67 protein-coding genes and 1 tRNA gene (2 of these 68 running past the window's edge) are annotated in these 55,647 nt (G+C 45.8%); 32 read left to right on the forward strand and 36 right to left on the reverse strand.

What is annotated here, in order from left to right; genetic code table 11:
* The 20 genes from BUB94_RS09200 to BUB94_RS09295 all read right to left on the reverse strand — a co-directional run.
* Window positions 1-579, reverse strand: partial view of a DNA circularization N-terminal domain-containing protein gene (locus tag BUB94_RS09200; protein WP_073236241.1) — the start only. The gene continues 615 nt to the left of window position 1, outside the view; only the first 579 of its 1,194 coding nucleotides appear in the window; the start codon lies at window positions 577-579; the stop codon falls past the left edge of the window.
* Between the two features lie 89 nt (window positions 580-668).
* Window positions 669-926 (reverse strand): hypothetical protein, encoded by a 258-nt coding sequence (locus tag BUB94_RS09205; RefSeq protein ID WP_112132389.1) that lies wholly within the window; start codon window positions 924-926, stop codon window positions 669-671.
* A gap of 48 nt (window positions 927-974) precedes the next feature.
* The gene (locus tag BUB94_RS09210; RefSeq protein ID WP_073236248.1) at window positions 975-2,702 is read right to left on the reverse strand and encodes a phage tail tape measure protein; all 1,728 of its coding nucleotides are present in this window, start codon (window positions 2,700-2,702) and stop codon (window positions 975-977) included.
* A 124-nt stretch (window positions 2,703-2,826) separates the two neighbouring features.
* On the reverse strand, window positions 2,827-3,090 hold the full coding sequence (locus BUB94_RS09215) for a hypothetical protein (protein ID WP_073236251.1): 264 nt from the start codon (window positions 3,088-3,090) through the stop codon (window positions 2,827-2,829).
* A 106-nt stretch (window positions 3,091-3,196) separates the two neighbouring features.
* Window positions 3,197-3,574, reverse strand: a complete 378-nt coding sequence (locus BUB94_RS09220; protein ID WP_073236254.1) for a phage tail tube protein — start codon at window positions 3,572-3,574, stop codon at window positions 3,197-3,199.
* 11 nt (window positions 3,575-3,585) lie between these two features.
* Complete coding sequence (locus BUB94_RS09225; RefSeq protein WP_073236257.1) at window positions 3,586-5,082, reverse strand: phage tail sheath subtilisin-like domain-containing protein; 1,497 nt, start codon at window positions 5,080-5,082, stop codon at window positions 3,586-3,588.
* The gene (locus tag BUB94_RS09230) at window positions 5,082-5,282 is read right to left on the reverse strand and encodes a DUF2635 domain-containing protein (RefSeq protein WP_073236260.1); all 201 of its coding nucleotides are present in this window, start codon (window positions 5,280-5,282) and stop codon (window positions 5,082-5,084) included. The genes BUB94_RS09225 and BUB94_RS09230 overlap by 1 nt, the downstream gene beginning before the upstream one ends.
* Complete coding sequence (locus BUB94_RS09235; RefSeq protein ID WP_112132387.1) at window positions 5,283-5,837, reverse strand: hypothetical protein; 555 nt, start codon at window positions 5,835-5,837, stop codon at window positions 5,283-5,285. It lies immediately after the preceding gene.
* Window positions 5,809-6,183, reverse strand: a complete 375-nt coding sequence (locus BUB94_RS09240; RefSeq protein WP_073236266.1) for a head-tail joining protein — start codon at window positions 6,181-6,183, stop codon at window positions 5,809-5,811. The genes BUB94_RS09235 and BUB94_RS09240 overlap by 29 nt, the downstream gene beginning before the upstream one ends.
* Window positions 6,184-6,186: 3 nt before the next feature.
* Complete coding sequence (locus BUB94_RS09245; protein WP_073236269.1) at window positions 6,187-7,224, reverse strand: major capsid protein; 1,038 nt, start codon at window positions 7,222-7,224, stop codon at window positions 6,187-6,189.
* Between the two features lie 15 nt (window positions 7,225-7,239).
* Entirely contained in the window at window positions 7,240-7,590 is a 351-nt protein-coding gene (locus BUB94_RS09250) for a hypothetical protein (protein ID WP_073236274.1), read from the reverse strand.
* Window positions 7,591-7,593: 3 nt separating this feature from the next.
* Complete coding sequence (locus tag BUB94_RS09255) at window positions 7,594-8,892, reverse strand: S49 family peptidase (RefSeq protein ID WP_073236279.1); 1,299 nt, start codon at window positions 8,890-8,892, stop codon at window positions 7,594-7,596.
* A 10-nt stretch (window positions 8,893-8,902) separates the two neighbouring features.
* Window positions 8,903-10,462, reverse strand: a complete 1,560-nt coding sequence (locus tag BUB94_RS09260) for a phage portal protein (RefSeq protein ID WP_073236283.1) — start codon at window positions 10,460-10,462, stop codon at window positions 8,903-8,905.
* 9 nt (window positions 10,463-10,471) lie between these two features.
* Window positions 10,472-10,699, reverse strand: a complete 228-nt coding sequence (locus BUB94_RS09265; RefSeq protein WP_083538205.1) for a hypothetical protein — start codon at window positions 10,697-10,699, stop codon at window positions 10,472-10,474.
* Window positions 10,700-11,050: 351 nt separating this feature from the next.
* A complete protein-coding gene (locus BUB94_RS09270) occupies window positions 11,051-11,743 on the reverse strand; it encodes a hypothetical protein (protein ID WP_073236286.1) in 693 nt (230 codons plus the stop codon).
* A complete protein-coding gene (locus BUB94_RS09275) occupies window positions 11,740-13,623 on the reverse strand; it encodes a phage terminase large subunit family protein (protein ID WP_083538206.1) in 1,884 nt (627 codons plus the stop codon). Before BUB94_RS09275 ends, BUB94_RS09270 begins: the two co-directional genes overlap by 4 nt.
* Window positions 13,623-14,336, reverse strand: a complete 714-nt coding sequence (locus tag BUB94_RS09280; protein WP_139260180.1) for a hypothetical protein — start codon at window positions 14,334-14,336, stop codon at window positions 13,623-13,625. The genes BUB94_RS09275 and BUB94_RS09280 overlap by 1 nt, the downstream gene beginning before the upstream one ends.
* 93 nt (window positions 14,337-14,429) lie before the next feature.
* Window positions 14,430-14,840 carry a hypothetical protein gene (locus BUB94_RS09285; protein WP_139260181.1) on the reverse strand — a complete coding sequence of 137 codons (411 nt, stop codon included), beginning with the start codon at window positions 14,838-14,840 and terminating at the stop codon, window positions 14,430-14,432.
* Window positions 14,841-14,862: 22 nt separating this feature from the next.
* A complete protein-coding gene (locus BUB94_RS09290) occupies window positions 14,863-15,069 on the reverse strand; it encodes a hypothetical protein (protein ID WP_139260182.1) in 207 nt (68 codons plus the stop codon).
* Between the two features lie 684 nt (window positions 15,070-15,753).
* Window positions 15,754-16,251, reverse strand: coding sequence for a hypothetical protein (locus BUB94_RS09295; protein WP_073236303.1), 498 nt, complete (start codon window positions 16,249-16,251; stop codon window positions 15,754-15,756).
* A 664-nt stretch (window positions 16,252-16,915) separates the two neighbouring features.
* On the opposite strand from BUB94_RS09295, the gene BUB94_RS17320 reads away from it, so the two are divergent.
* Entirely contained in the window at window positions 16,916-17,044 is a 129-nt protein-coding gene (locus tag BUB94_RS17320; RefSeq protein WP_256375056.1) for a hypothetical protein, read from the forward strand.
* Window positions 17,045-17,312: 268 nt separating this feature from the next.
* Here BUB94_RS17320 and BUB94_RS09310 read toward each other — a convergent pair whose 3' ends face one another.
* The 3 genes from BUB94_RS09310 to BUB94_RS09320 are packed head-to-tail and all read right to left on the reverse strand — an operon-like array spanning window position 17,313 to window position 19,114.
* A complete protein-coding gene (locus BUB94_RS09310) occupies window positions 17,313-17,669 on the reverse strand; it encodes a DUF2513 domain-containing protein (RefSeq protein ID WP_073236318.1) in 357 nt (118 codons plus the stop codon).
* Window positions 17,670-17,712: 43 nt separating this feature from the next.
* Window positions 17,713-18,807 (reverse strand): hypothetical protein, encoded by a 1,095-nt coding sequence (locus BUB94_RS09315; protein ID WP_073236323.1) that lies wholly within the window; start codon window positions 18,805-18,807, stop codon window positions 17,713-17,715.
* Between the two features lies 1 nt (window position 18,808).
* The gene (locus tag BUB94_RS09320; protein WP_073236327.1) at window positions 18,809-19,114 is read right to left on the reverse strand and encodes a hypothetical protein; all 306 of its coding nucleotides are present in this window, start codon (window positions 19,112-19,114) and stop codon (window positions 18,809-18,811) included.
* 134 nt (window positions 19,115-19,248) lie between these two features.
* On the opposite strand from BUB94_RS09320, the gene BUB94_RS16790 reads away from it, so the two are divergent.
* Window positions 19,249-19,404, forward strand: a complete 156-nt coding sequence (locus BUB94_RS16790) for a hypothetical protein (RefSeq protein WP_217653120.1) — start codon at window positions 19,249-19,251, stop codon at window positions 19,402-19,404.
* A gap of 291 nt (window positions 19,405-19,695) precedes the next feature.
* On the opposite strand, the gene BUB94_RS17325 is transcribed toward BUB94_RS16790, so the two are convergent.
* Complete coding sequence (locus BUB94_RS17325) at window positions 19,696-19,824, reverse strand: hypothetical protein (RefSeq protein WP_256375057.1); 129 nt, start codon at window positions 19,822-19,824, stop codon at window positions 19,696-19,698.
* Window positions 19,825-19,902: 78 nt separating this feature from the next.
* Here BUB94_RS17325 and BUB94_RS16450 point away from each other — a divergent pair, with 78 nt between their 5' ends.
* The 22 genes from BUB94_RS16450 to BUB94_RS09420 all read left to right on the forward strand — a co-directional run bounded on the left by BUB94_RS16450 (window position 19,903) and on the right by BUB94_RS09420 (window position 29,879).
* Window positions 19,903-20,334 carry a hypothetical protein gene (locus BUB94_RS16450; RefSeq protein WP_139260183.1) on the forward strand — a complete coding sequence of 144 codons (432 nt, stop codon included), beginning with the start codon at window positions 19,903-19,905 and terminating at the stop codon, window positions 20,332-20,334.
* Window positions 20,327-20,830, forward strand: coding sequence for a hypothetical protein (locus BUB94_RS09335; RefSeq protein ID WP_073236338.1), 504 nt, complete (start codon window positions 20,327-20,329; stop codon window positions 20,828-20,830). The genes BUB94_RS16450 and BUB94_RS09335 overlap by 8 nt, the downstream gene beginning before the upstream one ends.
* 12 nt (window positions 20,831-20,842) lie before the next feature.
* The gene (locus BUB94_RS09340) at window positions 20,843-21,160 is read left to right on the forward strand and encodes a SpoVG family protein (protein WP_083538207.1); all 318 of its coding nucleotides are present in this window, start codon (window positions 20,843-20,845) and stop codon (window positions 21,158-21,160) included.
* Window positions 21,153-21,581 (forward strand): hypothetical protein, encoded by a 429-nt coding sequence (locus tag BUB94_RS09345; RefSeq protein ID WP_073236341.1) that lies wholly within the window; start codon window positions 21,153-21,155, stop codon window positions 21,579-21,581. The genes BUB94_RS09340 and BUB94_RS09345 overlap by 8 nt, the downstream gene beginning before the upstream one ends.
* 264 nt (window positions 21,582-21,845) lie before the next feature.
* Window positions 21,846-22,007, forward strand: coding sequence for a hypothetical protein (locus BUB94_RS16795; RefSeq protein WP_175549709.1), 162 nt, complete (start codon window positions 21,846-21,848; stop codon window positions 22,005-22,007).
* A gap of 3 nt (window positions 22,008-22,010) precedes the next feature.
* Window positions 22,011-22,307, forward strand: a complete 297-nt coding sequence (locus tag BUB94_RS16455; RefSeq protein WP_139260184.1) for a hypothetical protein — start codon at window positions 22,011-22,013, stop codon at window positions 22,305-22,307.
* Window positions 22,304-22,711, forward strand: a complete 408-nt coding sequence (locus BUB94_RS09355; RefSeq protein ID WP_073236348.1) for a single-stranded DNA-binding protein — start codon at window positions 22,304-22,306, stop codon at window positions 22,709-22,711. Before BUB94_RS16455 ends, BUB94_RS09355 begins: the two co-directional genes overlap by 4 nt.
* Before the next feature lie 9 nt (window positions 22,712-22,720).
* Window positions 22,721-22,957 (forward strand): hypothetical protein, encoded by a 237-nt coding sequence (locus BUB94_RS09360; RefSeq protein ID WP_073236351.1) that lies wholly within the window; start codon window positions 22,721-22,723, stop codon window positions 22,955-22,957.
* Window positions 22,958-23,127: 170 nt separating this feature from the next.
* Entirely contained in the window at window positions 23,128-23,688 is a 561-nt protein-coding gene (locus BUB94_RS09370) for a 3'-5' exonuclease (RefSeq protein ID WP_073236357.1), read from the forward strand.
* A 194-nt stretch (window positions 23,689-23,882) separates the two neighbouring features.
* Entirely contained in the window at window positions 23,883-24,407 is a 525-nt protein-coding gene (locus BUB94_RS09375) for a hypothetical protein (RefSeq protein ID WP_073236360.1), read from the forward strand.
* A complete protein-coding gene (locus BUB94_RS09380; RefSeq protein WP_073236363.1) occupies window positions 24,404-24,853 on the forward strand; it encodes a hypothetical protein in 450 nt (149 codons plus the stop codon). The genes BUB94_RS09375 and BUB94_RS09380 overlap by 4 nt, the downstream gene beginning before the upstream one ends.
* Window positions 24,854-24,867: 14 nt before the next feature.
* Window positions 24,868-26,283, forward strand: a complete 1,416-nt coding sequence (locus tag BUB94_RS09385; RefSeq protein WP_073236366.1) for a ParB/RepB/Spo0J family partition protein — start codon at window positions 24,868-24,870, stop codon at window positions 26,281-26,283.
* Window positions 26,284-26,286: 3 nt separating this feature from the next.
* Window positions 26,287-26,457, forward strand: coding sequence for a hypothetical protein (locus BUB94_RS16800; RefSeq protein WP_175549710.1), 171 nt, complete (start codon window positions 26,287-26,289; stop codon window positions 26,455-26,457).
* Complete coding sequence (locus tag BUB94_RS09390; RefSeq protein WP_073236369.1) at window positions 26,454-26,978, forward strand: dATP/dGTP diphosphohydrolase domain-containing protein; 525 nt, start codon at window positions 26,454-26,456, stop codon at window positions 26,976-26,978. Before BUB94_RS16800 ends, BUB94_RS09390 begins: the two co-directional genes overlap by 4 nt.
* Window positions 26,968-27,267, forward strand: a complete 300-nt coding sequence (locus BUB94_RS09395; RefSeq protein WP_073236374.1) for a helix-turn-helix domain-containing protein — start codon at window positions 26,968-26,970, stop codon at window positions 27,265-27,267. Before BUB94_RS09390 ends, BUB94_RS09395 begins: the two co-directional genes overlap by 11 nt.
* A gap of 1 nt (window position 27,268) precedes the next feature.
* Entirely contained in the window at window positions 27,269-27,565 is a 297-nt protein-coding gene (locus tag BUB94_RS09400; RefSeq protein ID WP_073236377.1) for a hypothetical protein, read from the forward strand.
* Window positions 27,552-27,875: a hypothetical protein gene (locus tag BUB94_RS09405; RefSeq protein ID WP_073236381.1), complete on the forward strand. Its 324-nt coding sequence runs from the start codon at window positions 27,552-27,554 to the stop codon at window positions 27,873-27,875. The genes BUB94_RS09400 and BUB94_RS09405 overlap by 14 nt, the downstream gene beginning before the upstream one ends.
* Window positions 27,872-28,201 carry a hypothetical protein gene (locus BUB94_RS09410; protein ID WP_073236384.1) on the forward strand — a complete coding sequence of 110 codons (330 nt, stop codon included), beginning with the start codon at window positions 27,872-27,874 and terminating at the stop codon, window positions 28,199-28,201. The genes BUB94_RS09405 and BUB94_RS09410 overlap by 4 nt, the downstream gene beginning before the upstream one ends.
* Entirely contained in the window at window positions 28,201-28,371 is a 171-nt protein-coding gene (locus tag BUB94_RS16805; RefSeq protein ID WP_158535487.1) for a hypothetical protein, read from the forward strand. The genes BUB94_RS09410 and BUB94_RS16805 overlap by 1 nt, the downstream gene beginning before the upstream one ends.
* Window position 28,372: 1 nt before the next feature.
* Entirely contained in the window at window positions 28,373-29,137 is a 765-nt protein-coding gene (locus BUB94_RS09415) for a prohibitin family protein (protein ID WP_073236387.1), read from the forward strand.
* Window positions 29,138-29,331: 194 nt separating this feature from the next.
* Window positions 29,332-29,481, forward strand: coding sequence for a hypothetical protein (locus tag BUB94_RS16810; protein ID WP_175549711.1), 150 nt, complete (start codon window positions 29,332-29,334; stop codon window positions 29,479-29,481).
* Window positions 29,478-29,879: a hypothetical protein gene (locus BUB94_RS09420; protein WP_073236390.1), complete on the forward strand. Its 402-nt coding sequence runs from the start codon at window positions 29,478-29,480 to the stop codon at window positions 29,877-29,879. The genes BUB94_RS16810 and BUB94_RS09420 overlap by 4 nt, the downstream gene beginning before the upstream one ends.
* Window positions 29,880-30,215: 336 nt before the next feature.
* Here BUB94_RS09420 and BUB94_RS09425 read toward each other — a convergent pair.
* A tRNA-Glu gene (locus BUB94_RS09425) sits at window positions 30,216-30,288 on the reverse strand.
* Between the two features lie 82 nt (window positions 30,289-30,370).
* Window positions 30,371-32,299 carry a peptidylprolyl isomerase gene (locus BUB94_RS09430; RefSeq protein WP_073236393.1) on the reverse strand — a complete coding sequence of 643 codons (1,929 nt, stop codon included), beginning with the start codon at window positions 32,297-32,299 and terminating at the stop codon, window positions 30,371-30,373.
* A 148-nt stretch (window positions 32,300-32,447) separates the two neighbouring features.
* On the opposite strand from BUB94_RS09430, the gene nadB reads away from it, so the two are divergent.
* The 3 genes from nadB (at window position 32,448) to BUB94_RS09445 (ending at window position 35,927) form a co-directional block, all read left to right on the forward strand.
* Entirely contained in the window at window positions 32,448-34,031 is a 1,584-nt protein-coding gene (gene nadB, locus BUB94_RS09435; RefSeq protein WP_073236396.1) for an L-aspartate oxidase, read from the forward strand.
* A gap of 139 nt (window positions 34,032-34,170) precedes the next feature.
* On the forward strand, window positions 34,171-35,235 hold the full coding sequence (locus tag BUB94_RS09440; protein ID WP_073161295.1) for a serine/threonine protein kinase: 1,065 nt from the start codon (window positions 34,171-34,173) through the stop codon (window positions 35,233-35,235).
* Between the two features lie 23 nt (window positions 35,236-35,258).
* Entirely contained in the window at window positions 35,259-35,927 is a 669-nt protein-coding gene (locus tag BUB94_RS09445; protein ID WP_073236399.1) for a CvpA family protein, read from the forward strand.
* Between the two features lie 27 nt (window positions 35,928-35,954).
* Here the strand turns inward: BUB94_RS09445 and BUB94_RS09450 are convergent, their stop codons facing one another.
* Window positions 35,955-37,205 carry an amidohydrolase gene (locus BUB94_RS09450; protein WP_073236403.1) on the reverse strand — a complete coding sequence of 417 codons (1,251 nt, stop codon included), beginning with the start codon at window positions 37,203-37,205 and terminating at the stop codon, window positions 35,955-35,957.
* A 123-nt stretch (window positions 37,206-37,328) separates the two neighbouring features.
* Between BUB94_RS09450 and BUB94_RS09455 the strand changes: the two genes are divergently transcribed.
* Entirely contained in the window at window positions 37,329-38,324 is a 996-nt protein-coding gene (locus tag BUB94_RS09455; RefSeq protein WP_073161292.1) for a GGDEF domain-containing protein, read from the forward strand.
* Window positions 38,325-38,333: 9 nt separating this feature from the next.
* Here BUB94_RS09455 and BUB94_RS09460 read toward each other — a convergent pair whose 3' ends face one another.
* The 5 genes from BUB94_RS09460 to BUB94_RS09480 form a co-directional block, all read right to left on the reverse strand.
* Complete coding sequence (locus BUB94_RS09460) at window positions 38,334-39,551, reverse strand: vWA domain-containing protein (protein ID WP_073236406.1); 1,218 nt, start codon at window positions 39,549-39,551, stop codon at window positions 38,334-38,336.
* An 8-nt stretch (window positions 39,552-39,559) separates the two neighbouring features.
* Window positions 39,560-40,858, reverse strand: a complete 1,299-nt coding sequence (locus tag BUB94_RS09465; RefSeq protein ID WP_073236410.1) for a hypothetical protein — start codon at window positions 40,856-40,858, stop codon at window positions 39,560-39,562.
* A 126-nt stretch (window positions 40,859-40,984) separates the two neighbouring features.
* Window positions 40,985-42,859 carry a S8 family serine peptidase gene (locus tag BUB94_RS09470; RefSeq protein ID WP_112132867.1) on the reverse strand — a complete coding sequence of 625 codons (1,875 nt, stop codon included), beginning with the start codon at window positions 42,857-42,859 and terminating at the stop codon, window positions 40,985-40,987.
* Window positions 42,860-43,155: 296 nt separating this feature from the next.
* Window positions 43,156-43,653: a hypothetical protein gene (locus BUB94_RS09475; RefSeq protein ID WP_073236415.1), complete on the reverse strand. Its 498-nt coding sequence runs from the start codon at window positions 43,651-43,653 to the stop codon at window positions 43,156-43,158.
* A 19-nt stretch (window positions 43,654-43,672) separates the two neighbouring features.
* Window positions 43,673-44,998, reverse strand: coding sequence for an AAA family ATPase (locus BUB94_RS09480; protein WP_073236418.1), 1,326 nt, complete (start codon window positions 44,996-44,998; stop codon window positions 43,673-43,675).
* 136 nt (window positions 44,999-45,134) lie between these two features.
* Between BUB94_RS09480 and BUB94_RS16220 the strand changes: the two genes are divergently transcribed.
* A complete protein-coding gene (locus BUB94_RS16220; protein ID WP_217653121.1) occupies window positions 45,135-45,602 on the forward strand; it encodes an ATP-binding protein in 468 nt (155 codons plus the stop codon).
* Window positions 45,603-46,083: 481 nt separating this feature from the next.
* On the opposite strand, the gene BUB94_RS09490 is transcribed toward BUB94_RS16220, so the two are convergent.
* Complete coding sequence (locus BUB94_RS09490; RefSeq protein ID WP_073161277.1) at window positions 46,084-46,302, reverse strand: hypothetical protein; 219 nt, start codon at window positions 46,300-46,302, stop codon at window positions 46,084-46,086.
* 275 nt (window positions 46,303-46,577) lie between these two features.
* The gene (locus BUB94_RS09495; RefSeq protein ID WP_139258460.1) at window positions 46,578-46,814 is read right to left on the reverse strand and encodes a hypothetical protein; all 237 of its coding nucleotides are present in this window, start codon (window positions 46,812-46,814) and stop codon (window positions 46,578-46,580) included.
* A gap of 282 nt (window positions 46,815-47,096) precedes the next feature.
* Between BUB94_RS09495 and BUB94_RS09500 the strand changes: the two genes are divergently transcribed.
* The 3 genes from BUB94_RS09500 to BUB94_RS09515 all read left to right on the forward strand — a co-directional run bounded on the left by BUB94_RS09500 (window position 47,097) and on the right by BUB94_RS09515 (window position 54,292).
* On the forward strand, window positions 47,097-49,811 hold the full coding sequence (locus tag BUB94_RS09500; protein ID WP_073236424.1) for a hypothetical protein: 2,715 nt from the start codon (window positions 47,097-47,099) through the stop codon (window positions 49,809-49,811).
* Window positions 49,812-50,072: 261 nt separating this feature from the next.
* On the forward strand, window positions 50,073-52,349 hold the full coding sequence (locus BUB94_RS09505) for a hypothetical protein (RefSeq protein WP_175549712.1): 2,277 nt from the start codon (window positions 50,073-50,075) through the stop codon (window positions 52,347-52,349).
* Between the two features lie 872 nt (window positions 52,350-53,221).
* Window positions 53,222-54,292, forward strand: a complete 1,071-nt coding sequence (locus BUB94_RS09515; protein WP_175549713.1) for an acyltransferase family protein — start codon at window positions 53,222-53,224, stop codon at window positions 54,290-54,292.
* Here BUB94_RS09515 and BUB94_RS09520 read toward each other — a convergent pair.
* Entirely contained in the window at window positions 54,276-55,601 is a 1,326-nt protein-coding gene (locus tag BUB94_RS09520) for a lipopolysaccharide biosynthesis protein (protein ID WP_073236436.1), read from the reverse strand. The two genes, BUB94_RS09515 and BUB94_RS09520, sit on opposite strands and share 17 nt — an antisense overlap.
* A gap of 1 nt (window position 55,602) precedes the next feature.
* Window positions 55,603-55,647 carry the 3' end of a polysaccharide pyruvyl transferase family protein gene (locus BUB94_RS09525; protein WP_073236439.1) on the reverse strand. 1,011 nt of this gene lie beyond the right edge of the window, so 45 of the gene's 1,056 nt are visible here — the last part of the coding sequence; its start codon lies off the right edge, out of view; the stop codon is at window positions 55,603-55,605.

Here is a 55,647-nt window from a genome sequence, read left to right on the forward strand (position 1 = left end):
GGCGCGCTGAACAACCTTACGGCAAGAATACGCGGCATCAACAGCCTTTCTCGAAATTTCAACAGCATTGTCGAGAATCGATTTTTTCTTTCCAGACGTCTTAAAAGAGTCCTGAAATTTCGTTGCAGAAACCTTGCGAAGTTCCCCGGCCTTTTGTCTTGTCTTTCCGGAAAGACTAACCTCGACATTTCTTATCTCGAAATCATTTTCCGGAACAAATGTGACGGATCCAGAAATGTATTCCTGGAGATTGCTGTAAGATAGGTTTACGCCACCTTCGCAACGTGCATTGAACACCCCGAAATACGGATGGACTAATTCGCCTGGACCAGCTTCATTACAAGCCTTCAGGAAATCATTCTTTTTACTTTCGGCATCTTCGCCAAGAAAGTAAATATTGAAAGAATACTTGGCGACCCCTTTACCAGTATCCTCGTTCACATGATTGTCCGAAAACGGAATACTGTTAGTCTGGATATTGCGGCCACCGCCGGAATAATCCGAAGTATCAAAGAAAAACGGCACGCCCTTGTAGGACGCAGCAACACATTCAACGGTTACACCGTTTACAGGAATCATTACCTTTTGCAGGGAGTCAATATAAGCCAAAACAAGCCGCCATGTTTAACGATTTCTTCGTCAAACATACGATTTGATGTAGCCAAATGCTAGTAAAACGTCACATTTAAAAATGGGATAATGTCTCGAGCAAACCAATCGCCATCCATTGAGGCAGGAAAGCACAAAGACCACTTAAACGACATATAAAAGAAAACAGCCGACGCCATCGCAAAAACAAACAAGAGCACAGTATTTCTTGAAAAGAAATGCACGATTGATGCAAAAACTGCAGACACAATGCTAACAACCATCGGCAACACCAACGGAAGAATCATCATCAAGGCAATTTCAATCAACGTTTTCATATATACCCTATGACAATATATACAAAAACACAAAAGATTGCAATATTTTTAAAAAGAGGGCATGATCATATTTCCATAAAGAGCGTCTTTATAACCTTGACGTCTTACTTCAATTGAATCTTGCGGAAACCCCTTAAACAAAACTTCCATTGTTTGCTTGGTATTATTATTGACCGTTTTAGTGGTGCTAGTTTGAAACAAACTTGATTTACCAACACTTTTTTCAGGATTCGCCGCTTCAAACACCATAGAGCCCAAATCATCTTTGCCTATATCCGAAAAATCCGGACCGCCCAAAAATGCGTCAAAAATCTTATTTCCAACCGTACCTATTCCCTTAATAATGTCTCCGACTAGCCCAAGAGAATCCAGCCATTCATTGGTACATTCAACAACAATTTCGAGAGAGTGTATCAAACCATCAAAACTTGTAAAGCTCATTTCAGACCATCTTTCAGATATTTTATCCAACAAAGGTTCAAGAGCTTCGAAGGCAAACAAAACCCATCCTAACGGACCAAGAGCGGTTTTAAACGCCATACCAAACATTTTTACAGCAGGAGTCAAAAACTTGAACGATTTTGTAATCTTAGGAATAAAAGACAAAACTTTTCCTAAAAAATTCAAAACACGAACGCCAACAGGCTTCAGCTTACCAATCAAACGAAATACAAAATTAACAGCAGAAAAAATCAACTTTACCGGCATCCACAAAATTTTGCATATACTCGTAATTATGCCTAACAAAGGCATAACAATTCCGCCAAAAGCAACAGTAATAGTTGGTGCCGCAACTCCAAATCTATCAATCAGTCCACCAATAAAATCTAAAAATCCACCCAAAAAGTCAATTATTTTTGGCATATTTTTCACAAGTGAATCTACGAATCTAGGCACCGACTCCTTAAGCTTATCAAAAGCTTCCAAATACTTTCCACTATTCTTCTGAAATTCTTCAGTCAACGATTCGACCAGTTTAAGAAGCTCAGGAAGAAATTTCATCCCGACACTATTAACAAGAAGATCAAACGTAGCTTTCAATCTTGCCAACGATTGGGCATATTTTTTCGCTTGATCAGCTTGCTCTTTATCCATTAAACCAAATCTTTCACTTTCTTTCATCCATTTTTGAATTGCATCACCACCCTCATTAAGAAGAGCAATCATTTCCACACCAGATTTTCCAAAAATTGATGTAGCTATTTGAATTTTCTGAGACGATGTATACCCAGCATTCTTAAACTTATCAGCCAAATCAACAATCGCCTTTTGAGGAGACATCAAATCTGCTTTTATTTTTTTCGCACTAAGTCCAACTTTAGCAAACGCAACAGAACCTGCAACTGCATTTAATTTCATTTTTTTCAAACTATTGCCAACAGAATCCATTGACACACCAGCAATTTTAGACGCGTACTCTAGTTGTTGATAAACTTTTACGTCTATTCCAAATAAATCAGAATTTCCTTCAATTTCATTTAGTTTCAAAACAGCCTTGTTAAGTTTTGCAACTGCAAAGCCTGCGGCACCAAACACAATGCCAATACTCGTACCAAAATTCGTGAACGATTGCAAAGCATTTTTTGAATTTCTACCAAATTCTCTTACGCCATCTTTCAATGCATTAAAACCACTGACTCGGGCAAGCCTTTTCAGTGAATGTTCAAGTTTATGAACAGGTCTTAAGGCCTGTTCAACGCGCTTGTTAAAAAGCACAAAAGGAGCCGCCGTTTTATCGACAACAGAAATAACAGTCTCAAGAACTTTAGTAGCCATCACTTAATTCCTTTACTTTCAGCTTTGATATAGGCGTCAGCACACTTCGACCAAAAAGAAAGTTCGGCAGCATTCATCCGATAGATTTCAGATGGTTGCATACCGAACTTGAGAGCAAGAACCGCTACATCTCCGGCCCATCCGTTTCGCCAATCCCGAAAAAAGGCGTAATAGCCTCGGCAATGGCAAGAGCATCCGCAATAGGAATGCATGCCACCTTCGGAAGCGGCCAGCCGGTAGCAGCCACAAGCATGGCTCCGGTACGGTCACCATTACCGTTGGCGTTGGCAATACGGATCAAATCGCCTGCATTGTATTCTTCCTTGAGTTCCACGGAATCGACATTTTCGTTGCCGTAGCGGAAAGTTTTCTTAAAGTTGTATTTCATTTTTTCCTCGATTGTGGTTGGTTAAAAAAAATGGATGAGGAACGTGCCGCAGCTAGATCAATCCTCAAGACTTCGCCACGACACGCTACCCCAACCAAGGAGAATTCTAGGACTTGATTTCGGTTGCGACGTCGCCAGAGAATTCAAAGCTGACTTCGCCTTCGGCACCACTCACACTCAGGTCGCCGGTAAACACGCAGTTAGGGAAGCTAACCACCTTGCCATTCGGGCAATGGAGTGTGATCGTTGCACCCTTGGTAGAACGGAGCGCAGCAAGATCCAATTCGGAAGTATTCGTGGTAGTACCAGAAATCTTACTACCGACAATTTCCAAAGAGGTTCCGTGCATCTTTCCGTCCTTGCCGCGGACTACAGTGCGCTTTTCGCCTCCGACATCAAATTCAGGGTCGCCCTTAAGCGGGAATTCAACGCCATCGACATACATAGTGTAAAGACCACCGACATCATCAAACTGTTCAGCCATCTTTCACCTCCTTACTTGAACTGAATCTTGCTCTTGCAAATCAAGAGCTGGTCAATAAGGTCTGCAGGAATGAGGAAATTCAGCGCAGTATCGTCATCAGGATCACGTTCCACGACAACGTTTGCAGCGAATTCTTCGTAATTCTGAACAAGACCCTTGCTCATCCAATACTTGTATCGGGTAAGAATTTCAGCCTTGCCCAAAGAAGGAGTCATAACGACCTGACCAGGACCATATTCGTTACCATCGTCAGCAAGTTTTGCATGGGGGTACTTCCCGCCAAGGTAGGCATTCCAATCCCAGCGCAAGAAGCTCAAGGTATGAACCTTTTCGAGCTGCTGATAGCTGGTATCAGCAACACCCGCTGCATTCTGCTTATAGGTGGTAACGCAGCGCTTGAGGTACACGGTACCGTCGTCACCCGCGGCAAGAAGAGCAACGCCATGTTTGAGCAAGGAATTAGCCTCGGGCATAATCAAGCGGTCATCTTTCTTCGGGGCAACAACTCCGTAGACCGGCCAGTTGCTGAGAGGAACGGCAGGATCATTGAGGGCGCACTGGGCAATGCAACCAGCAGAAGCAGCCGCAACAACGCAGGGCTGAGACGGAGTCTTCACAAGGCCCGGAATGCAAATCACCTGGGAATTGCGAGCGGCACCTGCAGTAGTATAAGCAGAGAGTGTTCCTGCCACGGAATAGTAGAGAACGCCATCGCGTTGGACGGTTGCACCCCAAAGTTCATCCAGAAGTTCCTTGATGTAAGCAACGCCGCCAGTTGCAGTATTGTCACCACAGCCAACTACAACAGCCTTGAACCATTCGCCAGCAATTTTTGCACCAACGGTAGTTTCATTGTATGCAGTATCCTTCGCACCACCAGAAAGGGTTCCGGTTTCAGGAAGAGTGATAGTCAGGCCAGCGGGAGTCTTTTCACCTGCGTTAAAGTTCGCTACAACGCTAATGTCATTACCTGCGGCACCCTTATTCTTTGCAGTAATGGTCACAACGCCATCAGATGCAGAAGCCGTTACAGGAAGATTCTTGACTTCATTGATTGCAGTTGCGATGTTGGAAGCCACACCAGGAGTCCCATCAGCATCCTTGGCCTCATCACCGGAGACAACAGTCACGGTCACCGCCTGACCACCAATCAAAAGGTAAATCGGAGCGGATTCGGTAGCAGTACCGGTCACTGTAATGGAACCAGTTGCAGCAACACCATCAGAAGCGTCCTGCAGAGCAAGGCAGTAGAGTTCCATGTTCTTTGCATTCTTACGGAACGCACGAGCCATGAGCGCAATCTGGGAACCTTCGCCAAACAGGGAATCGGCTTCGGCGTCGGTAAAGACCTGAGTCACACTAGCGGGTGCGTCAGCCTTTGTCGCCTGGCCAATCAAAATGTTTTTCCAAGGCATCGGGCCCGCCTTGGCAGCGCGGGAATTGTCAAATTCCGTTGCAAAAATCGGCACCAGATTATTTGCCGGAATTTCCTGGAACTGAATAGACATCAGTCACCCTCCGTATTCTTGTTGATTTTAACCTCAGACACCTTGGCAGTTTTAACTTCTACCAATTCGCCATCAGCAATTCTGCGAGCCACATAGGCGTCAACAGCAATGTTTTCGCCATCGGGCAGAACATTACGACCACGAGCAGGCAGATAAACTGCCAGCCCTACGGCCGGTTTCAAAAAAAGTTTGTTAGCCATTCATCGCCTCACTCTCGTAGTAAACTTTTGCTTGTTTCCGGAACCCTCGCCCATGGAGATTTCGTTATTAGCAGAAATAAATTCATCTGCAGGTCCACCAACAGATATCGTCACATTAAATTCCGTAGAGAACGTAATTCGCTGACAACCTCTGTTCATTTCGCCCAGGGCAGTCAAGTTATTTTCGACACCAGTCAGTACAAACCGCTTAGTAATGCCTCCGAAAAAGCCTTCCTTAGGCATTAGCGGTTGGAGTGCAGCGATAACGGAGTGAGTCATGTCATCGAGCATATCATTGACAGAATCACATTCATCCTGGCAAACAACATCAACAACAACGCCACCAGAGCACTTGTAAGTTTTCGGACTTGTGCGCTGATCATCAAAACTAAAGGAATCTGTATACACAACGGCAAAGGAACCTTCCTCAGGCCAGGCATCATCTTTGCGAGCCTCAAACACATTCTCACCAATGCCATCGATATTGGCATTGATAATCGTATCGATTACCGCATGGCGAAGCTGCTTAATTGCTGACAGAGTTCTTAGAGCCACTTGCACGATCCTTCATGTAGTAAACCACTACACCGTCTTTCGGGAATTCAACATCCTTAGCCACAACGCGTTTTGCTTCGTGGAATTCATTTTCACCCAAAACAAAAACATCGCCCTTGCAGGGCTTTCCACCTGGCAAAGAGGACGCAGAAACAAAAAGGCGAGGATTATGGGAAATGGCATCCATGCCACCACCCATATTCTCACCTTGCAAAGGAAGTTCATCATACAAGCCGTTCAAGGAATATTCCTTACCGCCTCTCACGAGGGTAACAATCTCCCCGAACTCGTCTTCATTAAAAAACGAGCCGGAAAGATCATCGATGAGGTCATCCTTGAAAGACATTGTTTACACAACCTTACGAGAAATGATTGCGGCACCGTTCATCGGGACAAACAACGGGCTGGATTCTTCTTCAAGAATCTTGGACTTGCCGTTCTTAATCCAGGTGTAAACGTAGGACTGGCAAACATTCAGGGTGCCGTCGGTACCATCTGCGATAGCGCCGTAATGCATTTTGAAGCCAGCACCATTACCAATCATGATAATGGAATCCTTGGGAATCAAGTTCAGGTCCTTCTTCTGCTTTTCGTCATAGAAGAATTCATCGTAGGTAATGATGTCCATGCCAAGGATGTGAGCGGCACGAGTAATGCCTTCCGGATCGGTGTCCTTCGGGTCAATTTCGCCGAACATCATGTGACGCTTGTCCATGTATTCCTTGACAGCATCATTCTGGATGAATGCGTCGAAGGCGTCGTTACCCATGATGGTCAAACCGACATTGCCACCACCATTCTTCGCGACCAGACGCTTCTGGTTCAGAAGATAGAGAATCGGATTGGAACCATTCGCATCAAACTTATCACCAGAAGCTGCGGGAGAAAGGTTTGCAGAAGGGATGTTCAGGTTGATGGTTCGCATCAGATTGTCGTCAACCTTAACATCAACCTTACCAGTAGTGATCGCTTCAACAATCTGCTGTTCTTCACGACGTTCGATAGACTGACGAAGTTCGAGAGCGTCATTCATCAAGCTCTGGAACTTAATCTTTTCAGAACTTTCCTGGCCACCATAGGTAACAATACCGTCTGCCTTAGCAGCAGTTTCGACATCGCGCTTGGAAAGATCGCGCCACGGATGCACGGTAGGAGCAGTCACCACAAGGCGTTCAAAACCATCACGGGCAAGAGCCTTGCCATTTTCGTCATCATCGGCAACATAGGAAGCAATGAGACGGGTCTTCTTATTCTGCTGAAGAATAAGAGTCTTAGTCTTGTGCAGTTCAACAGCGCACATACGGCGAAGGAACTGAGAAGGCTTAAAGTTTTCGCTGGTAAGCTTGGTCAGCTCGTAGCGAGAATCAAGATTGAGTTCACCAGACATTAGGTCCTCCTTTCATTAGTCCTTTACGCCGTCAACAGCCTTAAAGAAAAGGCAACGTGCGGCAAGTTCATCCTTAACGGTCTGCACATTGGCACCTTCGCCAATCACAATAGAACCGTCAGCAAAGCAACCTGTGCGGGCAACGAGAGCATAGCCGCCATCAGCACCAGTATTTACATCCGCCATAAGGCGAGCAACCGGTTTAGCATCACCGGCAACAAGCACAAGGCCCTTGTCGGCACCAGCGGAATTCACCGCAAGGATTGCACCGCGCTTAAGGTTCTGATTGGCCCCGATCTTTACAACTTCGCTGTGAATCGGGAAATCACCTGCGATATCGTTGTCGAAATTGATCTTAGTCGACATTGTTTACCCCTTTTTGTAGAATTTGTTTGCAGCTTCCTTGGCCCAATCGGAATGCTTAGAAGCAGAAGTTTCTTCCTTTTCGCCATCCGGAGTCACGCTGTTTGCGGCAGAGGCACTCTTTTCAAGAGCGGAAATAGCACGATCCTTTTCAGATGCGGCAGACGGAGCTGTTTCAGACTTAGCCTTGAATTCGTCACGTTCTTTCATAACTTCTGCATTGACAGAAAGAAGAACGGAAATCTGTTCCTTAGCTTTGGAGAGAGCGAACGCATTTGCGTCAGCGACGGTCTTAGATTCGTCTTCCATAAAGTTTTTCTTGTCTTCTGCAGAGATTTCAACACCCGCAAAAGCAGCTTCGAAGGAAGCTACACGGGCCTTGTAATCAGCAATGGCCTGAGCCTTGATAGCTTCCAGATCCACGCCTTCAGCACTTGCTGCGGGAGCAGACTTTTTGTTTTCAGTAGCCATTACGCCACCTCCAATAGATAGACTTCCCTGAGCCATTTGTTTACAGAGAGCGTCCAGGGAAATCACGCCGTCTGCAAGACCAGCCTTTACAGCATCAGCACCGATAAACACGGCACCTTTACCGTAATTGTTGAGTACATCCTGGTAAGTAGTTTCACGATTGCGGGCAACCGTTTCAATAAATACGCTGGCAAGATCGTTCAGTTCTTTCTTGATCAGAGCCAAGCCTTCGGGAGTATCGGGCGTTGCAGCTTTATCGGGAGACAGGTCAGAAACAACTACCTGCGTCTTGATCAAATCCTCGCTCCACTTCGAGAAGCTACACAGTACGCCAATAGAACCAAGAGTGCCATTGTCAGCACAAAAAACTTTTTCACAACTAGACCCAATCCAATAGGCGGCAGAACACATCATGCCACCGGTGCGAGCAACAATGCCATACGGCTTTTTACCGCGGGCTTCAAAAATTCGATTACCAAGGTCAGCACAGCCATTGACTTCACCACCCGGAGAATTGATGTCAAAGACAATTCCCTTGACGTTATCATCTGCAAGACATTCATCGAAAGCAGCCTGAATAGAATCGTAAGAATCGCAGCCCCACCAGAACGCATCTTCACCGCGATAAATCAGAGAACCGTCAATTTTAATGACGGCAATCCCGTCGTCACGATGTTCGACAGCGTTCACAATATCAAGTTCGCCACTTTCCTTGCGAAATCTAAAGCGTCCGTCTTCATCTTCGGTAAATCGCAGGCGGGAAGACGCCAGAATAGAAGCATCTTCGGAGCGCATAGCCCACTTTGTACCGATAAACTTCGCCAAAAAATTCATTTCAATCTTCCTAGTTCAAAGAACTTTCGTTCGTATCATCAGTCGATACAGAGAAACTTTCAGTCTTAGTTACGCTACCAGGTTCGCCAAGACCCTTTGCCTTGCGCATATTCAGTTCCTTTGCAAGCTGGTCTGTAATCACATCGTATTCGCCGCCATTGACCATGGCGCAAGCAGTATCACGGTCCATAAGCTGTTCGTCAATCTGCATCTTGATTGCCTGAGTTTCGCGAAGAGGATCAAGCAAGAATGCCGCATCAGAAATCCAACGGCATCCACACCAAAGTGCACGCTTCATCGGATCATCAAAGAAACCCGGAGCTTCAATTTCACCAACAAGCACAGCCTGGGCCAGCCACTTTTCGTATATGGGCTGACAGAAGTCGCTAATAAAATCCTCACGCATACGATTGAAAGTCTTACGGCTTTCAAGAACCGCTGCACGAACAGAGTTGTAGTTCGACGTATGGAAATTTTTCAGGATAACTTCATAGCTGGCACCAGTAGCGGCACCTGCTTCGCTGAAAATCGATTCCACAAACGGCTGATAGTTTACGTTCGGTCGAGCCGGGTTCAGCAAGTCTGCCTTAAACTTGTTCGGCAAAGACCAAATTCCACCTGGCTTCATGGAAAGTTCAAGTTCGTTCCTTCTTGCAGGAACTTCATTTCCATAGGAATCCACTTGCTGTTCCGCATCGCCACCGCCACCAATACCCGTCATTCCGCTAAGGTCATCAGCTTCTTCGTCATCATTGCTGGTAACAACGGCTGTTACACAGGCACTGACAACAGCGGCCATGAGTTCTGCATCCTGGTATCGTTCCAGCTGCTTCAGCTGCATGATCAATGGAGCTAACAGAGGAACACCACGGCGCTGATCTGTACGGTCCACAGAAAGAATGTGGATTACATTCGGCGTACCTAGAGCGTCAAATGCAGGAACCCTTACAGTATCCACGTTATCGGTATAACTATCAATACTCCAAGCTGGCTTAGATGTAAAATAATAGGCAGCAGGGGTTCCGTTCTTGTTTGTTTCAACGCCATGCAAAAGCGCATCGGAATCCATCACTCCAAACGGATTCTGGCAGCGTTCGCTTTCAAGAATCTTAATGCAAAGGCCAAAAGGACTATTCTTGTCGTAGCAAGCCAAACCAAAGCTATCACCGCCAATTTTCGCAGACTTGAAAGCAAGATGCTGAAGCTGGGCGAAGGTATTCTTCTTTTCGGCATCGCAATTCTTGGAATTTGCCCAAAGTTCAAAAAGGCTCTGGGTATTTTTTGCCCACTTTTCAGCTTCTTCCTGAGTCATTCCAAGACGGTCCGGCATTCTGACATTCGGACGGCACTTGCATCCAGTACCAACAACATTCGTCGTAAAACTTTCAATCATTGCCCGACTGAATGTGTTGTTCTGGAAAAGCTGACGGCTACGGAGCCTTAAAATATCAAGGTCAAGAGCAAGGTCTCTATCCGCAGAACTCGGAAGCGCAACAAAGTTACGCAAAGCCTCAGTGATAACTGAAGCGGCTTTCCAGGCAGTACCTCTAGGACCCATCATACGAGACATTCAAAAACCTTACATCGGGACAGCAGTAAAAATCTTGGATTTACCCTTGCGCTTGCCTTCTGCAGTGGCAAGGCGACCAAGCCACAAGTCAAGCTGTTTCTGGCAAGAATCAACGGAAGCCCTGCTCAGCGAGCGCCCGCCAATGGAATAGCTCTGGGCTTCCATAGCCTTGAGCAAAGCCTTTTCGGCAGCATCCACCATTTTCTTGCAAAGTTCAACGGAGTAAATCTTTTCCACGCCAACAAAATAGACGAATGGCTATGTTTTTCAAATAAAATCGTCACATCATTTTCGTGACTTCACGAAAATGGTTTAGTCTTTAACCTTGATTAACTTTTTATTTAACCACTTGGTTAAAAAGATTGTATATTAAAGGCATGGAAAAGCAGAAAAACAAAATCCTCGACATCGTACTGAAGCAGATCACATTCTTCTGCTTGTACTGGGGATTTTACGCCATCGGCTGGCACTACTGCACGACAATTAAAATTGGCAGCGTATCAACTCTATTTTACGACGCTTCTTTTTTCGTACCAGTTTTTTCAACTTTATTCTACTTCGTTTCGGCTATAGCTTTTCAACTGAATATCACTTCGCCGTCTTCACAGCCTTCTGATAAGCAGTCATAAAGTCGCTTTCGATATACTTCTTATAGAAAAATTCTACAATTTTCTGCCAGTTCCAACGAGCTGGCACTTCTACTTTCGGGTACATAGCATACATCCATTCCAACTTTCTGGATCCAGCAATGTGGCGGGCAATAAATTTTACGCCATCGGCACGCTCCATTTCAAACGGCTTGTATTTGGAAACCTTTCGGGCAGTAGGCCTGCTTTCGGAGTATTTGCATCCCTTACGGATTCGCGACTTTTTACCACCATTCTTGGCATCAGCAAGCAAAGCCGATACATAATAGCCAGGCTTGATAGCACCCTTGACGGTCATTCCTTTGGATGTAACGCCTTCGCGAGGAACAGGAACAGACTTCCCGGGTTTTGCAACCTTTTCGCCACCATATTCCTGACGGGCCATGAACAGCTTGTCCAGATAAATTCTGGCTGCAGGAACCTTCTTATCTGCCTTGTCAATGCGAATCAAGTTCGGGAGACCCTTATTTCGCATAGTGAACTTTCGCGGATAATCCTTTATAAGCGCACGGCGGGAGCGGAATGCGTTGGCGTTCACAGCTTCCTTCATGGCAAACGGCAACTGTTTTTCGCGAACATCGTCAATTTCCTTCAAGAACTTGTTGATGTTGCATGAAACATGAAAATCCATCATAGACTCAACCCCTGATTGATAACTCTGGCAGGCCTTCTAACGGCTCGGCTGCCCGGATTCTTTGTATAGCTCTGGCCAAGCGAGGCAAGTTTATCCACATCAACACCGGTAAGGTTTACCGACGCACGGGCGTAAACACGGCAGTCAAGCGGTTCGTTTCGCTCATAGACCTTTTCGTAGACGTAAGTCAAGAAACCGCGACTCATGCGGGATTTCTTTTGTTCTGCAGTAAGCTGGCGAAAATGCTCGGCATCGTAGATTTCCTTTTCCGGAAAATGGCAATAGCCCGGACCAGGCTTATCATAATTCAGTACATTGAAGAACCAATCCTTGACGGTATCTGTTCCCACAGTAATGAGTTTTGCATTTTCTGCGCTGGACTTTTTCGTGGATCCCGGGCGACTGATTACCGGTCGGTTTGGACCACGGGCACCAATACTCGCATAAATCCTACGCCATTCCCTGCGGGCGCAATACTTATAGACTGCCGAAGTCTTGTGGCCACCGGAGTCCACCAACCCCGCAGCAACATAAAGCTGCTGGCCATCCGCCTTGCAATACGGTGCAGAAATAATTTCGTCAAGAGTCTCCCAAACTTCCTGCAAATCGGGATCACCAGGAATTATCCAGTAGCCAACGCTCCAACTTTCAAGACCCTTGCCCCACCCGACAACTTCCGCTTCCAGGCGGTCATCCTGGGTATCAACGCCAATGGTCAACAACACCACGTCATCCGGAACCTCGGCTCCATAATCTTCACGGCGCAGTTCAAGATCCGAGTAATCTTTTCGAACCTGATTGTCTTCATCCCACGCTTCACCCGCAACGTTGTTGGTCCATACCTTCATCTTTTGCGGGTCGCCCTTGGCTTCCAGGAATTCGGCGACAGCTTCCTCCCAGGAATACCAACCCAGCGGACTATAGAACGCACTCAAATGGTAGCTAGGGTAAGCACCGTTTTCGTTTGTCGGCACCCACTGGCCAAGAGCCATTAGCTCAGTCTTTCGCCATTCCTGATATTCGCCACCGCAATGAGGGCACTTCATGCGAACTGTCCACGGTAAATGATTACCGTTTTCATCACGGTCCCACACCATGTACCCAAACTTCCACACATGAAGTTCACCGCAATGCGGGCAGGGAACATTGTAATAACGCTGGTCGCCAACTTCAAATTTCTTGGTAATACGGCACTTTCCACGAACCGTAGGGGTACTGTTCCAAAATCTCTTCTTTCGCGGAAAGTTCGTCGTTCGGCGCTTCACCAGGTCGCACGGATCACCTTCGCCATTGCAGTCAAGGGGCCATCCTGAAATTTCATCACAAAGAACAACTTGCAACGGCTTTGAACGCAACTGTGAAGCGGAACCGCCCGATCCAAGGAAAAAGATACCGCCTGGATATTCCTTGCACCCAGCAGTATCGTTGGTGAAATACTTATCCATCTTCATAGCGGCAAATGTCGGGGCAAGGCGCTGCCGTTCAAAATCCGCAGCTGCGTCATCCGTAGTCTGGTAAAGTCCAATGGGGCACGGACTTTGAAGCATGTAATAAAGCGCAGTGTTTATCATGCATTCCGTACCGCCAATCTGGGAACCTTTCATGAAGGCCACATCGGCACATGGATTCTGCGGTGAAAGCATATCCATGATTTCCACTAAGTAAGGCGTTCTATCGTTAGTCCACTTACCCTTGGATGCAGAAGCTTCACCGGCAAGCAGGCGCGTTTCAGAAGCCCACTGGCTAATGGTCAAATCCTTTGGTGGCGTAAGACCTTGAATAATTCCCGCAAGACAAAAAGACACGTTCTCATGCAACACCTGGGAACGTTCCGACTTTTGCGCCACGGCGCGAGGTTCTGTCAATTCTTCAATCGCCATCAGTCAAAGAAATTGTCAACAGTTCTTTCGCTAAGGTCTTTCAGTACGATAATGGATTCCTTGCGGATAATTTCTCCAATCTCATGGTTGGAATCCTTCATGGCCAATCGGAGTTTTTCAGGTTCAATACCAGCATTCGCTAGTTGCTCCTGAAGGTGGCCGCATATTTTTGGAGCCAACTGCACGTACATATTCATGACCTTTTCCTGGATCATGGCTCCCATCTGGTAGCCCTTGAGGAATACTGTCTGCTTATCCACGAGGCTACCTTCTTTTTCATCAGCCTTAAGCTTTGCAAGGCGGGCCATGTGGTATTCCTTTTCCGCCTTGGAAACTTCCAGTTCCTGACGTTCCTGCACAACAGAACCAAAATCCATTCCTTGAATCGGAGCGGAAACTGGTCTCGGGGCCTGCGGGTTTTCATTTCCGAAAACATGGGCCATCGCCTGGGCGTCCATGTTATCGTAACCGGCGGCAATCTGCCCGCGGGTGGGCGTTGTCACCTTGCTGCGGTCCTTCTTCAGAGTCCACTGCTGCGCACTCAGGACCTTGTGGTAACACTTTTCGCCACGGGAATTCCGGAAAGTATCCAAGCGCCCCTTTGATGTCGCTTTTGAAACCGCGGCACCAGAAACACCCATCTGCTTAGCAAACAGTGCTCCGGAACACAATTCATCATCCGAATACGAATGTTGATGACGAGCATAATCCATAAAAAAACTCCGTTTAACCAAAGTTAAACAGAATTAGTTAAAACGAGTTAATAAACGTCACAACAAAAAAGCCAGGCAAACCCGGCTGTAAAATTATTTCTTTGAAAAGAATGTCTTAAAAAAGACCGCCGCAGGCAATATTGCGGCGACAAAAGCCTGAATATTTTTATTCTGAAGAACAAAATAAATAGAAGCTGCTATACAAGCGGCAGAAAGAACAAAAGCAAAAATCAGCCCCAGCATATTTGCATAATTATTCGACTTGATAGCTAATTTCTGATTTTCTATAGCTGCACGCTGATTTTCAATTTCTTGACGTTGATTCTCAACCTTCATCGTTTCACGGCGGCTACTTTCTTCTGCAAGAGACATTATCCTTCCAGGAAGATCTTCAGAACACTCCCTGTAACGAAACATATCCTCAGGAGCTGGCATTGGTCCACTGAAAGACTTCTGAGCAATAACAGTCGTTGATGGCTGTTGATGAGGACTTCCTTGTTTCATTGGATGACGCCTCTGCTGTCTATTAGGCATTAGTCAATTGCTTGGCTGATTTTTTCATAAGAACTCCAGCATCATTGAAGCATTCAGCAACACCTTCCCAAATTGGTTTGGAATTCAAAGATTTCACTGGAGAAACTTCTGGTATTTCCGGAATACTGATGTCAGACGGAGCCAAACTCATAGAGAAACAACCGGCTAAAAAAGCCTTAATGAAATCTTTCTTGTTCATGGTCATGTCCTCCGTTTGAATTCGTTGCCAAATCTACAAATAAAATACCTAATTGACTTTAGTAAAGCAAATAAAAGTATTCCAAATCATAGCATTTTTTACCATTTCATTGCAGTTTATATCGTTTTATTGCATTTTATATCATTTTCGTTCAATTAGCGTCATCTACATTCTTTTATCGTCTTTTAGCTGCGATTTGTCAAACGAACCGCCCATCGTGGTCCACCCAGGAACCCGTTAACCCACCCGAAAAAGTCAAAAAGTTGGATTTGAAGTCGCGCGCGCCACCCCATGAGTGATTTCAAAAGAGCAACAAACTTTATTGACAGGGGGCCTACCCTATCCCTCCACGCCCGTTAACACAGGTTTAACCGATTAACCAACGTTAACCAACGAGACCGAACCGGCACCCACAGCCCCCTGCACATTGCCCGTAATCAAACGGAAAACAACGATTAACTAGCATTAACCTAAAAACATTCAAGTTAAACGAATTAAGCGATTGTGGAGCGAATGTGAAGCGAATCTAACAGGCGTTAACCCAACACCAGACATACCGCCCCACCATCCAAATTAACCAAAACATTCAACATTTAGACGCAAAAAGCCAGAGAGAATCGCTCCCCTCTGGCTTGGTGTTGCCAAAAACGAGCCCGCCGCTGCGGACCCGGTTACTGGAAGCAATCACCAGCTAATGAAATTGGACGTTAGAGACTTGTACCAAGGAATGTGGTTCTTATACTGCGGAACGCCAAGCTGATCGCAAGTAACGTTTCTAGCAATAAGTAGCAAAGCATTCAAAGTCGATTTGCATCTTCCATCGAATTTCTGCAGTCGGAACCTTAAATCAGATAGTTCTTCTGCAGAAGCCTTTTCTCGGACACGCAAAAACTCGGAGAACAAAGAATTGTACCCATCAAACATAGATTCCCAAAAACCAGTCAACCCCTTAACATTCAGAGCGACGTCAAGAGCCAAAGACAGAGAACCGATGACGTTCAGTACAAAAGACAAACATTCACCACCACCAGACGCGGAGTATCCGGAAAGCCATAACGAAGCAAGCGCTACAACGCAAAGAATCACGTTCAGCTTAACAAAGAACGAATGCCTATAACCAGAATAAGCAATTGCCGCACGAAGGCGGTACTCTAAATCCCACTGAAGTTCTTTTTTGTTCATACTAGCCTACATAGGAATTGGCGGAACATTTGTAGCTGGCCCAGCCTGGTTACCGTCGCCAGCATTTTTACGTTCGTTTAACGGAGTCGTACTTTTCATTTTGATTGTCTGTCATGAAAATAGAATTAAAGAATTATGAATGCAAGGCAAGATAGAAAAAACCATCTCCCCCGCCTTGGGGAGGTGCCCAGAAGGGGTCGCGCGGCCGGCATACCACAATGATCCTTATTATGCCACAAGGACTTGGTGTGCGCCTGGAGCCGGTTCAGGGAGCAGGGGGCTGTGTGCGCTTGGACGGGCGGAAGCCCGCGGCGTTACCCTGCAACGGACTCTCCCGAGTTAGCAGCACGCTGCCAAAGCGTGGCGTTGGCGTTGTTTTGGGGTCAGGGCTAGTATTGGCACCTTTGCTGCTAAAAAGGGCCGTGACGGCTGTTTATGGCGGGGTTTTGGCTATTGACAGGCGGGAATCAAGAATGTGTGTTTGTTCTGAAGGACTGAAAAAGATTTAAGATGTCTTATAAGCGTACTTATAAGAATGATTGTAAGACTTCTTAACCTTCTCTATATATGTATACATAAAAAGGATGTTTACACGTAAGAAGGATGTATAGTGTAGAACTTTTTCTTTCTTGGTTCTTCTTTCTTTTTAACCAAGAGGTAAAACATGATTAAATCCGTTATGCAGGCCGTAGGGTACTGCTTCGCCATCATCGAGCACGAACACGACGCAAAAAAGGCCAAGGACCTTATCTACAGGAGGATCCTTGACCTTAAAAAGGAGCTGGGGTTCTAGAAAAAAGATGGGGCAATTTTGCCCCGTCAGTAAAAACATTGGTTTATTTTTTTAGTATGAGCTCTACCGAATTTGCACACGAACTTTCAAAAGTGACTTTATACCACAACCTAGAAACTTTTAACAAAAGGCATGAAGCAGTAGTCTTTTTCTACGAAACTTTCCAGGCGGCCAACGACATTTACCTAGGCCGAACAAAATCCAGGCTCGAACCGTACACTCTGCAGAGCTTGTCAAAATTCCTGCAAATCGCACTGAGCGACAAGTTTCAGAATAGCTTGTCTAATGTTTGAGCCGCCATTTTCAGTGCGTTTAAAAGCACATCGAAAGTAAGTGAAACCCCGCTATCCATAGCCTTTTGTTTTACAGAGTTCCAAACCTTGCTATCCCTACTGGCATCCAGAAACTCGTATCCGTTCCAGGTTATTTTGACACTAACAGGGAAACGTCCACCAGAACCTTCGTGAATACCTCCAGAAACAAGGCCGGCCTGTTTCATGATCTGAATGTGCTCATACACAGTATCTTCGTTCCTACCGTAATCTTTGTGTTCCCAATCACATCCTGCAGGAACACTTTCAATGTCAAGCAGGATTTCGCGGACCAAATCCATATCTCTTTCCATAGCACCTACTTTTGAGGGGGCTTGGGGCCGTCGGACTTTAAGACTAACACCATTTCATTTTAGAATCGAGATATTGAAGACCAGCCATCCCAAAAGGTTTAGCTTTTTCACGACCTCCGACAACATATTCTGCAGTCTCTTTGAAAGATTTTTTTTGATTTTCAGAAATCTCTTTGGCATATTTGTTTACAATTTTTTTATAATCAGTCAGCTCCAACTTTATTCTTCTAGAAACTTTAGCTATCAAATCTTCGGTACAGTCAGCTCCAATCAAAATCATGTATTCATTAATCTTGGCACGCTTCTTAGCTGTCAAAGACGCATCTGCTCGACCAAGATATATCAAAATGGACAAAACTTCGTTATAATCCATTAAGAGTCTTTGCACCTTACCATTATCACTTTGGTAGTAGCTATTTTCTATATACGCAGTAAAGTCACCAATGCCTTCAGCAGAAATAACTTTACTCAATCCCACATTGTGACGATCTCCGTTCTCATCTAACAGTACCACATACAATCCATCAATTTCATACGAAGATATTCTAACCTTTTCCAGCAAAAATTCCCCCTGAATTTCACCTTCCTTGTATGTTACAACAGTCATTCTTAACTTCTGATTAATGTCGAACTCTCCAACATTTTCTGACACCGGTTTTGATTTGTTATACGAGCGTTCTACCCATTCTTCATAACGATACACATCACATGGTCTGACATTTTGTTTGAATTTCTTCAACAAAAACCGTTTGATATCGTTTGTTACAATTTCACCCGTTTCAAGATCTACGCACTCCGTAATCCTAGGTATATAGAAAGACCGTTCCTCATCTCTTAAAAAACAATGAGCTGTCAGAACTTGACCATCTATTTTTTTTGCGAAAATTTGACGTAAAGTCTCATTTCCTTCAGAATCCTCATATTTGATTTCAAAATTCGGCGAAAAATCATTCACATTTTTCTTATTCTGTACGCTATCAACCTCTGCAACAGATTCTCTCTTTTGATTTTTCAAAAAAAAAGTCGCTAATAGAAACGCAACTATAAGCCATTTCATCCAACTATCCATCCACAATATTAAAATTGCAGAAATCGAGACTAAGCAGCCAATACTCCCTGAGTTATTTTTTTTTGACATACTACCCCTGCATAGCATCAATAATTTTTTTTAATCCGTCCAACACGATATTAAGCGAATCGTCATGGACAACATTCAACTTAACTTTGTCTTCAATCCCAAAAATTGCATTTATGGAAGCCCCATTTTCCAACAGCACTTTAATAGCGTCATATGTCGGACGAGTTCCTCCCCGATCCTTATCATAAGACCACTTATAAAGAGCTTTTTCGTTCAGCTCCACCAGCTCAGCAATCTGCCGCTGAGACATGTCCATATCTTTTTGGAGTAAATCCAAGTTCACTTTTGCAGTAAAATTCGTATCCATGCCCCTAAATTAGGCATTTTCTCTTTATTGGAGAAAATAAGTATAAAAAAAAGTGAAAAAAAGTATTGACTTTTTCTAAAAAAGAAACTACATTCTCCAGTAACGAAACAAAAGTCTCTAAAAAAGAAACTACAATGATTAAGACAATACAAGTTAAACTTCCTGGAGAAATCGGCAAACTCTTCGATGATCTGAAAGAGGTTAGAAATAAAAATTTCGAACCGACCTCTTACACATCGATTGTCATGGATGCAGTAAAGGCCTACCACCAACAGCGAGTCTCAAAATAAGGTTCGCAAATGTCAAGATCAAAGAATACGATACCACGGTGGATTTCATTAGATATGCAGCAGTTATTCATCTTACAAGCCAAAATGGGCAACAATGAAGAATTTGGTGCTTTCTGCAGAAAAGCCGTGCTCGACCTTTGTTCTGGCTGCGTCGCTTCAGATGTCAACGAAAATGTGCGCGAAAGATACAACCACGCGCTAAATCGTATGCAAAAGCGCCAGCAAACCAACCAGGCATATTACAACAAGCATAACGACCAAGTGGCCTCATCCGACATAAGCACGAATGACTCACAGCAGGAAGCCGCGAACGGCAACGCCGCGGACAATTGTAAAGCACCACCTTCCTGCACGAATTTTGCAGATGGCGACACCCGCGAGGGCTCGCTGAACATCGCTAACACCGGCAACGGTGCGCATCTGGAATCTGGTACATCTGCAAAAGCCTCTGGCTCCAAAGTGGACGCCCCTGTCGGTAACGCTGGGGATGAACTCGCAATGCCCGCAAGGGTCGTTCCGGAATCCGCTACGTCCACCGCGGTAGCCAAGCCCTTGAAAAAGCCCTATGGCGAAAACAAGCACGTTCTCCTCACCGACGAGGAGGGGGCCAAGCTCCGGGAACTGTACGGCCACGATCTCGCTGTCGCCATCAACATCCTTGACGGCTACATCGAGAACAACGGCAAGGCAGCCAAGCGATACAAGAGCCACTACATGGTGCTTCGCCGCGGCAACTGGGTGTGGGACAAGGTCCAGAACATGAAGCTCACCGAAAAACGCCTGGAGAACGCAGGCGGCAAGGCAAAGAACTTCAAGGCGGAGGAGCGCGAAGCCATGGCCCGGTTCATCCGCGGGGAATCGGTCAATCACGACTCCAAGGTCAACGATTCGGAACTTTCAATGGAGGAGCTGAAGCAGCTGTATGGATGATATGCAGAAAAAAGTGAACCATCTGTGCCTATTGCTCAGGCTCCAGGTCATCGAGTACCTGCTGAAGGTGGACCGCATCGAGTACGGCGCTCCGGCGCTCTCCGACGAGGAGATGGTGGTGACCAAGGCAATGGTCAATGCACTACCGTGCTGCACCAAGCGTCTGAAGGGCCTGTTCGAGGACGCACACCAGGCTCAGCGCGAAATGGGGATGTTCCCCCACGCCGTGAATCCGGGCGAGCTCAAGTGGTGCCTGAAGAACCGCCACATCGGCTACAGCTGCATCCAGAAGGTAAAGCATTCGTGGCTCCCCTTCAAGGAAGACAAGGACCTGCGTTCGCTCCCCGCCTTCAGGGCCCTCACCGAAGTCTACCGCCCCCTCATCGCATCGGGCAAGGGCATCATCCCGCCCATCGACGAAGACAAGGTCCAGGAAGAAGCCCTCGCCATCGTCAACCAAGTCACAGAAAAACTCATCACAAATGACAACCAATAAAGGCAATAAATCATGAGCAAAGAATCCAATCAATTTGACCGCCTGGTAGTAACTAATGTCGATGTCTACACATTCAAAGAAGGCACATTAGGATGCATCAAGGCACTAGCATCCATCATCATCAACGACCAGTTCGTTATTCGTGGGCTTCGCGTGATGGATGGAGAAAACGGTCTATTCGTTGGCTATCCCAACGATCCGTTCTACAAGGGCGAAAACATGAAATGTATCTGCCAGCCGATTACACGTCAGCTTCGCGAACACATCGAAAACGTCGTTCTGGAAAAATACCAGGAAAAAGCAGCAGAGACGGAGGACGACGATGACTGACGACATGGCGACAGACGAAGAGAAGCTGAAGTACAGGACATACGAGACCGGACAGGCTTGGCTTTACCTGCAAAAGAGAGCGTTACTCAAGGCTACGGAGCCAACCGAGTCAATCGGAATCTGGGCGAAGGTCGCCATGGAATGCGAAAGAAAATTCAAGGAATGCCAGAATGAACTCAGAAGACTTCTACGCAAAAGTGAAAAAGAAAATCGAGAGCCATCCGTTCGAGCCGAAGTGCATCGAGGCGACAATGCGGAAAGAGAATGCAAGGAAAGCTTCGCAAAGGTACGAGAAAACTTTCAAGGCGAAAATAAAGCACCGCAAGTGGGACAAGACAGATGCCGGAAAAAGAAGCAACAAGGTCAGATGCGACAGATACCGCGAAAAGAACAAGGAAAACGAAGAATTCATCCTTCGTAAGCGGAGAAACAGCGTGAACAGTTTCCGGCGAAGGCGAGAGAAGGCTCTGTTCCTTGTGCTGACGAATATCGACCAAGAAGCCCTAGACACCTAGGCACAGCGAGGCATGGAGAAGAGTTTGCCAACAGAGAATGAGCAATCGAAGATGACAACGGCTAGAAACTTCGACAAATCAAGACACGGTTGTTATCTGAAGCTTTGACACTCTTGGGGGATCGTTACCCCCCCCGCATTAACAAAAGTTTACAAAAGGAATGAATAGAAATGATGTTTAAGGAATATAAGAGCGCCGAGTATTGGCAGAAGGTCCGCAACTTGGAGTGCGCCAAGGAATGCCTTGACAATTGTTCCAGGGCCGTAGCTATTCTGATAGCTTCCGCACTGTTCCCGATCCTCTACTGCATCGCATCTATTCTCGACGGGTAGCTTATGAACGTACACGAAGCAGTCAGGCGAAACAACTACAAGAACGCCTTGCACATGCTCTGCATCAAGATGGGATGGACCAAGGAATACTCCTGGTACATCATGCGCAGAGAACCAGATATGTGCAGGAACGGCGGTAGAGAAGCCTTCATCAAGAAGGCCACCAGATTGCTTGCGTTCAACTACGATGGCATCCATACCGGGGCCGAGCCGTCACTTTCGCCAAGGCTTTTGCCAAGCGAACATCCATTGAGTCAACCGATCCGTTTTCCACCTGAATTTGAAGAGAAGTCTAAATGAGTTTGAATCACGCTATTTTCCACGGTCGCCTGGGCAACAATCCAGAGATCACCACAATGCCCAACGGCAAGGAACGAGTCCGTTTCAGCATCGCCGTCGACCGCAACTACAAGGACCAGGACGGCAACCGTCCTACCGACTGGATTTCGGTTATCATCTGGGGCAGCGCCAATTACGCCCGCAAGGTGAACCTCGCCAAGGGCGACAGCGTTATCGTCAGCGGCCGCATGGAGAACAACACCTGGACCGACAACAACGGGCTCCCGCGCACCGCTACCACGCTCAACTGCAGCGAAATCCACTTGACAGCAAAGAAGGGTGACCGCAAGAGCGACAAGGACCAGGCCGCCGAAGCCGCATTCCAGAACACCACACCGCAAGACGATGACGACTTTCCGTTCTAGGGGGATGATATGACCAACGCAGTAATCAGGCTCAAGGGAAAGACCCACAACGAAACGAATTACGTGATATCCATATTCATCGATGGCGAAGGCAAAATCAGCCATACCGAAGTATGCGGAAAACCTTGCCGCGCCGTAAAAGAAACCATCGATAACCTCGGTGCAATCAAGTCCAGCAATGTCAACGGAATTTGCGACGCAATCCGACTCAAAATGGCAACGCACAACGAATATGTCAAAGGATAAGAATCACACACCGTGGACCACTTCTGAAGTCGCCATTCTAAAGGCTGGCGTGATTCCGGAAGGGCGTACAATGCGAGCCTGCAGGACCTTCTGCTGGAGGCATGGAATCTTTTGGGCCGGCAAGAAAACTTACGACAACAACATGAACCTCTTACAAAGGATAAAGAAAAATGCGAAACATCCTCATAATTGACATCGAGACCACCGGCACCAAGCCTGGCTGCAAGGTGCTTTCCATCGGGGCCTTCGGCTTTAACAAAGAAGGTCAGCAGGTTAGTTTCTACGAACGAATCAATCCGGAACAGCTTGCCCAGGAAATGTTCTTTGACGAGGACTCCACCATGGAATGGTGGCGCAAGCAGGACGAATCCGTAATGCTGGAAGCCTTCGGCGGCGAGAAGGGCCCTGCAGAAGTCCTGAGCGAATTCAAGCAGTTCTTCTACAAGAACTTCAACCCCGGCCGCGGCAGCTGCAAGTTCACCGTGTGGAGCTGCGGCATTGATTTCGACTTCCCGATCCTTGGCGAACTGTTCGCAAGAACCGGCGTCTCTCCCCTGTGGAAGTTCTGGCAGCAGCGCGACTACCGCACCATCAAGGAACTGTTCCCCGAAGTAAAGGCCAACGAAGGCAACGTCGAGAAGCACAACGCCCTGGAAGACGCCAAGGCACAGATGCGCGGACTCCGTTATTTCTTTGGTCTGCAGCTCGCTCCCGCAAAGAGCATCCAGTAGAATATAGCCCTGGCGGGCACAACACAACAAAAACACACTAGATGTCGGCGCCCTGCAACTCAGGCCCCAGCATTGAATTACACACCCCGCCAGGGTTTCACTTTAGCCCGATGGACGCATTTGATCTAGTCATTGAGTCCTCCTATTGGTTGTGTTGTACCGCGTCCGGAGGGCATTTTTTAAAGGAACAAGTCATGCGAAAGGAACGCACGAAGTACGGCTGCAAGACTTTCACGGTCAAGGAACTGCAGGATTTGCTTCCAAGGCTCGACTGCGACCGTGAAGAAGCCTTGAAAATCGGCGAAAGCATCGGAATGACAAAGCATGCAGTCGATACGCTCAGGAGCCTGCTCGGTTTCACAAAGAAGACTCCAGACATCATTCCGGAATCCACCCTGGACAGGGTAGTCGAAATATTCCTGGACAATCCGGACAAGAGCGCCTACGAACTGTTCAGGGAGTACAACGGCGAACTGAAACTTGCCTGCTACCAAAAGTTCTACGAAATCCTAAGGCGTCGTGGAATCGAGAGCAACCGTAAACGAGACTACTGGTCCGTTTTCAAGGACAAGAAACTCCTGGACCTTAGGGACAACAAGAAAATGTCATTCCCGGAGATACACAAGATGATGCCGGAACGAAGCATCGGAGCCCTGCAGCTAAGACACGCAAAATTACACGGTTATATCGCACCAAGCAAAAGGAACAAAAAATCATGAATATTCAACAACAGCAAACAATACTCAACACACTCAAACAAACAAGAAATCTGACTTTAATTAGTCAACAATCCGGAATCAACATGGTCGCGCTAAGCAAACTATCCAATGGCCATAAAGCATTATCCGCTAAATTGCAAGACAGACTTCTTTCATACTACAACAACAAAAAAAACGCTCAAGCATCGTTGAAATCCATAAATAAAAGGCATTGGACCCTAGAAGAATACAATCAGCTGGCTGAAGGAAAAATTCCATCCGGAAGAACGAAAGGACAAGCAGACGAAGCCTTGAGACGGGTGTACAGAAATTTAATCAAAAAAGGTCTGAGAAAAGATATAATCGGACCCAAGTTTAAAGAAATAAGAATAAAAGCTGAAATCATACAACAAAAAACGACTACCGAAGATATCTGCAATATCTTCACACACAAACTAGGAATCTAAAAGGAACAAAATCAATGAAAACGCAGCTTGACATGAGAACTATCGCAGTCGCGAAAATCATCCCCAACCAGAACAACCCCAGATCCGAAATCGGCGACGTTTCCGATCTGGAAGCAAGCATCAAGGCCCACGGCCTTATCTCTCCGCTGACCGTCCGCTGGAACGGCAACCAGTTTGAAGTTGTTGCAGGTTCCCGTCGCCTGAAGGCACTGCAGAACCTCGGCATCGACAAGGTAGCCTGTAACGTGATTGACGGTCCCGAAGACAAACTCTTCGAAATCGCCACCGCCGAGAACGTGAGCCGCAAGAATATGAGCGCAGGTGACGAATGCCGTGCAGTCCTGCAGATGGTCAAGAACGGTACCGACATCCGTTCCATCGCAACCAACTTCGGCCACAGCGTACGCTGGGCCCTTGGTCGCCAGAAAATGGCGGAGCTTGGCGACGATATCATGAAAATGGTAGACGAAGGCGAAATCACCTTGGCCCACGCCGAAGTGCTGACCATGTGCACCAACGATGATGAAGTCAAGAAGTTCGCCGATCAGTGCCGTTACACCCATCCGGAAGACCTCAAAACTCGTATCATGAACGAGAAGAAGAACCTCTCCAAGGCCCCCTTCAACACAAAGAAAATCTGCAAGGGATGCGACAAGCAGACCATCACCCAGCAGGATATTTTCGGAGACGTTACCGACAGCTACTGCCAGGACGGCGAATGCTATCAGAACAATCTGGACAAGTTCATTGAAGGCAAGGTCGCCGAACTGAAGAAGAACGGCTACATCCAATGGGAAGGCAATTACGATTGGGATTTCATCCATTCCTACAGCTTTATTGATCCGGACAAAATGAGCGAAAGCGACGTGGAAGTCGTTGAACGCATCAAGGAAGACGGTGGACATCTCTGGTTCTACGTCAAGAAGGACGGAGAGGTGATTTTCCGCTGGAAGCGCTCCGAAGCACCTGAAGACCCTGAAGAAGAGGAAGCCCAGGAACAGGAACGTGCAGAACGCGAACTGAACAGCAAGGTACATCAGCGCAAAAATGAACTGGAAAAGGCTGACTTTAAGGAACGCGTCCAGAACATCGTAGACAGCATTAATTCGAACGCCGTAGCCCTCATCTTCGACACACTGAATACCGAGTGCTACGACAACGAAACCTTCGGCGAAAGCAGTACGGCAGACGCCGATGAAGAATACGACGAAGGAGCCGTAGCCAACATCGATGAACCTACCGCCAATGGCGATTCCCAGCGCGACTACATCGTTGCAAAGATCGTAGACATTCTCACCGATTACGACGGCGTCATCTACAAGTCTGAAGTCGAACGCGCTTTCTTTGACCTTAAGGAACGTTCCTGGTATGAAGCCGAAGCCCGCCGGCAGATTGAAGAAGAACCCGAAACCGAAGAAGAGCAGGAGTAGAAAATGAATTACTTCAAGCTCGCCAGGGAATGTGAAGCAAAGGTATTCCTTGGCGACAGCCCCAACCTTTTGGCAACCTGCTACCGTTGTGGCCACAAGTTCAAAATCAAAGACATGTTCGAAGTAGGCCTGAACGTGTTCAAATGCACCCAGTGTGTAAAGGAATCAAAATGAACCTGAAAAAGAAAATCGCAGAAAAAGAAGAAGCTCGCCTGGGAAAGCAAGTCAAGGCGATGAACGCAAAGTCCGCCGAAAAGCCCGCACAAGAAAAGAAGCGCGACCGCAAGAAAAAGACTGCAACCACCGAGGAATCCTCGGCAGTTGTTTCCGAAATGGAAAAGACTCAGACCGAGTTCATTCCCAACTTTTGGACTCACCCCGGCAAGGAATCGTCGGTAAAGATTCCAGATCAGTCCGCAAAGGCCGACTGCGGCAAGCCCCAGCTTTCCCTTGTCCCGACGAAAATCCTTGAAGCAATCGCCCGCGTCCGTGAATACGGCAATCGCAAATACAAGTCCAAGGACAACTGGAAGACCGTCGAAATCGAACGCTACCGCGACGCAGCCTTCCGCCATTGGGCACAGTACATCGACGATCCCAAAAGCTGTGACGAAGAATCCGGCCTTCCCCACCTCTGGCATGTTGCCTGCAACATCTCATTCCTGGTAAGCCTGGAGGACAACAATGCAGATTGAAGACATCGTAACCAAGGCTGACCTCGACGCCTTCGAAAAGAGGATTATGGCAGCTATTACCGCAGACAGGACCAAGACCGAACCTTGTTTCCTTGACCTGGGAGCAACCGCCAAAAAGTACAATCTCAAGAAGGGAAAACTAAGCGAACTCGTCAGGACCGGCGAAATCGCTCACAGCAAGTTCGGTCGCAAGATCTTCATCGACACAAACGACATGGACGCTTACTTCCGCAAGAATCGCATCATGAGCGACGATGAAGCTTCCAGCAAGGCGTTCGCGAGGTCATAACATGGCTTATAACATTAAAACAACTCATCATGAATTAATCAATAATGTCTCGACCGAAATCAAGACCGACGCTACCGTTTACGAAATGAACGAAGTCAAGGATTACATCCAGGAATTCATCGAACAGTTCACGGACTACTCCGACGAAGGCCTGATCAAGGTCGCAGTTTTCCACACCGACGATTACGGCAAGATGGACCTGAGAATGTTCTACACCTACAAGGAAAAGGACATGATCAGCTTCAACAAGGACCACGGCCGTCCAAAAGTTTTGGAGAGCACCAATGAAGAAGCGTAAGACACTTATCTCCCGCAACATGACCGCAGTATGCGAAGACCTTCGCCGACAGCAGCGCGAGCTTATGATGATGGCGGAGAAAGAAAACCTGCATTCTGAAGCCTGCGTAAAATATCCGCCGTGCATTTGTTGCGGGAAAGAAGGCACTCACGTCCGCAAGTGCTTCTTTCCTCTGGATTACGAAGCGCAAGTCAAGGCTTTCGGCTGGACGTTCTCCATGAGTCTCTGCGTCGATTGTCTTAACAAGGCTATGGAAGACGACCGCGTTTTTCAGATTATAAACCTTAGCGAAATCGGTATTTTATCATGACCATCAACCACGACCACCTGCACGGTACAACCGACAAGGCCGTGAGCCTTGAAGAAGACTATCGCAAGATCAGCGCGATGTACATCGACGCCATCAACAAAAGCGACAAGCTCGACATGGAGAACACCGAGCTCAAGTGGGATATCATTTCCTACCGTCTCGAAAACAAGGCCCTCCGTCTTGAACTTTTGAAATGGAAGTTGGCTTACATGAAGTCGATTAGATTCCATAGTCTTGACCACAATTACAACAGTCGCAAGACTGCCCAGAAGTACAGAATCATGTTTAAGCTTGAAGATCGTATCCAGAAGCTGGAGAAGATGTAATGGAAATAATCAGTTGCATAATCGCATACACAATCGGTTTGATTGGCGGCTACCTTGCTGCGGCAGGAACCGGCAACATCCCGACCATAAAACAAGTGGGATTCCTTGCAATAGCCTTGGCTTTGGTAATGACCCCCGTCATCATTTTCATCATCACATGGGAGACATAAAATGAAAAAGACAATCATCGCAATCATCATCGCACTCACAATCGTTGGATGTGCTCAGATCGACCAGACCGAACGCGGAATCATCCTTGAATTCGGAAAGGTTGACGAGGTAGTTGAACCCGGCCTTACCATCTACAACTTTATCACAAAGCAGGTATTAAAGATTTCCGTAAAGACCGAACTTCAGGAAATCCGTATCGAGTCCGGGTCAAAGGACCTGCAGACCGTCAACGTAACAGTTGCCGTAAATTACAGAATTGACCCGTCAAAGGTTGACCAGGTTTACACGCAGTACGGCATGAACGGTGTAGAGATTGCCCTGCAGCCAAAAATCAAGGAGACGATCACAGGCGTAACTCCACAGTACACCGCGGAGGAGATGCTGCAGAAACGCGAGGAAATCCGTCAGCGCATGGAAACAACATTGAAGTCTAAACTTGACTCCGCAAATACACACGTCATCGTCGAAGGCCTCGCCATCACGGACTTTGCATTCGGAAAAGCCTTCAAGGAAGCTGTAGAAGCCAAGCAAGTCGCTGAGCAGGACGCCCTGAAGGAAAAGAACATCAAGCTGAAGGTTGAATACCAGAACGAGCAGAAGGTGGCGAAAGCAAAGGCAGACTCCGCAGTGATCGCTCTGCAGATGCAGGCACTCAAGCAGCAGAACGGAAAGGAATACCTGACGCTCAAGTACATCGAAAAGTGGGACGGAAAGCTTCCCCAGGTATCCAACGGTAACGCACTTGTCATGCCGAAGATTGAATAATAAAAATTAGAGGAAATGAAAAATGGGAATAACGATCAAAAGTAAAAAACAGCGTAAAAACACAAGAGCTCCTCAATGACAAAAAAAAACGACACTCTAAATGGATAAAGTGGGCTACCGTCAAGGACCGTGAGGCCCCTTACCTGCCCTCAGGCTGGTACTGGGTCGCCTACTGGGACGGATCCGTGGAACTGATGTTCTGGGACTACGAAGGCGAATGGTACACCATCGATGGCGAAGCCGACGAAGAAGCCACCTTAAGCAACCTTGTCCGAACAGAAACGATCTACGCAATCAAGCGGGTTGTAATGGAGAAACATCCCTTAACAGAGAAGAAGCAATGACGTTTGAAGAAATATTTAAAAGTTGGACTTTAGACCAAAAAGTTGAATGGGCTTTAGGGCCTAACATCTGCAACTTGTCAAATCAAATGCGTTCCATAATTGTAGAGCTAAACGAGGAAAGAAAAGTTCTAATTCAAGAACTCAAAGATTATAAAGAACGTTTTATAAACGAAGTCGAAGCAAGTGTAAATTTACCTATGCCTTTTGTATCTCCAGCACGGTACGGTTGCGATTTATGTTTCAAGTACAGTTCTGAAGTTAAAGTGTACAACGTCTGGAAAGATCATGCGCATGGCAGGGTGAATCTTTGCCAGGAATGCTACGAATCCTACAAGGCTGAGTATTTCAAGCAAAAAGAAAGAGTTTTGAATAATGGACGAACAGAGGACACAAAATGACCGCAGAAGAATTCGACGCATTAAGCTTTCACAAAGGGATGGTAGTTCAATTCAAGTTCGTTTAATGCTATATTGAATGCAGGCCCGCGTGGCTGACATCAACAGGTACAAACCGGTTCGACCGGCCTGGATAACGTGATGGAAAACGCTCGATGAAATTCGAGCGTTTTTTGTTTGCGTCACGATTCGCAAGCGCTAGACCATTTTCGCGAAGTCACGAAAATGATAAATTTCGAACTTCAGTCACGATTTCGTCACGATTTAAAAAATTATTACATAAAGAAAAAGCCCCAAGCCCTTTATTTACAAGGCTTGGAGCGTGATTGGTTTATTTTATAGTGCCAGAGGGACTCGAACCCTCGTTGCCGGCGTGAGAGGCCAGTGTCCTAGACCACTAGACGATGGCACCGAAAAATGTTTCTACTTAAGCCTTCGCAAAAGCGGTGCTAAATGTAGTAAACATTTTTGAACTTGTCATCAAAGACCGGATATTAGTCTCTGTAGTACAGGTCCAGGTTGTTCTTGACCGGAGTTGCAGCTTCCAGGTTGTTCACGAATTCGTTGAACAGGCTTGCAGCACCGTAGCTAGAAGCGTTCTGGACGTCGGACTTAACAGCGGACTTCAGAGCTTCTTCTTCAGGAGTCTTCTTGGAGGTGACCTTCAGCATCACGGCACCAATATCGGTTGCCATTGCAGCGGTCCATTCACCTTCCTTGGCGTTCTTGACTGCCTTGGCGAAGTTCACGTTGCCGTAGCCGAAGCCCGGAACGTAACCGTCAACAGAAGCGCTCTTGGTTTCTACGCGGACCTTTTCGATCTTGGTGGTAGAATCGTCGGCGTTGAAGGCCTTGACCTTGTCGGCAACAGAGTTCAGGTAAGCTTCAGCAGCGGAAGCAGCCTTGTTGCGGAGGAGAGTTGCCTTGATGTCGTTGAAGAACAGGTCGAGGCTACGTTCGCCAGCCTTGAGGTCGGCAGTCTTGATAGCGACAGCAACCCACTTGTTGTTCTTCATGACCGGAGAAACCTTGCTAGATTCTTCGGGCAGGATTTCGTTGGGCCATGCGTAGGCAGCCAGACCCTTCAGGTAACCGACACCGTCGATGTTGTCGCCACGAGAAATCCAGTTGGATTTCTGAACCATCAGGTTCTGATCCTTGGCAGCTTCTTCGAAGGACTTGCCTGCATCAACGCTAGCCTTAACCTGAGCAAGAACGTTTTCGAGGCTGTCGATAGTTTCAGAAGAAGCGTTCACGACCAGCAGGATGTGACCGACCTTGACCAGGTCAGCACCGGTAGAGTCCTTGGACTTGCCGTAAGACTTAATGATATGGTAGCCGAAGCGGGTCTTCACCGGTTCAGAGATAGCGCCGGAATCCAGGGAGAAAGCCTTGTCTTCGAATTCCTTGACATAGACACCACGACCAACGTAATCGTCGCTCAGGATGCCGCCCTTTTCTGCAGTACCCGGATCTTCGGAAGAAATGCGAGCCATGTCTTCGAAGGTGGTGGTAGAAGAGGAGTCGGTGAGCTGGTAGTAGAGAGTCATTGCATATTCGCGGATGCGTGCATCGTCACCGGCGGTAGCTTCGACCGGCAGGTAAGCATACTGGAACTGAGCCATGTCCTTCATCACGAAGAAGCTGTCCTTATGTGCATTGAAGTAACCGGCAACCATGACGCTGTCGACAGTGTTTTCGTCAACGGCAAAGTCAGAAGCAGAGGCGACTGCCACCTGCAGTTCGTAGTCAGTCATACGGCGACCGACGGTCCAGTTAGCTTCGAGAGAAGTAGCGTGGAAGGAAGCACCGACCAGAGCCTGCAGTTGGCGAACGGGGATGGTGTTGGTCTTCAGGTCTTCTTCGTACTGAAGCATGACACCCCACTTGAAGGCTTCGGGAGTCTTGAGCCAGGCGTCGTATTCATCCTTGTTGAAGGTAGAATCGGTGAGGAACTTGGGCAGACTTGCGATGTAGGCCTGAGAGCGCTGCATCAAGTCTTCCTGGGAGGTAGCCTGCTGCTGGATAGCATAGAGGCGACGCTGAGCTTCCTGCACCAGACGGCCGCGGACGGCATCCGGATTGCGGGTGAATTCAGATTCCAGTTCGGCGACCGAGGCCTGCAGTTCGGCCTTTTCGAATTCGCCATTCAGGAGAATCTGGCGAACGAAAGAGCGGAAGACTTCGGAACGGAGCTGGTTGTACTGTTCGTCTTCGAGGTGCTGACCCTGATACTGGTTCTGCACGATCATCTTGATACGGGCGTCGAATTCAGCATAGGTGATCTTGCTGTCGTTGACTTCACCAACCGGGTAGCTCTTGCCCTGGTTCGGTACACGGTCCATGGCCAGAAGGCCAACAGCGATACCTGCGGCAAAGATTACAATAATCCACTTGGCTTTTTCATTAATCCACGTTAACATAGAGTAGACTCCATTAAAATTTTGTCGGCGCAAAATGTAGTAAAAAAATCCATTTGGTTTTATTTTGTTGTCATATAATGCCGAAATACGGCTTTTTTTCTATCTATTACACATCCAAAAGTCAATAGATTCTGAACGGAGTTTGAACATGTACGATATTTTGGTCCTCGGTGCCGGCATTTCCGGATTAAGCGCAGCCCTTCATGCTGCAGAAAAAGGTCTCTCTGTAGTCATCCTCACCAAGGGAGCTAAACCGGACGGTTCATCAAACTACGCTCAGGGCGGTATCGCTACCGTTACCAAGAAGACAGACAAGTTCAAGTTCCATATTGACGATACCCTGGAAGCAGGCGCCGGCCTCTGCAAGAAGGAACCGGTAAACATCCTGACCAAGAGTGGCCCCGCCACCATCCAGCAGCTTGTAAAATGGGGCGTCCAGTTCACCCCCAATCCGGTGAACCGCGAAGAGTTCGACCTCCATCTGGAAGGCGGCCACAGCCATCACCGCATCCTCCACGCCGCAGACCTTACCGGAAAGGAAATCATGCGCGCCCTCCTCTGCGAACTTCACAAGCAGAAGAACATCGATTACCTTGAAAACTGCTACATCAAGGACCTGATCTGCCAGGGCGAAGGCAAGGAAAAGCGCTGCATCGGCGCAAAGATCATTCACCAGAAGACAGGCGAAGTCGAAAACATCTACGCCAAGTCCACAGTCCTTTCTACCGGTGGCGCCGGGCGTATCTGGCAGTACACCGTATGCCCGCCCGACAGCTGCGGCGACGGCATGGCCATTGCAGCCCGTGCAGGTGCAGCACTGCAGGACATCGAATTCATGCAGTTCCACCCCACCAGCCTTTACGCCCCCAGCCTCAAGAAGCCCTTCCTCATTTCCGAAGCGGTCCGCGGCTTTGGCGGCATCCTCAAGAACGACAAGGGCGAAGAATTCATGAACCAGGTGCATCCGCTCCACTCCCTGGCACCCCGCGATATCGTGGCCCGCGCCATCCACAGCGAAATGCAGCGTCTGGGCAAGCCCCACATGTACATCGACCTGACCGGCCACACCCCCAAGGACATCCGCAGCCACTTCCCCAACATCTATGCCAAGTGCATGGAAGTGGGCGTCGACATGACCAAGGAATGGATCCCCGTCGTTCCCGCAGCACACTACATGTGCGGCGGTGTTCTGGTAGACACCTGGTCCCGTACAGAAATCAAAGGTCTCTATGCATGCGGCGAAGTCGCAGCAACAGGCGTTCACGGAGCAAACCGCCTGGCCTCCAACTCCCTCCTCGAAAGCGTCGTCTACGCCGTTCGCGCCATCGACAACATCGTGGAAAGCGGCCTCCTCAATGAAAAGATCTCCACACCTCGTTCCAACAAGAAGGAAAAGGTTTCTTACACCAAGTCCGCTTTCTGGCGCAAGCGCAAGAAGATCCTTCAGGACATGATGTGGACCCACTGCGGTATCGTACGTACCGTGGCCGGCCTGAACCAGGGCCTCAAGGTCATCGAAGGTCTAGAAAAGGAAGTGGACGCCGCAATCAAGAACAAGGAAACCGAAAACTTCTACTTCCTTGAATTCCTGAACGCCCTCCAGGTCTCCAAGATGATCCTGATCGCAGCTCTGCGCCGTAAGGAATCCCGCGGTCTCCATTACATTCTGGATTACCCCAATCCGAATCCCAAGACCAAGCACCAGAGCATTTACCTAAACGACAAGGAGTAAGGGGTTTGAGGGATGAGATATGAGATTTGGGTATAAGCGGGATTAGTCCGTCTAACTAGAAAATATGACGTATTAATCCTGCGAAAAAAATCATAATTCACTCTTCACTGTTCACTATTCACTGTTTTCGGGATTTTAATTGGCTGCAGGCAAGAACGACAAACCTTCTAAGATTGGCGGTTATAGACCGGTACAGGAACTGGGTGCCGGCGCCATGGGCAAACTGTGGCTTTGCCACGACCCTTCCCTAGACCGCATGGTGGTGGTCAAGCAGATGCAAACCACCCAGGAAGACAACCCCGATGCCCTCAAGCGCTTCATGCAAGAGGGTAACATCCTAGCCCACCTGAACCACCCCGCCATTACCAGACCCTACGGCCTCTGGAAAGAAAGCGACGGCAAGCTATCGCTTTCGATGGAATTCGTTCACGGCTACACCCTGCGCAACATCCTGGACAAGTGCAAGCAGCCTCCCCTGTGGGTCGTTATGCTGGTGCTCTACGAAGTGCTGAGCGCCCTGGGCCACGCCCACCGCCAGAACGTAGTCCACCGCGATATCAAGCCCGCCAACATCATGATCGATAACGACGGTCGTGTGCGTCTGCTGGACTTCGGCATCGCCTATACCGACAACAAGCTGGACTTCAACCGATTCTTCAAGGACGAAGAGGAACGCAGCCGCATCACCCAGACCGGCGCGATTCTCGGTACAGTCACCTACATGAGCCCCGAGCAGACTCTTGGCGAAGACGCCTCCCCCGCTTCCGACCTGTTCGCCGTTGGCATCGTGGCCATCGAGATGCTCACCGGCCAGAACATATTCCGCGGGGCGAACTTCAGCGAGACCATCCAGCGCATCCAGAAACTGCGAATCACCCCCAAGGTATTCCCCAAGGAAGTCCCCATGGCCCTTCGCAAGTTCGTGCTGAAGCTGGTAGCCAAGAAGCCCAAGAACCGCCCCCTCACCGCAGCCGATGCCGCCGACCAGCTGGCCGCCATCATGAAGAACTACCCCCGCGACCTCACTCCCTATATGAGCGTCTGGTGTTCCGCCCTCAAGGAATCCAACGGCCCCCTGTCGGAATCCGATTATTCGACCCCGGCACTCTACAAGGATAGCCGCAAGAAAATGTTCCTGCTTGGACTATCAATTGGAGTAGTCATCAGCACCGCTGTGACCGTCCTCATCCATACCGCCCTGTAAAAAATTTTATTTTTAGCCTGAATATGAACACTATCGATATAGTCAGTCTCGTGTTGATGACCATCCTGCTGCTCATTGGCCTCTGGCACGGACTCCTGCGTGGTATTTTCAGACTCCTGGCCTGGATTGCCGCCATTACCGACGCCTACTTCATCAACAAGTTCTTTTCCGATACCGTAGCAGGATTCGGCTTTAGCGATTTTTCCGCTTCGATTATCTGTATTTGCATAGGATTCCTGGTTCCCTTCCTCGCCCTGCTCTTTACTGGCCACATGGTCAACCATTACGTATCCGACACAGTCGTTGGAAAGGTGGACCGCATCCTTGGAGCCTTCTTTGGACTGGTGAAGGGCGCCCTGGTCATGTTCGTCATACTGACAATCCTCCATGTAATGCCCTTCGGGGGCTTTGTGCAGGAGACCCGCGACAATTCCGTTTCTTATGCCGCCTACAAGACCGTACTTGCGACTATGGGATACTCAACGGAGCCTGTAGACCTTGTAGGTGCCGCCGAACGAAAGGCCTCTGAAATCACAGAGAAGATGGCCAACAAGGCCTCCGAAAAAGTAGAAGAGGTGGCCAAGGAAACCGTAGAAAAGGCAACCGACGCCGCCAAGGAAGCAGCCAGGGAAGCCGCCGCCAAGGCCGTAAAGGAAGCCTCCGAAAAAATAGCCCCCACTTCAGAAAAGTAGGAGCCAGATCAAAAACCAGAAACGGTTTTACTGAGCAAGTCGCCGGGCTGTCAGCTCGGCTTCTTTCATTATATCCTCTTCGCCATCCACATGACGGTCCCTCATTACGAACTGGCCGTTACATATAACGTGCTTGATTGCGCTATTGTCTGCGGAATACACCCAGTTGCTAACCAGATTGTGGTTGGGGGTTAGACGTTCATTCCTGAGGTCCACCAAAAGGGCGTCAGCCAAAAGACCTTCAACAATGGCTCCGGCCGGAACGCCATAGGCAATGGCCACATTGGAAGAAGCCATTTTCAGAGCATCGGCGGCAGGCAACTTTTCGGCGCTGCTAGAAACCTTGGTCAAGAGAGAAGTCAGCTTCATCTCTTCGTGCATATCCAGGTTGTTGTTGGAGGAAGCACCGTCGGTCCCGACGCCTACCAGCATGCCGCTTTCCAGCATCTTGTGGATCTTGGGGATGCCACTACATAACTTCAAATTGGAACAGGGATTGACAATGGCCGCAGAACAGGATTCCGCCATGAGCGTCATGTCGTTTCCGCTGAGGTGGACGCAATGGGCCGCCACGAAATTTCCGCCAAGGGCGCCGAACTTGTCCATCAGTTCTACCGGCGTGCAGCCGTACTTCTTTTTGCAGTCCTTGACTTCGGTAGCAGTTTCGGCCAGATGGGTATGAAGAATATACTCCTCCTTGCGGGCCACTTCCACACAACGTTTGAAGGTCTTGTCGCTAACGGTATAGATGGCGTGGGGCATTACCGCCAGAGAAACACGGTCAGACTCCATGCGGTGTTCCTGCAGGAACTTGAAGCTGGCCTCGGTCAGTTCGGGCGTCTGGAGCGCATCGGCCACCGTCACGCCAATGGCCGCGCGAATCCCCATTTCCTTGACCGCCTTGATGGTCTCTTCGCGGTGCCAGTACATGTCGGCAAAGAACACCGTACCCGACTTGATCATCTCGAGAATGGCCAGGCGGGATCCCACCCGGATATCCTTGGGAGTAAGCTTCGCCTCGAAGGGCCAGATGTGCTGAGTCAGCCACTGCTGCAGGGGCATATCGTCGGCATAACCGCGAAGGAGGGTCATGGCCGCATGGGTATGGCCGTTATAGAACGGCGGGAGGATCGCCAGGCCGGAGCAGTCCACGATTTCGGCATTGTTGTAATCGGCTGCGGTCAGCGGGCGTTCCACCTTGGCGAACTTCTTGCCCGAAATAAGGATGTCCCTGACGGAGCCGTTAAAATAGACGGACTTCAATACCATTTTACCCATAAATGCCTCATTTTCGCGAAAAAAAGAACTTTTTTGTTCACAGAATATAGCTCTTTTTCGCCTTTTGCAACAAATTTTTAAGAAGAATCTCAACTTTCACTTAATTTATTGTATAATTAAGGTATGGCTATAAATGATCTAGAAACACTTCCTATTTCCCGTTCCGAATTTCAGCGTCTTGACATCTTCAAGAACGTCACCTTTGAAAGTTTGGCAGGATATTTGTTGAGCTGCCATACAGTAAATGTGGAACCGGGAACCCTTCTTATCGACCCTGAACACCCCAAGCGCCGCTTGCTGGTGTTGTTAGACGGAATGATGGAAGTCAAGATGGAAGTCGAAGGCGGCAACTTCAAGGATGTCATCGAACCGGGCCACTGTGCCGGTGAAATGTCCATCTTCGACAGCGTAAAGCCCAGCGCCTACGTATTCGCCAAGGACCCCTGCCGCATTCTGGTGATCGAACCCGAAGTCGCCCTGGCCATGATCAACGCCTCTCACGACTTGTGCCTGAACTTTTTGCATATGCTGAGCCAGCGCCTGCGCAACAACAACCGCGTGGTGTGCGAAGAAGAATACCACATCCGCTGCATCGAAGAAAACGCAAAGGTGGACTCCCTTACGGGCCTCCACAACCGCCGTTGGCTCGAAGAAATGTACACCCGCGAAATCAACCGCAGCAACGCCGGCAATTTCCGCCTGTCTGCCGTCATGATGGACATCGACCATTTCAAGCGGGTAAACGACACTTACGGCCATCTGGCCGGTGACCAGGTCCTGATCGCCGTGGCCGGAGCCATTACCGACAGCCTGCGCCCCTCCGACATGCCCGTACGCTACGGCGGCGAAGAATTCAGCGTGTTCCTGCCGGGAACCTCCACCGAAAACGCCCGCATAATCGCAGAACGCCTGCGCAAGGCCGTCGAAAAGCTGCGCATTCCCCTGCCCGACGGCCAGGTGATTCCCGTAACCATCAGCCTGGGCTTTACGGAACGCCAGGATGGCGACACAGTCCGCTCCATTATCGAACGTGCCGACCAGGCCCTTTATAACGCCAAGCAGAACGGCCGCAACAGAGCCTGCCTGAACCTTGGCGAAGGCGGCATGCTGCTGCTCTAGCCTCTACAACTAACGATCCATTTTTATGACGGTGCCAGGTTTATTATCTGTATCACCGTCTTTTGTTATGACCCAGACAACATCCATTCCCTTGGCCAGGTCAGGGTCTACCTTTTCGGCAACACCATCAGTCAGAATGACCACCTGCGAAAAGTGCCTCTCCTGGGCATGCTCGAAAATAGGTGTAAAGCTAGTCCCACCGCGCCCCTTGAACTCAATCTGGGCAATAGAGCGGCGGTTGAACAGTACCGTTTCATCGGGATCCTGAACCGCGATGTCAAAACTCCAGAGGTATACGCCGGTATAGTTGGCAATACGCTCGATTTCCACAATGAATCGCGACAAGTCCTGGGTGCCCACGCTGCCCGAGGTATCGGCATACACCGCCACCGGTTCGACGCACTTCGTGGTATACCCCAGAAAGGGTTTGCCGTAATGTTTATTCCAGCGCCTGCGGGACTGTTCCTTCTGGTAACTCAGGAAGGGCCCCAGCTTGAGCCTCAGAATATCACCCCAGTTCAAGGGCTGCTCCTGGGCCTTCATCACCATCTCGATACCAGTGCCATCGAGATGCCCCCAGCCGTGGTTTCGCCCGATGTTCTCCACCACGTTGCGCACATAGTCGTCGATATAGGCATCTTCCTCAAAACCTTCCCCATGCCGGTTGTCCAAGCGCCACCTTGTGATTTCGCCCAGGGGGCAATTCTCGTCGATTTCGCCATCCCCACCCACAAACTGGACGGTAACATCGGGGAAATCCTGATCTAGCAGAGTCAAGTACTGCTCGAAACTCAGGCAGTTCTTATAGCCAAACATCATGGGCAAAAGGCTCATGACATCGCCCTTTCTGCAGTTGCCCACATCCTCCTTGAAACGGGGAATCTTGATACCCGTCTCTTCATAAATCAGGCTGTTAATGGCCAGATCCATGGCCACGTTCTCTTTGTAGGCACGGCGACGGTCACTGGAACTGCGGTGGGTGCAGTGGTGCAGCAGCACATGCATCATCTCGTGGATCAAGACATAGGTGCGCTCCCCCTCTTCCAGCGAAACAAAGAACTGGGGATTGTACCGAAGGCTTATGCGGCCATTCTTGACGCACACCCCCATGGTTTCTACAGAATCCGTAGCCACCGTATTCATACCCACCAGCAAGTTGAAGCTGAACGGGCTGTACACAAGGAGACGGCATATGGTCCCCTGAAAACTCTTTTCAAAATCCGTCACGACACCCCCTAAGCCGCAATAATGATATCGTCTCGATCCAGGTCAGACACCGAAATATTGTTCATCTTGGTAAAGTTCAAGACCCAGGCGTCATAGGCAGAAGCTCCGCCGTTCTTGCCCTCCTTATTCATCAGGGCGGCGTTGTAAATCTTGTAGCGCTTGGGAGTCTTGCGCCAGGCCAGGAACTGGTCCTTCTTCTCCTTCATCCAGCCCTTTACAAAGGCTACAATGGCCTCGTTGGGGCAGCATTCCAGGAACGCCAGGATGTTTTTCTCGTGCTTTTCGTTAAGTCTGGTAGACTTTACCAGTTCCAGCAAGGAATGGCAGGTCGGAACAGCCAACTTGATGTTATTCTTGAAGGCCTCCCTGACAACCTTAACCATGACCTTGTCCATGGACTGCAGGATCTTCTTGACGTCAATCTCGTGAACGCGATCCACCTCGCAGAATTCCGCAAACTTCATGGCATAGCTGAAACCCACATAGGCCGACGCAATCTCCGTCAAGAAGTTGACGTTACCCGTGGTAATGTCATCGTTATTATTGCTGAAATTCATCAGACATTCCCCCAGGTGGGTCCAGTCGCGGGGCGAAGGCCCCTTCTTACCCTGAATGGCAAGCTCCTCGATGGTCTTGGTGGGGAGAACGATGAACTCCGGATACTTTCTCAAGAAATCGGGAACGGCCTCGTGAATCTGGCCGGCCTCCACGCGGCGGCTGAAATCCTCGAGGTACTCCTTGTCGGTGGGCGCGAAAGTGAAGTTCTTGATTCGGCTTTCCTGGGCCGGGTCGCGACGGGTGCCGTTATAAATCGTGGCGTTGTCGTTGTCGGCACAAACCACGTAAGTGTTCTCCTTGAGATCCACCCCGAACAGGCGGTGTTCCAGGAGCAGTTCCATAATACCGTCCTGGATAACCGCATTGCCGCGCTTACATTCGTCCAGGAACAGAATATAAATATCGTCGTATTGGGTCAGACGGCTGTAATGCATGCCGTTTTCTTCGTACAGCTGGGCCATCTTGTCGTCGTAGGCCTTGCAAGTGGGAATCCAGCTGGGCGGGCAGCTATAAGTTCGACCGCCGAATTCCTGGAAGTTACCGATCAGGTCGGCCGGATCCATAATAGACACGCAGCGGCTAATCACATGCACCCGATCCAGGGGCAAGCCGTGCTTCTTGGCGATAATCTTGCGGACAGTGTTGTGAACGTAGCTGGTCTTGCCGATACCATGGTTACCCATGAGCCCCAGAGTGTGAGACGGCAGAAGACCATTTTCAATGAAACGATTAATCGAATTGATATCCATATTTTTACACCTCACCTATATTATCGTTTGATCGCCTCAAATTGTATAATCAAAAAAAAAAATGACCCGCCATCTAATGGCAGGTCAAGTTTTTATTCGTCAGAACCTTACGAAACGGAACCGCATCTATTCCTTATACTCAAGGAAGTTGAAGCCAAGCTTAATCTTGTGATGACGGGGATGACCTTCACCATTGATATCTTCGTAAAGAAGAATCTTGACCTTGACGGTCTGTTCCTGGGTAGCCGTGTAGCTCAACAGTTCATAAGGAGTTGCGCCGTTATTGGAGGCACTGGCAAGAGTCTTGCCCGAGTTGTCAACCAGGAACAGGTCGAAGTCCTGGGGAACGCGGTTATACGTTGCAATATCGTCACCAGAAGAGAGCCAAGAAATGGCGGCACGATACTTATATCCCGGCTTTACAGTAAAGGGGATGAACAGTTCGTACTGATTCTTGCCGCTAACCTTTGTGAACATCCTATTGATATCGCCATACCAGTAGTTAGACTTATTGATGTAATGTTCATAACCAGGTTCGTTAATGTATTCAGAACCCATGAGAGCCGGATAGTAAGGAATGCCAACGGCACCGCTCTTGTTTTCATCGTTGATTTTCAGGATGCTGGAAGTCAGGAGTCGAGCCTTGGCCATTTCGGGATGGTAACGCATGAAAGGCTGTCTCCTAATGAGATTGGCCATCATGTTGGCGGTATAAGCCGTAGCACCCATAGTTCCATCCATAACCTCGTACTTGGTGTAGACGGAATCACCCTTGGAGTAGGTCTTGACATCGGTCTTGCGCTTGGACTTATCGAAGAAGCTAAAGTCCGTGTAGTTCGCAATTTCGGGCTTCTGGCCCCTTACGGTCTTGCCAGCGTTGGTGTACGGGGCGTTGGCCCAGGCCGAGAAGAAACCCATGGTATTCTTGGTATCTACAGAACCGACGGTGATTGCGTTGGCGGCATAAGCCTTGGCATTCATCAGGCCCTTTCTATTGTTCTTGTAGTTACCGGCACCCACGATTTCAAGCATGTGGTTTTCGTAGATGTAATTATCCAGCTCCCTGGTCTCTTCGGTATACTTATCGGTGGGAGTATCTTCGGCAGCATGAACACCCATGTAAATCTGGGGGTCACGGCTAGACGGATTTTCGGGATACGGGCTCTTTTCGCACTTGGAGTTGTGAATAAAAGTGTAAGCACCCTTATTCTGACCCGGCATAGCGTAATTCAGGAGAGTGGCGTTGTATTCGTCATTCGGGGTGGGTACATGAGCCTGGCAAGTGATATTATCCAAAACACTGCCTTCCAGCAAGAAGAACTTCGAGGGAGTCTGATCCTTCAACCAGGCCGGGTAAGCCTTGGTATCTACATAGATGCCGACATAATCGTCACTAAAGTTATAATAGTTGTATTTCAGATTCTCGTAAGGGAAGGCCTTTCCGCTCTGGCTGTACGGCACTTCATCGAAGTTCTTGAACTGCAAGTAAACATAGTCATTGTAGGAAGAAGAAATCCCCACAATCGTAAGCTTGTCGGAATTGGTCTTGGAGAAACTGACATCGTAGCCCGTAGCCGTCTTTGCACCATTAACCGTATAGGGGGTAGTGGAGAAATTGTATATGACGGGAGTTTGATCGTACTGGCTCCACCCGAAATAATACCTGGCGTTAGGAGTATGATAAAGGGAGTAGCAATTGGTATTGTAGTAGGTCTGGTACGTGATGAAATTCTTCGTAGGGAGACCATCAGATCCACGATCATGATTGTAAATACCTTCATCGAATTCGGCTCGGTACGCAGCCTTAACAGCTACAGATGCGGCCTGCAGGTTGTCGCCACCAAGGCCATTTTTCTTGATAGCCATGTGGTCAGCATCCTTATAGACCATGGGTGAATTCATCTTGCTAGCCTTACGGCCAAGAAGGTCATAATTAGTCGCTGCACCTGCAGTTACGCAGGCAAGCGCCGTCGTCATGACGCACAGTGTCTTTTTTTTCATCTTTTCCTCTTCATTTTCCCTACGCAACAGTTTTACGACCGTTAATACGATCGTTGGCGAAATATAAAATAGTTTGTCATAAATTTCGGTAAAATTTTGTACGAGCAAAAAATCTGCAATACAGATGCAGTTAATTTGTCATACATGTACAGCAAAATGCTTGTAAATCAATTTTAATACAGGAGCAAACGATAAAACAAAAGCTGATGGTTTTGAAACCACCAGCTGTAATTTTATCCGTAAACTACCCCTGATAAAAAATCTGATGTTAAAAAAAACTATTTTTGCGAAAAAACTCAGGCTGTGAAAAATTTTTCATGCATTTCTTGCAACGTCGTAACTTTGTATTTAATTTTTCCGCCAGTTAATTGTTTACACAAAGTATTTAACAATCTTTGTTTACCGCTATCAACGAGAACATAAACAAAGTCATGAAATATTGCGCCAGTAAAGTGTTGCTTTGTTTTTACGGTTTTTTCTTTTATATCTGAAGCAAGATTTTCGCAGCTACCTTTTGTGTCGCATCTAAACTTCATCTCGGCGATAACAACCTTAAAATTTCGGCCATAATCAATAGCAAATAAGGAATCCCCAGATTTTGTTCGCATTCCTAATTCAGGATGTTCGCTTGCATATTGATCCCCAGAAACACATTCAGTCTTTTCGAAATTAGGACATTGCTTAAGATCATTTGCACCGCCTTCTTTTTTTATCAGCGATGGATAATCCTCAGTTACCGTTTTGAAGTTTGCTGCAAACTGACGAGTCTTCGCTAAATTGTAAATATACGGCATCCACTAACCCCAATACAGACTACAAGTCTGCAATTTCCTGATTTTCTTCGGAATATCCATCCATTATTCTAAAAGACTTATTGAACTTTTCAAAAATAGGTTCAATATCATCATTCAAATTTTTAAAACTATACAACAATCTTTTGTCATCTTCCAAATCAGCCAAATAGTATCGTGTTTTTTGTTTCAGTTCCTTTTCTGCAATGAATTTAAGAGAACTAACCATATCCGTACTATGGCTAGAAATAAGGAACGTGCATTGAGTTTCTTTTCTCAACATCACTAAAAACTTTGCAAAATGAACTATCCATTGAGGATGCAGATGCGCTTCTGGCTCATCTAGAATCAAAAGGGTATTTTGATTAATCAGACCCTTTCTATATAAAGACTGCATTATAACAAATGATTTTAAACCTGTTGCGCCCCGTTTCAACACATCAAAAACAGGGCCTTCGTCTGAGGTTTTATAGATTAGCGAGGATTTATCTTCGTTCCAGTCAAAGTTTCCATTTAAAAGACCTCCCGTCTCGTTGGGGTAGAAATTAAAAGGTTCGTCAAATTTTCGATTTCCCCAAAAAACTTTATTCAAATCGGTCCAATGTTTCTTTGTATCGTCAAGGACAAACGCATTTGCATCCATGAGACTCATCGGAGTATCTACATAAAAAATATTCTTTATTGAATCAGGATAAAGAACAACATTTCGATTACCATCAACAACCGGAACATCATTTTCAAAAACATTAAATAGTGATGGATTTAACTTTTGACCAAATAGTTCATTCCACTGTTGCTGGAAAACAGTCATTTTACGATCTAACTTTAGAAAATCAGAATTCTTCTGAATTTCAATGTATTTAATCTTGAAATCCGACAATAATTCTTCTGCAGACAAATCCTCATGATACGGTCTTTTTAAAACACTGCACAAGATGTTACAAAAAGAGTCGTAATACCTTTTTTTGGCTGAAGACAAAGGCCTTTGAACTTCATAGCAGAGTTGAATCAAGCTATCAAGAAATTCGAGATATTTTTCGTTATTTTGGTCACGAAAATAAAGACCGCTATGGACAATCTGTAGTTTAGATACATCAGATCGTTTAGCAAAACCGGACATATTGGTCATAGCAGAACGTAAAGATTGTTTCATTTCAAAAAGCAATCTTTTAGTTGTATTCGCAACCAAATCATCATAGTTTATTGCTGCAGAAAGCAACTCGTACGTGGATCTTGCTAGTGTGCTTTTTCCACAGCCATTTACACCGGAAATGACAGTAATTCCGTCAAGAATAATATCAGCTTTTTTTATGGCAAAAAAATCACGTGCTTTAATTGCAATACCCATTTTGCAAACTCTCTTTTTTATCTCCATATATAGCTTTTTTGGAGGAGATTCCGTCAGCTGGTCCTACAATAAAATACATAGAAAAGAGATACAAAAAATATTTTTTTCGAAAACTTTTCTTTTTGCAAACAACTGTTTGCGTAATTTCACAATTAATCAACAATTCGCATATCTCGCATGTGCCTTCGGGATGGAGGCTTGCAAGCGGTTCTACTCCGTAAAGTTCACGAGGTTGCCCGACCTTCTGATAGACCTGTCGACCGCGGAGGATCGGCGTACGCTTGAAAACGCCCTGCAGAAATACACCAAGCCCACGCTCCTGATCATCGATGAATGGCTTCTGTTCAAGTTGCGGGAAAATGAGGCGAGGTTGCTCCTGGAGGTAATCCACAAGAGACGCAGGAAGTCTTCGACCATATTCTGTTCGCAGTTCGAGGAGAAAGACTGGTATGACCAGATATGCGAAGGTGAAAGTACGCTTGCGGATGCCATAATGGACCGGATATCCTTCGACTCCTACAAGATAAACATCGAGTACGTCGACAAGTTCGTTGACAAATCCATGCGAGAAGTGTATGGGTTGAACCCATCTGAAGCACAATAACCCTAAAACAGGTGGCTCAGTCAGACCGGCCGGACTAGTGGTTCTCACTTCTCCGGACTGGCGGCTCCGCCGCTCCGGAATAATCACTTTTCGGCATAGGCAACCAAAGCACGGTGATCGTATCGGCAAGGAGGAGCAACCTTGTAAGGGTCAACACCTCCGTTAGCTTCTTCGCTATAAAAAAACTCGCCGAACAAGATCGGTGTTTCTCGTATTTCACGAGCCACTTTCATTTAATGTCCATCAAATCAAAGTACATCAACCGGGTATGCGGATTACATTCATCTACGTGATTCAAGAAATCAAACCCATTCTTTTGGTAGAATGGAATCGCAGCCAAATACGCATCTACAGTAAGGAATCTACAATGATTTAGCAAATGGAGCCGACTGATTTAAAATGAAGTCATTCAAATCAGCATCGCCACAATCAAATGCTTTAACAGTTTTCGAAGATTTAAGTTTTAGAAATTTAGGGACAATCACACCTGTCTGAAACAAGGATCAACACCTCCATTTGCTTCTTCGCGCGCGCGTTTTTCACGCATTCCCTCCTCATACGCTTTACACATGATTTCGTAATTCCGTAAGCGTCTAGCGCGAGCTTCTGGAGACTCGGTGCGTTTTTCCTGCATACGGGCTAAGAAACGGCGAGCATCCTCACCGAACAAGATCGGGGTTTCTCGTATTTCACGAGCCATAATTACCTCTTTTTCTAAAAGCAAATCTAGAATCACTAACCCTGCCGCGTCAAGGGATACAAATTAGGGTTGATCATTTTGCAAACAACTGTTTGCATGAGTGTCGCGACCCCGCGTCATCCTGAGCAAAGCGAAGGATCCATTCAAAAGAATAATGAAAGCGTTATAAAAAAAGCCCGGAAGAACCTGGCTTAAAACTGATGTTGGAACGTGTTATTTTTCAAAAAAACTTGACTCTACCTCAACGAAAACATTGGTACCCACAAAGAGTTTCATTATGCCCCATACCTTTCGTCAAGATATTCGCATTTTTCTCTGCGGCAATCAACTTGAGTATCAGCCTTTATGCACCCAGTAAACTTTTCAAACAGTTTCACGGCAGCTTCGTCATCCATGGATTTTCTAGATGATACGCGTAAAGAGTCCAGGATTATGGAAATTATCTGAAGCTTATCATCTTCGCAGAGGTTTTCCACCTCCGAAATAAAATGCTGAATCTGTGTCTTTGACATAATAGCCGTTTCCCTACTCAACGTCAATATACATTCATTTTGCATCTTTTGGCACATCATACCACAAACGTCATCCACCTGCACCCCACCACGTCATCCTGAGCAAAGCGAAGGATTCAACCTTCCCACCACAATTTTGTAAATAAAAAGCCTTTTGTCTTGAAAAAAAAAGGACGACACCACGACTAAATAAAACAAATTTTACTTCAAATATCTTACACAAAACAAAAATCTTTCATACAAAATTATATTTAGCGCGTAAAAACAAAAAAAGGGGCGATTATGTCAAATACTAAACATAACGGGACAATCAAGTACTACTACAAAGCAGAATCAAATATATACGTGGAAAATAGAGACGAAAGTAAGGATTCCGTCTTTAGCACGATTTACGAGTCGTTTTTCCAGGAACTGCAAGACTACATCGCCATAACAAATAATTCTGGGAACAATTTTGGTCAAAAGCCCAAAAACAACATTTTTGCATTCATAGGCGAAAGAGGTGCAGGTAAAACATCCTGTATGTACTCAATCACTCATATGCTTAATAAAAATGAAAATGATCTCATCTACGAAAACGAGGTTTTTGCCAAACAAAAATTCGCGGTTCTTCCATCAATAGACCCATCCTTTTTTGACAAGAACACAAACATTCTAGATGTATTTTTGGGCCAAATATTTTCAGATTTCAAAAAAGATGTCGAAAGCGGTAACGAAAATAAAACAACGCTGTCCCAAAAGCAGGATATTCTAGAAAAATTTGAAATTGTAAAAAATACGATTTCTTACATGAACCAAAGAAAGTATTCCGACGGGAATTGCCTTTCAGAAAGCGACAACGTTGAAAAACTGATAGATCTTAGCGCATCGGTCAATTTAGAAAGCTCAATCAACAAATTGATAAGCGCCTACCTAAACATCAAACAGAAAAACATTCTTGTACTCCCTATCGACGACATAGATCTTCATTCTTCATGTGGCTACGAAATGGTTGAACAGATCCGCAAATATCTAAACCATAGTAATGTCGTTATATTGATGGCTTTAAAAATCACTCAATTAGATAAAGTGGTTGAAAAGGAATTCTACAAAGAATACAAACTACTCCTCGAATCAAACAACATGAGCAGTGACACTATTGCCGACATGGCAAACAAATACCTTATCAAGCTCATACCCGAAAATCACAGATTCGAACTTCCCTCCTTCGAGAATTTATTCGATAACGTTTTAGATGTATATTTACCATATTCTAAACAAATCCCAGAAAGCAAAAGTTTCTTAGGTTCCAATTGGATAAAAGACGAAAAAAACTCTGGATATCACGCAAGATACGCTGTCACAAAGCTCATTTTTAACAAGACCCGTTATCTATTTTACCATACAAAGGGAACAACAAGCCTTATTGTACCCAGAACCCTTCGTGAATTCAACCAACTTCTGTCATTGCTCATACAAATGAAGGATAAGGAAGAATCCAAAGACAACATCGTAGAATTCAAGGAAAACCAGCAACGTTTTTCTCATTACTTCACAACATCCTGGGCAAGAAGTACACTCACCGTTACCGACAGCAATTTCATTACAAACTTATTCAACATAGCAGACATCGCAACAATCAACAAAACGGTGGTCAGACATCTTCACAATAAATACCTAGAGGATGGTAGGGGCAATCCTAAGGGTTCAACGAAGACAATAGATTTTATTTGCAATGAATTCAACACATCCTACAATATTTCTCTTGGCGACATAAACAAAGTCATACAGTATATAAAGCAGAAGATTGTATTCCAGCAAGACAAGGCCTTTTTATTCGCCATAGAAACATTCTACTCTATGCGACTATATGATTTATACGACCTAAAAACAGAACAGGATCTAAAAACAACAACACCCCAAATTGAAGAAAATATTCGGCAAAATTCATTACTGAACAATATTTCAGATTACGACATCTTGTCTGCTGGAGACTATTTCGACACCTTTGATTACCAGCTTCTCCCCCAAACAAAGGGAAGCTATAAGCTAAGACGAGACTGGCGAGTCATTTCATTGAAAACAATTCAAAACGAATTCAAGACTATAGAAGACAAAATAGAATCTGAATCAATCAATAATAACGATTCAATAAAAGAACTTCGCCTAATTGAGTTTTTCGCATTGATGATTTCTAGACGTTTCTACAAAAAATATCAAAACGACAACGAATATCGTAAGGTTCAAGAAATCATATGGCAAACCTCAACTAGCAACGTTGACTACGTTTGTTTTGATGTATTAGCCTTCTTTTTTAACCTGAATCATATCGAAGAGTGCTACAAGCGAATTGACGAAAATTTATATACAATCGCAACAAAAAAAGAATGCGATTCCCTATACAACAGAATTAAGAAAACTTGTATAGAAAAAAGGACAAACGGAATAGAATCCTTTGTTTCAATCCGGAATATGGAAGTATTAAATGACTTTCTGAATTCCATTGCCTACACCCCCGAAAGTAAATACCAGGGCTCTGATCGAGAAGTCATAATTAAATTCTTTAACAATGTCAATCAATACAACATTCGCAATTATCTTGAAACAAACAATGGAGATTGGCACGCTATCGAATACAACTTCGTCAAAGAATTCCAAAATGTACTAAACGAAGCCGACAACAAAACTTTCGACAAGCTTTTCGCCATACAATATTCAAAGGCTAGCTATAACGAATATAGCCTTGATGACGACGATAAAAAAATCATTTACCCCCCGTCATATGAAGTATCCGAAGACATTTTTAAAGAATTCAGCTTAGCAAAAAATTACCATACAGAAGAAATTAGAGCCACATTCCGTGAAGTCTTGAAGTCTAAGGAATTCTATAATCAAAAAATGTCACAATGGATAACAAGAAATATTCCTGCAAGAGAAAATCCATGGCGCAACTCCGAAATCCAAAATCTTGTAGATAAATTCATTGCATTCTACAAAAAAAATTATTTGGATCTCTAAATGACCAATATAGACGCAGTCCTCCAAACATATTTCGTTGATCTTGACATCAATTCCGTAGTTGAATCAGAATCAAAAATTGATAAACATAATTCAATCAGGCCTTTCTATAAAGGTCTCGAAGAAAGCTGTTTTCAAGACAATTTTTTGAAGCACAATTCCATGTACGGGACCGACGTCATATCGGCGGTTCACACCATGGCCAAGGACTATTGGTTAAAATCTAACGAGTCCAACAACGTCCATATTTTTAACATTCCTTTGGTCGCTGCCGAAAACTTTTTGCTTTGGCAAAAAGATGAACCTGTTTGCAAATACAATGATTATCTAAGTTGGAACGATATATCATCTATCGTCGGCGAAGATTTATTCACAACAGCATTTTTAGCAAACAAAGCTGCACGGCACAACCAAAAGATTGATTCATTTGCATGGAAGCCTCACATTACTTCAGACAATACAGAACTGTCTACAGTATTAAACCAAGGGCTCAGCGAACTGCACTTTCACCTGTACGGTTCATCCCTATGCTTCTATTTAAATTGGTTGGCGTTAATGAACGCCACTGCCGAAGAAGCGAAAATCCGTCAGTCTCTTTTTGACATATCAAACGAAATGTATGGTATTGTAGAAAAAGCCCGTGCTTCTCGACTCTACCTTTTCAAAGTTATTCAAAATCAAGATACAGACAAAGATCGAAGAAAATTATATCAAATTTTAAAAAGCGACAAAGCATCCATCAACATGTCATCTAGGGAACTTTGTGCTGGGATTAGTGCAGCAAAGTTCGATGCGTTTAACTATAAAGGCGAGTACGTTGATTACGCCTTGCGCAATCCAATCACATCGCAAGACATCAAAAGATATTACAACGTGCCCTTAATCGGAGAACGAAAGCTCTTGTTTGAACTTTTCAAGAGGATTTATAGTGAGTCCGAAAGCGCGTCAAAAATCTTTTTACCTTTCCATGTTTACCTATTAGCAAAAAATAAGTTCAGCCGATTCCTTCTGCAAAACGACGGCATAAAGGGATTTTCACATTTTTCTGAAATTGAACGCAGAAAATTCACTTTCATCCCAGAAAGATCCATTTACGAAAAGCTGTTTACCTTCATGGCAATCCACTGTACAGCCTGTAATCAGCCAATAACAAATTTAGAAATGAGGATTTCTCCTAAAAATTGTCATCAAAACCAAGCCCAGGCTATCAAGGAATTCGGAGAAATCATTAATAGCGAGGTATTCCGTTTAAACCAGCCAAACCTTCTTGAAAGCAAAGTCAAGGCAGGCTACATTCTTCACTTTATCAAACGGCCAGACAATAAAACAACCAAATCAAGTTCCAAAGACTGCACCATTTATTGTCGAAACCAGAATCTTAGAGAAAAAATAGCCAAGCAGGCAACATCCTTAGCCTGGTTGATCAGGACAAATAACAGATCAGTTAAGGGGGGCATCTCTGCCGAAAAATATCCAATCATTGGAATCGATGCCGCTAGTTCCGAATTTGGCTGCCGCCCCGAAGTATTCGCCCCCATATTTAGATGGCTAAAGCAGATTCCTCGCCGAACAACTTTAGACTACCTATACCCAAAAAGGGATCTGCAACTAGGGCGCACTTTTCATGTAGGAGAAGACTACTACTCTATTGTTGACGGTCTTCGAGCAATTGATGAATGCATAACCTTCTTGAATTTCGGTAATGGAGACCGTTTAGGTCATGCGGTAGCTTTAGGAATAACACCTTATGGCTATTATAAAACGCGAAACTTTAGAATCGTGATTCCCAGGCAAGACTTACTCGACAATGCTGTATGGCTAATCAAAAAAATGGATCACTATTCTATTCCCGACAAAGGAGGGATTAAATTACGGCTCAAAAACATTTTCAGGGAACAATACCTGGCCATATATAATAAAAAAATCAGCGATTCTATCGACGACTACTATGACGCATGGTTGCTGCGAGGAGACAAGCCCTCCCCAAACATGACATCTAATGAATATATCTGGAAAAAACACATTAGAAATAACGCTGATCCAGCTACAAACATTGCAAGGCAAAATGAAGCGGCCCTAGAAATCTATTGGAAATATCACTATGACCCCCAAGTCCGAAATAAAGGCAATCAAATTACGGAACAAGCTCTCGAAAATAGTGATATAGACATTATTGCTAGCATTCAAGAAAAAATGCGAGAAGAAATCGCAAAAAAGAAAATCGCAATAGAAACAAACCCGACATCGAATCTGAGAATCACAGATCTCGATCGATATTCAAAACACCCTGTACTAAGATTCTACAACAGGGATCTTGTTCCAAATTCAACATCATACCAAATAAACGTATCTATAAACACTGATGACCAGGGGGTATTCGCCACTTCACTAGAAAAGGAATACACCCTGCTTGCCTGCGCTCTTGAAAAGAAACGTAATGAAGATGGCCTACCAACCTATTCCGCCAAGGACATCTACAAATGGCTTGACAACATTAGAAAATGTGCTGAAATGAATTCATTCATTGACAATAGCTAAACGTGGATGCGCCCCCCCCCACGTCCCCCTGAGCTAAGTGAATATACCGGAGCAAAGTACACCGTGAAACCGGAGTAATGGAAACCGGCATACCGGGTAGGTGATGTCGGTACTCCAGACCTGGTTTGCATGCATGGGTTGCCTTAACGCCCCGCAGCAGATAGGGGTATTTCTTATGCTGAATATCGGGTACGGTAAGGTGCGGCTCCTGGTAGATCGCATGGATTCCCGTCGTACGCATTCCTCCAACGCGGCCTTTATCTTGCGCTGTCCAGACGAGGGATCGTCCGTGTAGATTTCATCCATGTACGTCATGATGTCTAGTTTTCTCCCGGAGACTCGTGGGACGTAGCTTGCAGTGCTACGGCCGATTCCAAACAATTCGCACTGCCTGGTAATCGTGAGTTCTGGGTCCTTGCGCACTACCATCTCCTTCCTTACATCAGTCCCAGTTTTTTGCAAGTTTTTTAAAAAAGGCAATGTCACGTTCTTTTTCGCCTATGAGAGTGTTGGCCTCCTCGATATCGCGTTCCAGCTTCTCTATTTTTGCAGTTCCTTCTTCGGGTCGCTAAAAACAAGGGATGCGTTCTTTATGAGTTCCTGCTTCCACTGGCTGATCATCTGGGGGTGAACTCCGAAATCGGAGGAGAGCTCGTTAAGAGTCTTGTCCTCGCGTAGGGCGGCCAGGGCGACTTTCGCCTTGAAGGAGTCGTCCAGGACCCTACGGGTACGTTTTGCGGTCTCATTGATGCCGGAGGGAGTCAGGGAAACCTTGACTTACAATTATGGGGAAGCTTACAGACACTTATATGCGCTTCTCACCAACCTTTGTACATTTCATACAATTATTCAATCTTTTTATATTTCTATACATGAAAAAAGAAATAGATCATATAAAATCTGTCAAAAAACCTCTTTTTAGCATTTTAAAAGGAATTGGAATAACACTTGTTGTTACAGGGCATAGCGGATGTCCAGACTTCATCCGCAATTTCATCTATTCTTTCCATATGCCTCTGTTCTTTATCATTAGTGGCTACCTTTTTAAAGAAACGTATTTTCAAGAAAAAAACAAATTTATCCAAAGACGAATTTTTTCCTTATACGTTCCTTTTGTTATATGGAGTATAGTGTTTATTCTTCTTCACAATGTATTCTATCACTTCAATTTGATAAATGATTCTTTTTCATCATACGGCACAGTTAATCACATTTACACAATCAAAGAAACACTTATTCGCATCTCAAAATCATTCTTGTTAATAAATTCAGAATCCTTTTTAGGAGCATTCTGGTTTCTAAAAGCTCTCTTTTGTGGATCAATCTTATTTATATTGATTCAATCTAAAATCAAAAATGTATTTTTTATTCCTTTAACCTGTATAATCATCATTCTTCTAAGGACATTTCTTATTTCCAAAGAATTGATTACAGCAAGTGGAGAAACACTACACCAAGCTATTTACGCTCTATTATTCATCTCAATAGGGCACATTTTAAAGCAGCAAAATATAATTCTAAGCAAATTTAAAATTTCAATTTATTTATTAATCCTTACAATCATAAGTCAATTTAAAAGTTTGTCTATGAATCAAGATTTCCTAAATTGTTTAATTATTCCTTTTTCGGGCTCTTTAGGATTCATCATTCTTTTCAATATGTGCCATTCGCTAAAAATGGGAAAAAACATTTTTTTTAAAATAACAGCACAACTAGGAGATTACTCACTTTATATACTCGTTTTCCATTTTTTGATGTTCAAACCAATCTCTTTTTTGAAAATAAAACTATATGATGAGCCAACATTCCTATTAGGCGAATTTCCTATCATCTCTATTGACAACTCTTTTTTCTGGATTATTTACACCACATTTAGTTTGGTAACGTCTTTTGTTTTCGGCCTATTAATAAGGAAAGGCTTACAAATCATAAAAGCCCATTAAACTTCATTGTAACCAAGATAAAAGCAACAGTCAACAAGACTTCTACGACAAAAGATTCATAGTTTTTCTTTTTTATCAACCGCATTACTACAATTTCTGAAATGATTGATCTAACCATAATAACAAGAACCAAACTCAACAAAACAAATAGGATTGAATCCAAAATATATGTTGATATATAAAACATGACAAAGGCGGCACAAACTGACAAAAGATTAATACGAAGCATAGTTTTCTCTTTTCGATACGCCTTCAAGTAGTTATTTGTGAGAAGACTAACTCGGGAAGCAAAAACAATAATCGGAAGTAAAACTCCAAGATACAACAAACTAGATGCGTAGTTCGGCAACCAAGCTTCTAAAATAAAGCAACCAGGAAAATAAGTCAACAAGGCAACAAAAAGCCAAGGCGTTACAGATTTACGAATTTTCATGTAAACATCCGGCAAATTTTCTTGATTTATGCGTTTCAATGAGGGAAAAAGCGCAACACTAGCCGCAGTAACAAATGTCAAAAAAAGATTTGAAACATTAAATGAGAAGGCGACCTTTCCAAAAGTCAAAGCATCATATCGCCATTGAACAAACATTTTCGCCCCCCCGACAAGCAACATTGCCGAAAGATTCGCAATCAACAGCATTACTCCTGCGGAAACATTTTTCCACAATTCTCTAAACCCCTCTTTCACAGAAACTGATTGTCCCCAATACAAGCCTTTGTTTCCAATTGAGCCCCATAAAATTGCGACAGCATCTGCAAATAAATACACTATACAAATTTCCCAAAAATATTGTTTTCCAGCAATAATAAGGCTTAAAACACCAACACCCAGCAAAAGCCTTTGAATTAAAACCAAAACGGCATACTTGCTGATACGATTGGTAAGCTGAAAAAAATAAGAAGTATAAGTAAAAACGTTTGTGGAAACAATTGCAAACGCAATAAAGAACAAAATCACTTTGGTCGTTTCATTAGGAATGAACAAACCTGTTCCCGTAGTTACAGCAGCAAAAAAAAGTTCAAAGCTAAGGAATATTTTGAATTGTGATCGAATAAGAGACTTATCTAAAGAATCATAATCATATTGCGAGTAACGTAGCATTAGCCCATCTAAAAAACCAAAATGCAACAAGGGGACATAACTTACATACAGCAAAAAAGTTTGCCAATAGGAATATTCAGACTCACAGATAAACTTCGGCAAAATAAGATTCAAAATCAAACTTACAAAAAATGAAACTAACTGCACAGACAAAGACAGTAGCACGTTCTTTTTTATTTGTTTTGAATTGAAATCTTTTTCTGGCATATTACAATTCTTTTTCCAAGAAATCTTTGGAACGTTTAATATAGCA

Source organism: Fibrobacter sp. UWH9, from assembly GCF_900129715.1.
Lineage (GTDB): Bacteria > Fibrobacterota > Fibrobacteria > Fibrobacterales > Fibrobacteraceae > Fibrobacter.

What these genes read in the sequence shown, in the direction of transcription:
- BUB94_RS09420 (WP_073236390.1), top strand. Translation starts at nt 29,478, where the DNA reads ATGACGTTTGAAGAAATATTTAAAAGTTGGACTTTAGACCAAAAAGTT.
- BUB94_RS09250 (WP_073236274.1), bottom strand. Translation starts at nt 7,590, where the DNA reads ATGTCGACTAAGATCAATTTCGACAACGATATCGCAGGTGATTTCCCG.
- BUB94_RS09240 (WP_073236266.1), bottom strand. Translation starts at nt 6,183, where the DNA reads ATGTCTTTCAAGGATGACCTCATCGATGATCTTTCCGGCTCGTTTTTT.
- BUB94_RS09445 (WP_073236399.1), top strand. Translation starts at nt 35,259, where the DNA reads ATGAACACTATCGATATAGTCAGTCTCGTGTTGATGACCATCCTGCTG.
- BUB94_RS09470 (WP_112132867.1), bottom strand. Translation starts at nt 42,859, where the DNA reads ATGAAAAAAAAGACACTGTGCGTCATGACGACGGCGCTTGCCTGCGTA.
- BUB94_RS09380 (WP_073236363.1), top strand. Translation starts at nt 24,404, where the DNA reads ATGAATATTCAACAACAGCAAACAATACTCAACACACTCAAACAAACA.
- BUB94_RS09395 (WP_073236374.1), top strand. Translation starts at nt 26,968, where the DNA reads ATGCAGATTGAAGACATCGTAACCAAGGCTGACCTCGACGCCTTCGAA.
- BUB94_RS16800 (WP_175549710.1), top strand. Translation starts at nt 26,287, where the DNA reads ATGAATTACTTCAAGCTCGCCAGGGAATGTGAAGCAAAGGTATTCCTT.
- BUB94_RS09450 (WP_073236403.1), bottom strand. Translation starts at nt 37,205, where the DNA reads ATGGGTAAAATGGTATTGAAGTCCGTCTATTTTAACGGCTCCGTCAGG.
- BUB94_RS09455 (WP_073161292.1), top strand. Translation starts at nt 37,329, where the DNA reads ATGGCTATAAATGATCTAGAAACACTTCCTATTTCCCGTTCCGAATTT.
- BUB94_RS16455 (WP_139260184.1), top strand. Translation starts at nt 22,011, where the DNA reads ATGAACGTACACGAAGCAGTCAGGCGAAACAACTACAAGAACGCCTTG.
- BUB94_RS09430 (WP_073236393.1), bottom strand. Translation starts at nt 32,299, where the DNA reads ATGTTAACGTGGATTAATGAAAAAGCCAAGTGGATTATTGTAATCTTT.
- BUB94_RS09515 (WP_175549713.1), top strand. Translation starts at nt 53,222, where the DNA reads ATGAAAAAAGAAATAGATCATATAAAATCTGTCAAAAAACCTCTTTTT.
- BUB94_RS09495 (WP_139258460.1), bottom strand. Translation starts at nt 46,814, where the DNA reads ATGTCAAAGACACAGATTCAGCATTTTATTTCGGAGGTGGAAAACCTC.
- BUB94_RS09320 (WP_073236327.1), bottom strand. Translation starts at nt 19,114, where the DNA reads ATGGATACGAATTTTACTGCAAAAGTGAACTTGGATTTACTCCAAAAA.
- BUB94_RS09280 (WP_139260180.1), bottom strand. Translation starts at nt 14,336, where the DNA reads ATGGATTATGCTCGTCATCAACATTCGTATTCGGATGATGAATTGTGT.
- BUB94_RS09290 (WP_139260182.1), bottom strand. Translation starts at nt 15,069, where the DNA reads ATGAACAAGAAAGATTTCATTAAGGCTTTTTTAGCCGGTTGTTTCTCT.
- BUB94_RS09285 (WP_139260181.1), bottom strand. Translation starts at nt 14,840, where the DNA reads ATGAAACAAGGAAGTCCTCATCAACAGCCATCAACGACTGTTATTGCT.
- BUB94_RS16805 (WP_158535487.1), top strand. Translation starts at nt 28,201, where the DNA reads ATGGAAATAATCAGTTGCATAATCGCATACACAATCGGTTTGATTGGC.
- BUB94_RS09475 (WP_073236415.1), bottom strand. Translation starts at nt 43,653, where the DNA reads ATGCCGTATATTTACAATTTAGCGAAGACTCGTCAGTTTGCAGCAAAC.
- BUB94_RS09370 (WP_073236357.1), top strand. Translation starts at nt 23,128, where the DNA reads ATGCGAAACATCCTCATAATTGACATCGAGACCACCGGCACCAAGCCT.
- BUB94_RS09210 (WP_073236248.1), bottom strand. Translation starts at nt 2,702, where the DNA reads ATGGCTACTAAAGTTCTTGAGACTGTTATTTCTGTTGTCGATAAAACG.
- BUB94_RS16450 (WP_139260183.1), top strand. Translation starts at nt 19,903, where the DNA reads ATGCCCGCAAGGGTCGTTCCGGAATCCGCTACGTCCACCGCGGTAGCC.
- BUB94_RS09415 (WP_073236387.1), top strand. Translation starts at nt 28,373, where the DNA reads ATGAAAAAGACAATCATCGCAATCATCATCGCACTCACAATCGTTGGA.
- BUB94_RS16790 (WP_217653120.1), top strand. Translation starts at nt 19,249, where the DNA reads ATGATTAAGACAATACAAGTTAAACTTCCTGGAGAAATCGGCAAACTC.
- nadB (WP_073236396.1), top strand. Translation starts at nt 32,448, where the DNA reads ATGTACGATATTTTGGTCCTCGGTGCCGGCATTTCCGGATTAAGCGCA.
- BUB94_RS16795 (WP_175549709.1), top strand. Translation starts at nt 21,846, where the DNA reads ATGATGTTTAAGGAATATAAGAGCGCCGAGTATTGGCAGAAGGTCCGC.
- BUB94_RS09500 (WP_073236424.1), top strand. Translation starts at nt 47,097, where the DNA reads ATGTCAAATACTAAACATAACGGGACAATCAAGTACTACTACAAAGCA.
- BUB94_RS09335 (WP_073236338.1), top strand. Translation starts at nt 20,327, where the DNA reads ATGGATGATATGCAGAAAAAAGTGAACCATCTGTGCCTATTGCTCAGG.
- BUB94_RS09220 (WP_073236254.1), bottom strand. Translation starts at nt 3,574, where the DNA reads ATGGCTGAACAGTTTGATGATGTCGGTGGTCTTTACACTATGTATGTC.
- BUB94_RS09465 (WP_073236410.1), bottom strand. Translation starts at nt 40,858, where the DNA reads ATGGATATCAATTCGATTAATCGTTTCATTGAAAATGGTCTTCTGCCG.
- BUB94_RS09480 (WP_073236418.1), bottom strand. Translation starts at nt 44,998, where the DNA reads ATGGGTATTGCAATTAAAGCACGTGATTTTTTTGCCATAAAAAAAGCT.
- BUB94_RS09490 (WP_073161277.1), bottom strand. Translation starts at nt 46,302, where the DNA reads ATGGCTCGTGAAATACGAGAAACCCCGATCTTGTTCGGTGAGGATGCT.
- BUB94_RS17320 (WP_256375056.1), top strand. Translation starts at nt 16,916, where the DNA reads ATGATTAAATCCGTTATGCAGGCCGTAGGGTACTGCTTCGCCATCATC.
- BUB94_RS09360 (WP_073236351.1), top strand. Translation starts at nt 22,721, where the DNA reads ATGACCAACGCAGTAATCAGGCTCAAGGGAAAGACCCACAACGAAACG.
- BUB94_RS09310 (WP_073236318.1), bottom strand. Translation starts at nt 17,669, where the DNA reads ATGGAAAGAGATATGGATTTGGTCCGCGAAATCCTGCTTGACATTGAA.
- BUB94_RS09225 (WP_073236257.1), bottom strand. Translation starts at nt 5,082, where the DNA reads ATGTCTATTCAGTTCCAGGAAATTCCGGCAAATAATCTGGTGCCGATT.
- BUB94_RS09295 (WP_073236303.1), bottom strand. Translation starts at nt 16,251, where the DNA reads ATGAACAAAAAAGAACTTCAGTGGGATTTAGAGTACCGCCTTCGTGCG.
- BUB94_RS16810 (WP_175549711.1), top strand. Translation starts at nt 29,332, where the DNA reads ATGTTCTGGGACTACGAAGGCGAATGGTACACCATCGATGGCGAAGCC.
- BUB94_RS09355 (WP_073236348.1), top strand. Translation starts at nt 22,304, where the DNA reads ATGAGTTTGAATCACGCTATTTTCCACGGTCGCCTGGGCAACAATCCA.
- BUB94_RS09260 (WP_073236283.1), bottom strand. Translation starts at nt 10,462, where the DNA reads ATGTCTCGTATGATGGGTCCTAGAGGTACTGCCTGGAAAGCCGCTTCA.
- BUB94_RS09215 (WP_073236251.1), bottom strand. Translation starts at nt 3,090, where the DNA reads ATGAAATACAACTTTAAGAAAACTTTCCGCTACGGCAACGAAAATGTC.
- BUB94_RS09390 (WP_073236369.1), top strand. Translation starts at nt 26,454, where the DNA reads ATGAACCTGAAAAAGAAAATCGCAGAAAAAGAAGAAGCTCGCCTGGGA.
- BUB94_RS09270 (WP_073236286.1), bottom strand. Translation starts at nt 11,743, where the DNA reads ATGATGGATTTTCATGTTTCATGCAACATCAACAAGTTCTTGAAGGAA.
- BUB94_RS09245 (WP_073236269.1), bottom strand. Translation starts at nt 7,224, where the DNA reads ATGTCTGGTGAACTCAATCTTGATTCTCGCTACGAGCTGACCAAGCTT.
- BUB94_RS09255 (WP_073236279.1), bottom strand. Translation starts at nt 8,892, where the DNA reads ATGAATTTTTTGGCGAAGTTTATCGGTACAAAGTGGGCTATGCGCTCC.
- BUB94_RS09405 (WP_073236381.1), top strand. Translation starts at nt 27,552, where the DNA reads ATGAAGAAGCGTAAGACACTTATCTCCCGCAACATGACCGCAGTATGC.
- BUB94_RS09400 (WP_073236377.1), top strand. Translation starts at nt 27,269, where the DNA reads ATGGCTTATAACATTAAAACAACTCATCATGAATTAATCAATAATGTC.
- BUB94_RS09205 (WP_112132389.1), bottom strand. Translation starts at nt 926, where the DNA reads ATGAAAACGTTGATTGAAATTGCCTTGATGATGATTCTTCCGTTGGTG.
- BUB94_RS09315 (WP_073236323.1), bottom strand. Translation starts at nt 18,807, where the DNA reads ATGTCAAAAAAAAATAACTCAGGGAGTATTGGCTGCTTAGTCTCGATT.
- BUB94_RS09375 (WP_073236360.1), top strand. Translation starts at nt 23,883, where the DNA reads ATGCGAAAGGAACGCACGAAGTACGGCTGCAAGACTTTCACGGTCAAG.
- BUB94_RS09340 (WP_083538207.1), top strand. Translation starts at nt 20,843, where the DNA reads ATGAGCAAAGAATCCAATCAATTTGACCGCCTGGTAGTAACTAATGTC.
- BUB94_RS09410 (WP_073236384.1), top strand. Translation starts at nt 27,872, where the DNA reads ATGACCATCAACCACGACCACCTGCACGGTACAACCGACAAGGCCGTG.
- BUB94_RS09345 (WP_073236341.1), top strand. Translation starts at nt 21,153, where the DNA reads ATGACTGACGACATGGCGACAGACGAAGAGAAGCTGAAGTACAGGACA.
- BUB94_RS09275 (WP_083538206.1), bottom strand. Translation starts at nt 13,623, where the DNA reads ATGGCGATTGAAGAATTGACAGAACCTCGCGCCGTGGCGCAAAAGTCG.
- BUB94_RS09385 (WP_073236366.1), top strand. Translation starts at nt 24,868, where the DNA reads ATGAAAACGCAGCTTGACATGAGAACTATCGCAGTCGCGAAAATCATC.
- BUB94_RS17325 (WP_256375057.1), bottom strand. Translation starts at nt 19,824, where the DNA reads ATGCGCACCGTTGCCGGTGTTAGCGATGTTCAGCGAGCCCTCGCGGGT.
- BUB94_RS09230 (WP_073236260.1), bottom strand. Translation starts at nt 5,282, where the DNA reads ATGGCTAACAAACTTTTTTTGAAACCGGCCGTAGGGCTGGCAGTTTAT.
- BUB94_RS09520 (WP_073236436.1), bottom strand. Translation starts at nt 55,601, where the DNA reads ATGCCAGAAAAAGATTTCAATTCAAAACAAATAAAAAAGAACGTGCTA.